General features: G+C 70.7%; 46 protein-coding genes (2 of these 46 cut by a window edge). 24 read left to right on the forward strand and 22 right to left on the reverse strand.

The window, feature by feature from the left end; translation table 11 throughout:
• Together O7629_RS13455 and O7629_RS13460 are read right to left on the reverse strand one after the other, a co-directional pair.
• Positions 1-526, reverse strand: partial view of an ABC transporter ATP-binding protein gene (locus O7629_RS13455; protein WP_278169508.1) — the 5' portion only. The gene continues 320 nt to the left of window position 1, outside the view; 526 of the gene's 846 nt are visible here — the first part of the coding sequence; its start codon is at positions 524-526; its stop codon lies beyond the left edge, outside the window.
• Positions 527-528: 2 nt separating this feature from the next.
• A complete protein-coding gene (locus O7629_RS13460) occupies positions 529-2,052 on the reverse strand; it encodes an ABC transporter substrate-binding protein (RefSeq protein WP_278169509.1) in 1,524 nt (507 codons plus the stop codon).
• Between the two features lie 192 nt (positions 2,053-2,244).
• Between O7629_RS13460 and O7629_RS13465 the strand changes: the two genes are divergently transcribed.
• Genes O7629_RS13465 through O7629_RS13475 form a run of 3 tightly spaced genes read left to right on the forward strand, consistent with a single transcriptional unit; the run spans position 2,245 to position 4,311 of the window.
• Positions 2,245-2,982 carry an enoyl-CoA hydratase/isomerase family protein gene (locus O7629_RS13465; protein WP_278169510.1) on the forward strand — a complete coding sequence of 246 codons (738 nt, stop codon included), beginning with the start codon at positions 2,245-2,247 and terminating at the stop codon, positions 2,980-2,982.
• Positions 2,979-3,788: a VOC family protein gene (locus tag O7629_RS13470; protein WP_278169511.1), complete on the forward strand. Its 810-nt coding sequence runs from the start codon at positions 2,979-2,981 to the stop codon at positions 3,786-3,788. Before O7629_RS13465 ends, O7629_RS13470 begins: the two co-directional genes overlap by 4 nt.
• A 7-nt stretch (positions 3,789-3,795) precedes the next feature.
• The gene (locus O7629_RS13475) at positions 3,796-4,311 is read left to right on the forward strand and encodes a flavin reductase family protein (protein ID WP_278169512.1); all 516 of its coding nucleotides are present in this window, start codon (positions 3,796-3,798) and stop codon (positions 4,309-4,311) included.
• Between the two features lie 42 nt (positions 4,312-4,353).
• On the opposite strand, the gene O7629_RS13480 is transcribed toward O7629_RS13475, so the two are convergent.
• Positions 4,354-4,839 carry a MaoC family dehydratase gene (locus O7629_RS13480; protein WP_278169513.1) on the reverse strand — a complete coding sequence of 162 codons (486 nt, stop codon included), beginning with the start codon at positions 4,837-4,839 and terminating at the stop codon, positions 4,354-4,356.
• A 96-nt stretch (positions 4,840-4,935) separates the two neighbouring features.
• Between O7629_RS13480 and O7629_RS13485 the strand changes: the two genes are divergently transcribed.
• Positions 4,936-6,084 (forward strand): acyl-CoA dehydrogenase family protein, encoded by a 1,149-nt coding sequence (locus O7629_RS13485; protein ID WP_278174518.1) that lies wholly within the window; start codon positions 4,936-4,938, stop codon positions 6,082-6,084.
• A gap of 15 nt (positions 6,085-6,099) precedes the next feature.
• Here O7629_RS13485 and O7629_RS13490 read toward each other — a convergent pair whose 3' ends face one another.
• The 3 genes from O7629_RS13490 to O7629_RS13500 all read right to left on the reverse strand — a co-directional run bounded on the left by O7629_RS13490 (position 6,100) and on the right by O7629_RS13500 (position 13,570).
• Complete coding sequence (locus tag O7629_RS13490; RefSeq protein ID WP_278169514.1) at positions 6,100-6,735, reverse strand: TetR/AcrR family transcriptional regulator; 636 nt, start codon at positions 6,733-6,735, stop codon at positions 6,100-6,102.
• A 67-nt stretch (positions 6,736-6,802) separates the two neighbouring features.
• Complete coding sequence (locus O7629_RS13495) at positions 6,803-12,274, reverse strand: carboxyl transferase domain-containing protein (RefSeq protein WP_278169515.1); 5,472 nt, start codon at positions 12,272-12,274, stop codon at positions 6,803-6,805.
• Between the two features lie 168 nt (positions 12,275-12,442).
• Complete coding sequence (locus tag O7629_RS13500) at positions 12,443-13,570, reverse strand: LacI family DNA-binding transcriptional regulator (protein ID WP_278169516.1); 1,128 nt, start codon at positions 13,568-13,570, stop codon at positions 12,443-12,445.
• A 138-nt stretch (positions 13,571-13,708) separates the two neighbouring features.
• Between O7629_RS13500 and O7629_RS13505 the strand changes: the two genes are divergently transcribed.
• The 8 genes from O7629_RS13505 to O7629_RS13540 all read left to right on the forward strand — a co-directional run bounded on the left by O7629_RS13505 (position 13,709) and on the right by O7629_RS13540 (position 22,484).
• A complete protein-coding gene (locus O7629_RS13505) occupies positions 13,709-15,016 on the forward strand; it encodes an extracellular solute-binding protein (protein WP_278169517.1) in 1,308 nt (435 codons plus the stop codon).
• A complete protein-coding gene (locus O7629_RS13510) occupies positions 15,013-16,011 on the forward strand; it encodes a sugar ABC transporter permease (protein ID WP_278169518.1) in 999 nt (332 codons plus the stop codon). The genes O7629_RS13505 and O7629_RS13510 overlap by 4 nt, the downstream gene beginning before the upstream one ends.
• A 2-nt stretch (positions 16,012-16,013) precedes the next feature.
• On the forward strand, positions 16,014-16,871 hold the full coding sequence (locus O7629_RS13515; protein ID WP_278169519.1) for a carbohydrate ABC transporter permease: 858 nt from the start codon (positions 16,014-16,016) through the stop codon (positions 16,869-16,871).
• 69 nt (positions 16,872-16,940) lie between these two features.
• On the forward strand, positions 16,941-19,283 hold the full coding sequence (locus tag O7629_RS13520; protein ID WP_278169520.1) for a glycoside hydrolase family 3 N-terminal domain-containing protein: 2,343 nt from the start codon (positions 16,941-16,943) through the stop codon (positions 19,281-19,283).
• 116 nt (positions 19,284-19,399) lie between these two features.
• Positions 19,400-20,440: an aromatic ring-hydroxylating dioxygenase subunit alpha gene (locus O7629_RS13525; RefSeq protein WP_278169521.1), complete on the forward strand. Its 1,041-nt coding sequence runs from the start codon at positions 19,400-19,402 to the stop codon at positions 20,438-20,440.
• The gene (locus O7629_RS13530) at positions 20,437-20,673 is read left to right on the forward strand and encodes a hypothetical protein (RefSeq protein WP_278169522.1); all 237 of its coding nucleotides are present in this window, start codon (positions 20,437-20,439) and stop codon (positions 20,671-20,673) included. Before O7629_RS13525 ends, O7629_RS13530 begins: the two co-directional genes overlap by 4 nt.
• Positions 20,670-21,704: a PDR/VanB family oxidoreductase gene (locus O7629_RS13535; RefSeq protein WP_278169523.1), complete on the forward strand. Its 1,035-nt coding sequence runs from the start codon at positions 20,670-20,672 to the stop codon at positions 21,702-21,704. Before O7629_RS13530 ends, O7629_RS13535 begins: the two co-directional genes overlap by 4 nt.
• A 24-nt stretch (positions 21,705-21,728) precedes the next feature.
• Positions 21,729-22,484 carry an IclR family transcriptional regulator gene (locus O7629_RS13540; RefSeq protein ID WP_278169524.1) on the forward strand — a complete coding sequence of 252 codons (756 nt, stop codon included), beginning with the start codon at positions 21,729-21,731 and terminating at the stop codon, positions 22,482-22,484.
• 21 nt (positions 22,485-22,505) lie between these two features.
• Here O7629_RS13540 and O7629_RS13545 read toward each other — a convergent pair whose 3' ends face one another.
• Complete coding sequence (locus tag O7629_RS13545) at positions 22,506-22,973, reverse strand: MarR family transcriptional regulator (protein WP_278169525.1); 468 nt, start codon at positions 22,971-22,973, stop codon at positions 22,506-22,508.
• Between the two features lie 84 nt (positions 22,974-23,057).
• Here O7629_RS13545 and O7629_RS13550 point away from each other — a divergent pair, with 84 nt between their 5' ends.
• From O7629_RS13550 to O7629_RS13565, 4 genes are all read left to right on the forward strand, one after another.
• Positions 23,058-23,984: an SDR family NAD(P)-dependent oxidoreductase gene (locus O7629_RS13550; RefSeq protein WP_278169526.1), complete on the forward strand. Its 927-nt coding sequence runs from the start codon at positions 23,058-23,060 to the stop codon at positions 23,982-23,984.
• A 28-nt stretch (positions 23,985-24,012) separates the two neighbouring features.
• A complete protein-coding gene (locus tag O7629_RS13555) occupies positions 24,013-24,894 on the forward strand; it encodes an amidohydrolase family protein (protein WP_278169527.1) in 882 nt (293 codons plus the stop codon).
• 19 nt (positions 24,895-24,913) lie between these two features.
• Positions 24,914-25,366 (forward strand): MaoC family dehydratase, encoded by a 453-nt coding sequence (locus tag O7629_RS13560; RefSeq protein ID WP_278169528.1) that lies wholly within the window; start codon positions 24,914-24,916, stop codon positions 25,364-25,366.
• Positions 25,367-25,456: 90 nt separating this feature from the next.
• Complete coding sequence (locus tag O7629_RS13565; protein WP_278169529.1) at positions 25,457-26,980, forward strand: long-chain fatty acid--CoA ligase; 1,524 nt, start codon at positions 25,457-25,459, stop codon at positions 26,978-26,980.
• On the opposite strand, the gene O7629_RS13570 is transcribed toward O7629_RS13565, so the two are convergent.
• The 6 genes from O7629_RS13570 to O7629_RS13595 form a co-directional block, all read right to left on the reverse strand.
• Complete coding sequence (locus tag O7629_RS13570; protein ID WP_278169530.1) at positions 26,904-27,788, reverse strand: PaaX family transcriptional regulator C-terminal domain-containing protein; 885 nt, start codon at positions 27,786-27,788, stop codon at positions 26,904-26,906. The two genes, O7629_RS13565 and O7629_RS13570, sit on opposite strands and share 77 nt — an antisense overlap.
• Positions 27,789-27,821: 33 nt before the next feature.
• Entirely contained in the window at positions 27,822-28,622 is an 801-nt protein-coding gene (locus O7629_RS13575; protein ID WP_278169532.1) for an ABC transporter ATP-binding protein, read from the reverse strand.
• Positions 28,615-29,469, reverse strand: coding sequence for an ABC transporter permease (locus O7629_RS13580; protein WP_278169534.1), 855 nt, complete (start codon positions 29,467-29,469; stop codon positions 28,615-28,617). Before O7629_RS13580 ends, O7629_RS13575 begins: the two co-directional genes overlap by 8 nt.
• The gene (locus tag O7629_RS13585) at positions 29,469-30,266 is read right to left on the reverse strand and encodes an ABC transporter permease subunit (RefSeq protein ID WP_278169536.1); all 798 of its coding nucleotides are present in this window, start codon (positions 30,264-30,266) and stop codon (positions 29,469-29,471) included. The genes O7629_RS13580 and O7629_RS13585 overlap by 1 nt, the downstream gene beginning before the upstream one ends.
• A 66-nt stretch (positions 30,267-30,332) precedes the next feature.
• Positions 30,333-31,307: an ABC transporter substrate-binding protein gene (locus O7629_RS13590; protein ID WP_278169537.1), complete on the reverse strand. Its 975-nt coding sequence runs from the start codon at positions 31,305-31,307 to the stop codon at positions 30,333-30,335.
• A gap of 247 nt (positions 31,308-31,554) precedes the next feature.
• On the reverse strand, positions 31,555-34,491 hold the full coding sequence (locus tag O7629_RS13595; RefSeq protein ID WP_278169538.1) for a family 16 glycoside hydrolase: 2,937 nt from the start codon (positions 34,489-34,491) through the stop codon (positions 31,555-31,557).
• A 367-nt stretch (positions 34,492-34,858) separates the two neighbouring features.
• Here O7629_RS13595 and O7629_RS13600 point away from each other — a divergent pair, with 367 nt between their 5' ends.
• Entirely contained in the window at positions 34,859-35,611 is a 753-nt protein-coding gene (locus tag O7629_RS13600; RefSeq protein WP_278169540.1) for a spermidine synthase, read from the forward strand.
• On the opposite strand, the gene O7629_RS13605 is transcribed toward O7629_RS13600, so the two are convergent.
• Positions 35,593-36,531, reverse strand: coding sequence for a DUF2690 domain-containing protein (locus O7629_RS13605; protein ID WP_278169541.1), 939 nt, complete (start codon positions 36,529-36,531; stop codon positions 35,593-35,595). The two genes, O7629_RS13600 and O7629_RS13605, sit on opposite strands and share 19 nt — an antisense overlap.
• Positions 36,532-36,794: 263 nt before the next feature.
• Between O7629_RS13605 and O7629_RS13610 the strand changes: the two genes are divergently transcribed.
• From O7629_RS13610 to O7629_RS13620, 3 genes are all read left to right on the forward strand, one after another.
• Complete coding sequence (locus tag O7629_RS13610) at positions 36,795-37,619, forward strand: hypothetical protein (protein WP_278169543.1); 825 nt, start codon at positions 36,795-36,797, stop codon at positions 37,617-37,619.
• A gap of 73 nt (positions 37,620-37,692) precedes the next feature.
• Positions 37,693-38,550, forward strand: a complete 858-nt coding sequence (locus tag O7629_RS13615) for a transglycosylase SLT domain-containing protein (RefSeq protein WP_278169545.1) — start codon at positions 37,693-37,695, stop codon at positions 38,548-38,550.
• Between the two features lie 225 nt (positions 38,551-38,775).
• The gene (locus tag O7629_RS13620; protein ID WP_278169547.1) at positions 38,776-40,383 is read left to right on the forward strand and encodes a peptide chain release factor 3; all 1,608 of its coding nucleotides are present in this window, start codon (positions 38,776-38,778) and stop codon (positions 40,381-40,383) included.
• A 14-nt stretch (positions 40,384-40,397) separates the two neighbouring features.
• Here the strand turns inward: O7629_RS13620 and O7629_RS13625 are convergent, their stop codons facing one another.
• The 4 genes from O7629_RS13625 to O7629_RS13640 all read right to left on the reverse strand — a co-directional run bounded on the left by O7629_RS13625 (position 40,398) and on the right by O7629_RS13640 (position 48,591).
• The gene (locus O7629_RS13625) at positions 40,398-40,559 is read right to left on the reverse strand and encodes a hypothetical protein (RefSeq protein ID WP_278169549.1); all 162 of its coding nucleotides are present in this window, start codon (positions 40,557-40,559) and stop codon (positions 40,398-40,400) included.
• A gap of 117 nt (positions 40,560-40,676) precedes the next feature.
• Positions 40,677-44,474: a condensation domain-containing protein gene (locus O7629_RS13630; protein ID WP_278169551.1), complete on the reverse strand. Its 3,798-nt coding sequence runs from the start codon at positions 44,472-44,474 to the stop codon at positions 40,677-40,679.
• A 149-nt stretch (positions 44,475-44,623) separates the two neighbouring features.
• Positions 44,624-47,035, reverse strand: a complete 2,412-nt coding sequence (locus tag O7629_RS13635) for a helix-turn-helix domain-containing protein (RefSeq protein WP_278169552.1) — start codon at positions 47,033-47,035, stop codon at positions 44,624-44,626.
• Between the two features lie 293 nt (positions 47,036-47,328).
• Positions 47,329-48,591 (reverse strand): glycosyltransferase family 4 protein, encoded by a 1,263-nt coding sequence (locus O7629_RS13640; protein WP_278169553.1) that lies wholly within the window; start codon positions 48,589-48,591, stop codon positions 47,329-47,331.
• 212 nt (positions 48,592-48,803) lie between these two features.
• Between O7629_RS13640 and O7629_RS13645 the strand changes: the two genes are divergently transcribed.
• The 3 genes from O7629_RS13645 (at position 48,804) to O7629_RS13655 (ending at position 52,386) form a co-directional block, all read left to right on the forward strand.
• Positions 48,804-49,847, forward strand: a complete 1,044-nt coding sequence (locus O7629_RS13645) for a polysaccharide biosynthesis protein (RefSeq protein WP_278169554.1) — start codon at positions 48,804-48,806, stop codon at positions 49,845-49,847.
• A complete protein-coding gene (locus O7629_RS13650) occupies positions 49,844-50,830 on the forward strand; it encodes an SDR family oxidoreductase (RefSeq protein WP_278169556.1) in 987 nt (328 codons plus the stop codon). Before O7629_RS13645 ends, O7629_RS13650 begins: the two co-directional genes overlap by 4 nt.
• 77 nt (positions 50,831-50,907) lie before the next feature.
• Positions 50,908-52,386 (forward strand): O-antigen ligase family protein, encoded by a 1,479-nt coding sequence (locus O7629_RS13655; RefSeq protein WP_278169557.1) that lies wholly within the window; start codon positions 50,908-50,910, stop codon positions 52,384-52,386.
• Positions 52,387-52,389: 3 nt separating this feature from the next.
• On the opposite strand, the gene O7629_RS13660 is transcribed toward O7629_RS13655, so the two are convergent.
• Genes O7629_RS13660 through O7629_RS13675 form a run of 4 tightly spaced genes read right to left on the reverse strand, consistent with a single transcriptional unit; the run spans position 52,390 to position 57,308 of the window.
• Positions 52,390-53,646 (reverse strand): glycosyltransferase family 4 protein, encoded by a 1,257-nt coding sequence (locus tag O7629_RS13660; protein ID WP_278169558.1) that lies wholly within the window; start codon positions 53,644-53,646, stop codon positions 52,390-52,392.
• On the reverse strand, positions 53,643-54,896 hold the full coding sequence (locus O7629_RS13665; RefSeq protein WP_278169560.1) for a glycosyltransferase: 1,254 nt from the start codon (positions 54,894-54,896) through the stop codon (positions 53,643-53,645). Before O7629_RS13665 ends, O7629_RS13660 begins: the two co-directional genes overlap by 4 nt.
• On the reverse strand, positions 54,877-56,397 hold the full coding sequence (locus tag O7629_RS13670; RefSeq protein ID WP_347403670.1) for an oligosaccharide flippase family protein: 1,521 nt from the start codon (positions 56,395-56,397) through the stop codon (positions 54,877-54,879). Before O7629_RS13670 ends, O7629_RS13665 begins: the two co-directional genes overlap by 20 nt.
• Complete coding sequence (locus tag O7629_RS13675) at positions 56,352-57,308, reverse strand: NAD-dependent epimerase/dehydratase family protein (protein ID WP_278169562.1); 957 nt, start codon at positions 57,306-57,308, stop codon at positions 56,352-56,354. Before O7629_RS13675 ends, O7629_RS13670 begins: the two co-directional genes overlap by 46 nt.
• Before the next feature lie 254 nt (positions 57,309-57,562).
• On the opposite strand from O7629_RS13675, the gene O7629_RS13680 reads away from it, so the two are divergent.
• A protein-coding gene (locus O7629_RS13680; protein ID WP_278169564.1) for a hypothetical protein crosses the window boundary here: on the forward strand, positions 57,563-57,671 show its beginning. 1,919 nt of this gene lie beyond the right edge of the window; 109 of the gene's 2,028 nt are visible here — the first part of the coding sequence; it begins with the start codon at positions 57,563-57,565; its stop codon lies beyond the right edge, outside the window.

Consider the following 57,671-nt stretch of genomic DNA (forward strand, 5'->3'; position numbering starts at 1 on the left):
GCTGGGCCTGGCCGCCGGAGAGCTGGTGCGGGTAGCGGTCGAGGATCTGCGGCGCGAGCCGGACCCGGTCGAGCAGTTCGGTGTCGCTGATCCAGGAGGTGCGCTCGGGTTGCAGCCGGCGCAGTTCCCGCAGCCCGGAGCGGACCGACTGCCGCGGGTCGAGCGACCCGTGCGGATCCTGGAAGACCACCTGCACCTCGGGGCGCAGCCGCCGCAGCCGCGCCCGACTGATCGAGGAGAGCTGGTGCCCGAGCAGCCGGATGGCTCCGTCGCCACGGGTGCCCAGCCCGGTGGCCGCCATGGCGAGCGTCGTCTTGCCGGATCCGGATTCGCCGACGACGGCGACGCTCTCGCCGGCGCCGATGCGCAGCGACACGTGGTCGACCGCGCGCAGCACCGTCCCCGTGCTCCGGTCGCGGTGCTCGACGACCAGATCGTCGACCACCAGCACGGCGGTGTCGGTGTCCGGGGTGCGGGGGTGCCGGGCGGGTTCGCCCGACACCCCCGTCTGCGCTGCTCCGGTCATCGTCAGCGGGTCGTCTTCGTGAAGTCCACGGTGTTCAGCGGACCGAAGTCGACGCCGGTGACACCGGGGCCGGTCGCGTAGTTGAAGATCTGCCGGTAGAGCGGGACGTAGCAGTGCTTCTCGACCACTCCGATGGTGTTGAGCTGCTCGTAGATCGGGGCAGCCTGCTCGGCGCTGTCCTGTTCGAGCGCCTGCTGGGCAAGCTGGTCGATCTGCGGGTCGGGGCAGTTGCCGGTCAACGACGCGGTCTTCATGAAGCCGCTGACGAAGTAGTCCGGCACGGCGACGTTGGGTACTCCGGCGAAGATGGCGACGCCGGGGACCTGGCGGCCGATGATCCGCTGCACCAGGGTGCCGTAGTCGAGCGGCTCGTAGCTGACCGTGAAGCCGGCCTGTTCGAGGCTGCCGCCCACGGCCTGGGCGACCTCTTCGATGTTGGTGTACTGCGCCGCCGGATAGGTGATCTGCACGGCCGGGGCCGCGTCACCGACGAGTTGCGCGGCCTTTGCCGGGTCTGCGGTGACGCTGTCCTGCGGTTGCTGGCCGGGCCGGACGTTGAGCAGTCCGGCGTCGGCGGCGGCCTGGCCGTCGAAGATGCCGCTGACGATCGCGTCCCGGTCGATGGCCAGGGCAGCGGCCTCGCGCAACTGCGGGTCGTCGAACGGGGCCTTGGTCGAGTCGAGGAAGGCGATGATCTTGATGGCGGTCTCGGTGCGGACCACGTCGACCCCGGCCGCCTCGGCCGCCTGCGCCTGGGCCGGCGGTAGGTCGAAGGAGACGTCCACGGTCCCGCTCTGGATCAACGCGAGCCGCTGCGCGGCCTCGTTTGCCCAGGTGAAGGTGACGCCGTCGTTCGTCGGTTCGTCGCCCCAGTAGTCGGGGTTCTTGGTGACCGAGATGTCGCGGCCGGCGTTGGCGCCGGCCCACACGTACGGGCCGGTGCCGACTGGTGCTGCGGCGAAGCCTTCGGACCCCTGCTCCTGGTAGTAGGCCGGTGGGACCAGGTAGACCGTGGTGAGCAGGTCGGGAATGTTGTACTGCGGCGTGCCGGTGGTGACCACGACGGTGGCGTCGTCGGTTGCCTCGATCGAGGTGACGTTGCTGAAGTAGGACTTCAGCGGTGACCCCTCGGTGTCGCGGGTGAGGGTGATGGTGTTCGCGACGGCGGCCGCGTCGGCCGCTTCCCCGTTGCTGAAGGTGATGTCGGGGCGGACGGTGAACGTCCAGGTCGTGGCGTCGGTACGGGTCCAGTTGGTGATCAGACCGGTGTCGGTGGGCGCGAGGTCTTCGTCGATGTCGATCAGTGGTTCGAGCATTGTCGCCCAGACCACCTGGGCGGAGCGCGCACCGACGATCGGATCGAGGGTGGCGGGCTGGGCCGCGAGCAGCGCACGGATGATGGTCGGGCCGGACGACCCGGTGTCATCGGGTTCGGTGCCACCGCAGGCGGTCAGGCCGACGCTGGCGACAGTGATGGCGGCGGCGGCCACGAGGGGCCGCCGGGAACGCAGGATTTTCATGATCATCAGGGGTGTCCTTCACAGCGATGGACCCGTTCACGTCGCCGCGTTGCGCGCCGGTGACGCTCGCCACAAAGTACCGACCAGCCGGTATCAAGTCAACGGTTCGCGCAGGTATCTCGACTATGACATTCGCGTGACAAAGGCCAGCCAGCCAGCGGCGTTGTGAACATACCGACCGGTATGTATGATGCACCGGTGGCCCCTACCCTCACCCCTCGGCACGACGGACGCCTCATCCGGGTGCGCTACGACAACGCGGCCCGCGGCAACTGCTTCGACGACACCGCGCTGCATGAACTCGTCCACGCGTTGGAGACCGCCGCGGCCGTTGACAGCTGCGCGGTCGTCGAGCTCGCGATGGCCGGCCGGAACTTCTGCGGTGGCTGGGACACCACGGCGTTCACCGAGCTGGCCGGCAGTTCACCCGAGACGGTGGCGGACAGCCTGCGCGCCAGCGACGCCGCACTGCGGCGGATCCGGCGACTCCCGGTGCCAGTGGTCGCCGCGGTCCGGGGCCGGGTGATCGGCTTCGGCGCCGGCCTGCTCGACGCCGTACACCTGCCGATCGCCGCGACCAGCGCCCGCCTGTCGCTACCCGAGGCCCGGTTCGGCTTCGCCCCCGCCGGCGTCGGCTACGCGATCGCCCGGGCGCTACCCCGGCCACAGGCCTACCACCTGCTGACCGGGGCCACGACCGCGTCCGCCGACCAGATGCTCGCCTGGGGGCTGGTCGCCGAGGTCGTCGCCGACGACGATCTCGACCGCGCGACCGCGGCTCTGGTCGAGGCGCTGCTCGCCGTACCCGGCCGCACCCTGCGAGCAGTGGTCGAGGTCGTCGAGTCGAGCCGGGCCACCGGCCGGCCCGATCACGCCTACGACGTCTCGGCGCGCACCATCGTCGCCGGTGTCGCCGCGCGCGGGGCGGACCGATGAGCGGTCGATTCCAGGCTGGCGAGGCCGTCTGGGTGGAGTTGGCCACCCCCGATCCGGACAAGGTCGAACCGTTCTACCGCGCGTTACTCGGCTGGACGGTGCGTGCCGAACGGCTCGGTGCCACCACCTACCGGATGTGTGGCATCGACGGACGCGACGTGGCCGGCATCTCCGACGCCGCCGCGCTGCACGCCGGCCGGCCAAGGGGCTGGATCGTCTACTTCGCGGTCGACGACGTCAGTCGGAGCGCCACCCGGGCGGTCCAGCTCGGCGGCGAGCTGGTCACCCCGCCGCGATATCTGCCGGCCGCCGGCACCGGCGCCGTCGTCATCGACCCGTTCGGCGCCGCGTTCGGCCTCTACCAGGGCGAGTCGCGCACCGGCGTGCAGCTGCTCAACTCGGTCGGCGCACTGTGCTGGAACGAATTGAACACCGGGGAGCCCGCCGCCTCGGTGAGCTACTACCGGTCCCTGTTCGGCTACGTCACCCGGCGGACGACAGACACGCCCACCGCCCGCCCGTACACCCTGCTGATGCTCGGCGACGTCGCGGTCGCCGGCGTGCTGGCACTCGACAACGATTGGCCGAACCTGATCCCGGCGAAGTGGATCACCTACTTCGCCGTGGATTCCCTGGACGACGCGCTGCGGCGGGTCTGCGCGCTCGGCGGGACGCCGACCGTCGGCCCGGTCCGGAGCCCGTACGGACGTCTTCACCTGGTGAAGGATCCCGGCGGCCATTCACTTTGCCTCATCCAGCTCGACGGCGGCCTGCGCCCCGGGCACGACTCCTCCCCCAGGCGGTGACCTCCCGATGACGGCCGAGCCACTGTTCGACTCGACGGAGTTCCGTCAGGTGTGTGGTCACTTCCCCACCGGCGTCACCGCGGTCACCGCGATCACCGCCCAGGGCGGCGTCGCCGCGCTGACCGTGAACTCGTTCACCTCGGTCTCGCTGCAGCCGGCGAAGGTGCTGTTCTGTGTGACCAGCTCCTCGTCCAGCTTCCCGACCCTGGTCGGATCCGAACGGATCGCCATCCACATCCTCAGCCGGGACCAGGAGGACGTGGCGCGCCGGTTCGCCACGTCCGGTCTGACCGGCGCGGAGAAACTCGCCGGGGTGTCCTGGCTGCCCGGTCCGGACGGGGTTCCGCTGCTGCCCGGCACACCGGCGGTGCTCGCCGGACGACGCGACGAGGTGATCACCAGCGGTGACCATGTCATCTTCCTGCTCGACATCGACCACGTGCATCTGAAGCCGACGAGCGTGCCGGCGTTGTCGTTCTACCGGGGACGGTTCGTCAGTCCGTCGGCCACCGCGACCGAGTGAGCGGGATGGGGACGCCGCGCCGTCGCCAAACGCCGACGCGACTCAGCTGTAGTACCGGAACAGGATCTCGGCCACGCAGCAGGGAGTCGACTGGTCGGCGAACTCCACTGTCACCGAGGCCTTGGCCTGCACGCCGTCCCCGGTACCGGGGACGGCGGCGATCGGCTGGGCCGACACCAGCGTTGCGGTGCCCTGGATCGGCACACCGGGCGGCAACGGCCGGACGAACCGGACCCGGTCCAGCCCGTAGTTGACGCCCATGGCGAAGGTCTGCACCTCGAGGATGTCCGCGAGCAGGCGCGGGACGAGCGCCAGGGTCAGGAATCCGTGCACGACGGTGGTGCCGAACGGGCCGGACCGCGCCCGCTCGACGTCGACGTGGATCCACTGGTGGTCCCCGGTGACGTCGGCGAACTGGTCGATCTGCCGCTGGGTAACCACCTGCGGCGCACTGGCCCCCAGCTCCGTGCCGACCAGGTCGAGCAGGTCACCCGGGCTACGCACGATCGTCCGTGATGCGGTTCGCATGGTCACTCCAGTTGGCGAACGGGCCATCGGCGGCCCTCTTCATTCCGACCGGATGGTATCATCAGATTCCGGATCGCTGAGCAGGGAGGTTCCGTGGTGTTCGAGGCGTACCAGCTGCCGGATGAGCACGCCGCCGTACGGGAGGCCGTACGACAGGTGTGCGACGACAAGGTCGCACCGCACGCGGCGGCCGCCGACGAGAACGCCGAGTTCCCGCAGGCCTCCTACGACGCGCTGCGCGCCGCCGACTTCCACGCCCCGCACATCCCCGTCGAGTACGGCGGCGCCGGTGCGGACGCCCTCGCCACCGCGATCGTCATCGAGGAAGTGGCGCGGGCGTGTGCCACCTCGTCACTGATCCCGGCCGGCAACAAGCTCGGGACCATGCCGCTGCTGCTCGCCGCCGGCGAGCACCTCAAGCAGCGGTATCTTCCACCGGTCGCCCGGGGCGAGGCGATGTTCTCGTACTGCCTGTCCGAACCCGACGCCGGCAGCGACGCGGCCGGCATGCGGACCCGCGCCGAACGCGACGGCGACTCCTGGGTGCTCAACGGGGTCAAGCGCTGGATCACCAACGCCGGACTGAGCGAGTACTACACGGTCTTCGCCGTCACCGACCCGGCGGCACGCTCGCGCGGCATCTCCGCCTTCGTGGTGGAGAGGTCCGATCCCGGGGTCAGCTTCGGCGCGCCGGAGCGCAAGCTCGGCATCAAGGGATCCCCGACCCGCGAGGTGTACCTCGACAACGTCCGCGTCCCGGCGGACCGGGTCATCGGTGCGCCGGGAACCGGCTTCGCGACGGCGATGCGGACGCTGGACCACACCCGGGTCACCATCGCCGCTCAGGCCCTGGGCATCGCCCAGGGCGCGCTGGACTACGCCCTGGGTTACGTACGGCAACGACAGCAGTTCGGCCGGGCCATCGCCGATTTCCAGGGGGTCCAGTTTCTCCTCTCGGACATGGGCATGACCCTGGAGGCGGCACGGCAGCTCACCTACGCGGCCGCCGGCAGGTCCGAGCGGGGCGAGCCGGACCTGACCTACTTCGGCGCGGCAGCCAAGTGCTTCGCTTCCGACGCGGCGATGAAGATCACCACCGACGCCGTCCAACTGCTCGGCGGCTACGGGTACACCCGTGACTTCCCGGTGGAACGGATGATGCGCGACGCCAAGATCACCCAGATCTACGAGGGCACCAACCAGGTGCAACGGGTCGTCATGGCCCGCCAGCTGCTCGCCGGCTGACCGGCCCTTCCCGGTTCAGCGAAGACCGTCGAGCACCATCGCGCTGAACTGGCGCGCCACCTCGTCGATGCTGAGCGGACCGTCGACGTTGAGCCACTGGTACGCCCAGGCGCACATGCCCACCAGCCCGAAGGTGACGATCCGCGGGTCCATGTCCGCGCGGAGGACACCACGGGCGATACCGTCGGAGATCATGCCGGCGAAGGCCGCCTCCACCGCGTCCCGCTTGCGCGTCACCTCGGCGAACATGTCTCCGGCGAGGTACCGCCGCTCCTGGTAGAAGATCGTCACGTGTGCCCGGTACTCGGCCACGCTGGTCAGGCTGAACCGGATCAGCTCCGCCACCCGTACCGCTGGGTCGTCGCTGCCGGCCTCGATCTGCTGGATCGCGGCCAGTTGCGCCTCCAGGTACTCCTCCTGGATGTGCCGCAGCAGGTCGTCCTTGCTCTCGAAGTGGTGGTAGAAGGCACCCTTGGTCAGCCCGGCCTGGTCGGCGATCTCCTGTACCGACGTCCGGTCGAAACCCCGACGCCCGAACAGTTCCAGCGCGCTGGCGATCAACGACTTGCGGGTGTTCTCCGGGTCGTAGCCGTCGGCCCAGCGTTGCCTGCGCCGGGTCGCCGCCGGGCGGTTGGACGTCGCACGAGCCATCGGTGGCCTCCGCTTCCCGCTCCACTCGGAGCCCGACAATCCTACCGCCCGGTCGGAAGGTCCGCTGTCACCGCCCCTCCCGTAGCCGGGATTCGATGGTGGCGATGATCCGCGGGCGCAGCTCGGCGGCGCCGATGACGGCATCCACCGAGCCGACCTCGACGGCGCGCCGGATGTCGTGGATCCGGTCGAACTCGGTGGCCACCTCGCCCAGCTTCTCCGCCCGTACCGACGAGCGCAACTCGTCGAGCTCGGCGGCCAACGCGGCGCGATCGGTCCCGGCCGCCGCGGCCACCCGCGCCTCCAGGTCCCGGATTCGCGGGTCGCGCGCGGTACGGGCGTCCACGTCGCCGGAGAACACCACTGCGGCGGCGGGAGCGCCACCGAGCACCGAGGCGAACGAACCTTCCAGCGCGAGCACCGTCATGGCGGGGTTCAACGCCTTCGAGAAGACCACGAACGCGCCACCGTGGTACCGCGAGATCACACAGAACACGATCGGCCCACGGAAGTTCACGATCGCCCGGCCGATCTCGGCGCCGTACTCCAGCTGCAGCTTGCGCATCGACTCGGGCGAGCCGTCGAAGCCCGACAGGTTGGCCAGCACCACCAGCGGCCGGTTACCGCTGGCCGCGTTGATCGCCCGCGCCGCCTTCTTCGACGACTGCGGGAACAGCGTGCCGGCGGTGTAGGTGTCCGGACCGTCGGTGGGCGGGAAGCCACGCCGCGGCACCGTCCGCGACTCGATGCCGAGCAGGCAGACGGGGATGCCGCCGAGATGCACGTCCTGCACGACGGCGGTGTCCGCGTCGGCCATCCCCGCCCAGCGTTCCAGCACCGGGTGGTCCTGGTCGGCCAGCGCCCGCATCACGGTCCGGATGTCGAACGGCTTCTTGCGGTCCGGGTTGGCCTCGGCCGAGAAGATCTCACCGACAGTGGTGAAGTCGCTGCCGGCCACCGTGTGCGGGAAGGTGGAGACGTCGCGGTCGGTGGGGTCGGTGGTGGTCGCCCGCCGGGGCCCGGTTTCGCCCGGTACGACGTACGTGTGGTCGTAGTGGGCCAGCAGCACGTCCCGCGCGGCGGTCAGGCTCGGCGCCCAGTACTGCGCCTGCCCGTTCGGACCCATCACCCGGTCGTAGCCGCCGATGCCGAAGTTGTCCTCGGCGGACACCCCGCCGGAGAAGTCCAGCGACTGCTTGCCGGTGAGTACCATCGCCGAGTCCGGCGTCATCACCAGGATGCCCTTGGTGTGCATGAGCATCGTCGCCTCGGCGTTCCAGTACGGCTGGGCGCCGACGTTGATGCCCGCGACCACGATGTTGATCTCACCACCGGCCTGGGTGAACTCGACGATCCGTTTGAGCGCGGCGGCCACCCAGTCCATGTTCTCGGTGCCCGACTCCATGGAGATCCGGGCCCCGGCGGACAGCGCGTACCACTCCACCGGCACCCGCATCCGCTCGGCCAGGTCCAGGGCCGCGATGATCCGGCGGCACTCCGGCTCGGACAGGGCGCCGAGCGACTTCGTGGGATCGCCGAACAGCACGACCCGGGTGACACCCTCGGGGTGACGGGTGGTGGCCGTGCTGACCACACCGGCGACGATCGCCGCGCTGTTGCCCCCCTTCGGCCGGTCGACCGGCACCAACGCGTTGTCGGCGTCGAGGTCGTGCTCGACGAAGTCGCCGAGCCGGCCGGTCAGTTCGTACGGGTACACCGTGTTGCGGCTGCTCGCCCGCAGCACCTTCAGCCGGTAGTCGTCCAACGGCTCGACCGGCTCGACCGGCGGCTCGCCGACGACCAGTTCGGCGCCGCCGGTGGCGTCGAAGGCGATTCGTACCGCCATCTTCGTCAGCTCGCCGGTCGCCCGGTCGCGTTGGCGCCCGATGAACAGGATCTCCTCCAGTCCGGCGCCCGCGGTCGTCGGGCGCATCCGCCCGGCGATCATCTCCATCTCCTGGCGGGTGAGGTCGTTCGGCGGCCAGACGTAGATCACGATCCGGTTGGTGGTGAAGCGGGTCTTCGACGGTCTACGCGACTGGGCTCGGCGGATCGAGTCGAGGCAGGCCGCGACGGTGTCCTCGGTGGTCGGCAGCGACACCAGGCGTCCATCGTGGTCACGCAGCTGGGTCAGGTCGCGTACCTGCGCGAACGCGACGAGACGCTGGTCCGACGGGTTCTCCCGTGCGACGCACTGGAAAAGGTAGACCTCCTCGTCCAGCGAGGGCAGCCGGGTCAGGTCGAACTTGCGCAGCCGCTCCAGCTGCATGCGCTGCGCGATGTACGGGTGCAGGCCGCGGATCAGCCGTTCCTCGACCATTCCCCGGCTCGATGGGCGGAACGTGAAGTGGTGGTGCATCACCGCGCCGGCGCGGCCCGCGATGGTGGTGGTCACCCGGCGGACCTGGGGCGGCAGCGGGTGCGCGACGACGACCTCGAGCAGCGCCGCCGCCATCGCATCGAAGTCCTCCGGCTGGTTCTCCCAGGCGAGATAGATATCGGCGTCGATGGACTCCCGGCCACCGGCCAGCTCCGCGAGCCCGTCGAGGGCGGTGCCCAGGGCATCGATGGCCACGGCGGCGGTGACCACGCTCGAGTCGGCCCGCTCGGCGACCACGAAGGTGCAGCCGGCGACCTGGTGGGCGTGGACCGCGGTGAGCCCTTTGTTGCCGTAGTACCGGCGGGTCAGCACCTCCAGCATGACCGCGTTGTCGAGGTGGTCACGGACGATCCGCTGGCCGAGGAGCCGGACCAGCGGTTCGGTGCTGCGGACCATGTCGGCGATGCGCTCGGCGCGCTCCGGCGTGTCCGGATGGGCGTCCAGGTGACGCAGGTGCGCGCGGACCCGGGCGTAGACGGTGGCCCGGTTGCGGCGCAGCAACGGCTGGGCGAACCAGGCGAACACCACGCCTCGGGCAAGGTCGGCGATCACCGGGAAGCGGACCTGCGTGGCGGCGACCAGTCGCTCCAGGGCGAGACCGGCGGGCTCGTGCAGCGACTGGCCGGGCGGCGGCTCCCGCAGCCACGCGCGCAGCAGTGTGGCGACGACCGTGGCGTCGGCGGCGGCACGCTGCAGTGCGAGGAAGATCCGGAAAACAGCGGCTTCGAGATCGGCGGAGCGCTCCAGATCGGTGACGCCGTAGTGGCTGAGCGCCTTGGCGAGCTTGGTCTGGAAGGCGTCCGGCAGGCCGGCCCGTTCGACGTCGAGGCTCTGCAGGTAGGTGTGGAAGTACTCGCGGTCGCTGTGGACGTGCCCGTCACCGCCGTCGGCGTCGGTCGGCCGGTTGCGGCTCAGCTCGGCGAGGTCGGCGAAGACCTCGATGAGATCGATCTCAGCGGCCAACGGCCGGTCGCCGTCCTCGGCGGCGGCCCGGCGCGCGACCAGATAGTCGTCGAGGACGCGGCGGTCGTCGTGCGGGTCGACGTCGAAGCCGAGGAGCAGTCCGCGCAGACCCTCCTGACCCCGACGGCACCGTTCGGCCGGTGGGAGCGCCCCGGACGCGGCGGGCATGTCCAGCTCGACGGGCGCGGCCGCCCCGGTCTCCGGACCGGCTGCCGCGTCGTCCGCGACCGGCTCCAACCTCAGCAGCGGTGCACCCGCCTCGACCTGGTTTCCGACCGACACGGCGGATTCCTTCAGCCGGGCCTTGAACGGTGCCCGCAGCACCGTCTCCATCTTCATGGCCTCGAGTACCAGCACCGGTGTGCCCGCTTCGACCTCGGCGCCGACCGGCACCGGGGTGGCGACGACCAGGGCGGGCATCGGTGCGCGGAGCACGCCGCCCTCGTCGCGGCTGACCCGGTGAGTCACCCCGTCGACCTCGATCAGGTGCACCGGCCCGTGCGTTCCGGTGACCAGGCGGTGCCGGCTGCCGTTGACGACGATCTGCCCGGTGTGCCGGTCGAAACGGTCCAGCTCGACGTCGGCGCTGTGCACGACGTCTGCCACCTCGATGCCGACGCGGAACCGGTACGCGCCGGTGCGCGCCACCCGTACCCGGTAGCCGACGCTGCGCAGCTTGAGGTCCACCGGTCGGCCGCTGGCGTGCTGCACCTGCGGACGTCCGCCGGACGCGGTGGCCAGCAGTCGCTGCCGTTCGACGCGCTCGTCGGCCTCGTAGCCCTCGATCGCGGCAGCGGCGAGGGCGACGGCGACGTGCCGGTGCGCGACGAGCCGGCCTTCACCGCGGACCCGGTCGATCCACCCGGTGTCCGCGCTGGCGTCGATCACCTCGGGCTGATCGAGCAGGTCGATCACGAAGCTCTTGTTCGTCGCACCGCCCTCGATGATCACGGTGGTGTTCGCCATCGCCCGGCGCAGCCGGCCGAGCGCCTCGTCACGGTCCCGTCCGTACGCGATGATCTTGGCAATCATGGAGTCGAAGGCGGCGGGAATGGTGTCGCCCTCGCTGACCCCGGTGTCCACCCGGATCCCGGGCCCGGCGGGCAGGTCCAGCCGGGCGATCCGGCCCGGCGAGGGCGCGAAGTCGCGGTCCGGGTCCTCGGCGTTGAGCCGGGCCTCGACGGCGTGCCCACGCTCCACCGGCGGGTCGCCCTCCAGCCGACCGCCCGACGCCACGTGCAGCTGCGCCTTGACCAAGTCGAATCCGGTGGTGGACTCGGTGATCGGGTGCTCCACCTGCAGCCGGGTGTTGACCTCGAGGAACGCGAACATGCAGTCACCGGGGTGGTAGAGGAACTCGACGGTCGCCGCGCCCCGGTAGCCGACCGCGACGGCGAGCCGTTCGGCCGACGCCTTGAGGTCGGCGGCCTGCGCCGGGCTGAGCACCGGCGACGCCGACTCCTCGATCACCTTCTGGTTGCGCCGCTGCACCGAACAGTCCCGTACGCCGAGTGCCCAGGCGGTGCCCTGACCGTCGGCGATCACCTGGACCTCCACGTGCCGGGCACCGGTGACCAGCCGTTCCAGGAACACGACGCCGCTACCGAACGCGCGGGCGGCTTCCTGGCTGGTGCGCTCGTACGCGTCGACAAGCTCGGCCTCGTTGGTGATCACCCGGATGCCGCGCCCGCCGCCACCGGCGGTCGCCTTCAACATCAGCGGGTAGCCGATGCCACCCGCCGCCGCCACGGCGGCCTCCAGGGTCTCGACCGCGCCCCGGCTCCACGGGGCGACCGGCACGCCGACCTCCTCGGCGATCAGCTTCGCGCCGATCTTGTCGCCGAGCTGCCGCATCGCGTGCGCGCTCGGTCCGACGAAGGTGACGCCGGTCTTCTCGCACAGCTCCGCGAACGCCGGGGACTCGGCGACGAAACCCCAGCCGACCCACGCCGCGTCGGCGCCGGTCGCCACCAGGGCGCGTTCCAGGACCGTCAGATCGAGGTACGGCCGGGCGGACGCCGGCCCGAGGTCGTAGGCGATGTCCGCCTCACGGACGAACGTCGCGGTACGGTCGACGTCGGTGTACAGGGCGACGGTCTCGATCCGCGCCCCGGTCTCGGCAGCCAGCTCCCGGACGGCGTGGATGAGCCGCATCGCGGCCTCACCACGGTTGACGATGGCAATGCGGCTGAACACCCGATCGGCCCTCCGGTACGCCTACGATCCACGCGTCGCTGATGCGACTCCGACAGGATCACCTTTACGCCTGCCGGCCGGAAACACCATAGGGCGTCCGACAAAGTAATGACCATGTCACTCAATGCGGTTGCGCCACCGGTGGCGACCGGACGTCTCGCCGGGACCTCAGGCCAGCGTGCTCGGCGCGGCGGTAGGTGCCGGCGCGGTGGGCCCGACCTGGGCGGATGCCGGTGCTGCGGCGACTCCGTCCGGGGTGGCTGCGGCGGCCGGGACGCCGGCGCCGTACGGCGGATGGTGGGGACGGCACGACGCGCGGACCACCAGCTCGGTCGGCAGCCGGATGTGGGTGTCCCGCTCGACGCCGGCGATCAGGTCGACGAGCAGACCCAACGCCTCCGCCCCCATCCGCTGCAAGGGCTGCATGATCGTGGTCAGCGGCGGCTCGACCGACGCCGACTCCGGGATGTTGTCGAACCCGATCACCGACAGGTCGTCGGGCACCGCCAGACCCATCTCCTGGGCGACGTTCAATGTGGAGATCGCCGACAGGTCGTTGCCCGCGAAGATGGCGCTCGGTCGATCCGGCAGGGCCAGCAGTTCGGCCGCGGCGCCGGCGGCGCTCTCGATGCGGAACCCACCGACCCGCACCAGGGTCTCGTCCACCGGGACGCCCGCGTCGGCCATCGCCTGCCGGAAGCCCGCTTCGCGCAGCCGTGCCGACTCCAGGTCGGTCCGGCCGGTGATGTGCCCGATCCGGCGGTGGCCGAGGGAGAGCAGGTAGTTGGTCGCCAGGATGGCGCCGGCGAAGTTGTCGGAGTCGACGGTCGGTAGACCGGACGGGCCGGTGTGCGGGTCGACCGCCACCACGTGGAAACCCTGCTTGGTCTCCACCACGGTCGGCGTGACGATCACGGCACCGTCGATGAGCGTGCCGGAGAGCCGGGCCAGCGACCGGCGTTCCCAGCCGACGGCCGTGCCGGCCCCGTCCCCGCCGGAGTAGGCCAGCAGTTGGTAGCCAGTGCCGGCGACCTGCTTGGAGGCGCCCTTGAGCAGCTCGGTGGAGAAGGGTTCGAACTCGGCCACCAGGATCCCCAGCACGTTGGTGCGATGGCTGCGCAGGCTCTGCGCGCCCAGACTCGCCTCGTATCCCAGCTGGTGGATGACCTGCTGCACCCGCTCGACCGTCGCCTGCGCAACGCCGTAACGACCGTTGACGACCTTCGATACCGTCGCCACGGAGACGCCGGCCGCCCGGGCCACGTCCGACATCTTCACACGCTGCGAGAACTCCACGTCGACGATGATAGGGGTCCGACGGCGGCGCGTCACCGCCGAGTCGAAAACGTTATCGATACCGATTGACACCGCGTTACGCGGCTGTAAAACTCCCCGACAGGCCAAGCACCCGACTGACCAGTCGAGGAGATCATGATGGCAATACCGCGCCGCGCAGGCGCCGTCCTAGCGCTCTTTCTGACCAGCTCCCTGCTAGCCGCCGGATGCAGCAACGGTGACGACAGCACCGAGCCCGCTGGCGAGCTGTACGAGAACCCGGTGACCCTGACCTGGTGGCACAACGCCTCCCAGGACGGGCCCGGCAAGGAGTACTGGGAGAAGGTCGCCAACGACTTCTCCGCGCTCCACCCGACCGTCACGATCGAGATCGAGGCGATCGAGACCAACCAGCTGCAGCGCACCCGGCTGCCCGCCGCCCTGCTGAGCAACGACCCGCCGGACATCTTCCAGGCCTGGGGCGGCGGCGAGCTGCGCGAGCAGGCCGAGGCCGACTACCTCAAGGACATCACCGACCAGGTGCAGGCCGAGGTCGAGAACATCGGCTCCTCGGTGGAGATCTGGCAGGCCGACGGCCGACAGTACGGCCTGCCGTACCGGATGGGCATCGAAGGCATCTGGTACAACAAGGACCTGTTCGACCAGGCCGGCATCGACGCTCCCCCGGCCACCTTCGACGAGCTCAACGACGCGGTCACCAAGCTCAAGGCGATCGACGTCATCCCGATCGCGCTCGGCGCCGGCGACAAGTGGCCGGCCGCGCACTGGTGGTACAACTTCGCCCTGCGCGCCTGCTCGGTGGAGACCCTCCGGTCGGCCACGACCGAGCTGAACTTCGACGACCCGTGCTGGGTGAAGGCCGGCGAGGACCTGCAGGCCTTCATCGCCACCGAGCCGTTCCAGGACAACTTCATCGCCACCCCGGGTCAGAACGACCCGACCAGCGCCAACGGGCTGCTCGCCAACGGACAGGCCGCCATGGAGCTGATGGGCGACTGGAACCGCGGCACGCTGGACACGGTCGCCTCCGACCCGGAGGCGCTCGCCGAGTTCATCGGCTGGTTCCCCGTTCCGGCGATCGCCGGCTCCGCCGGTGACCCGGCCGCGGCCCTCGGTGGCGGTGACGGCTTCGCCTGCGCCAAGAACGCTCCGGCGGAGTGCGTCGAGTTCCTCAAGTACATCGTCAGCCCCGAGGTGCAGACGGGTTACGCCGAGACCGGCACCGGTCTGCCCGTGGCCCCGGAGGCGGCGGCGGCCGTGACCGACCCCGCGCTCCAGTCGATCCTGCAGGCCACGACCGACGCCAGCTACGTCCAGCTCTGGTTGGACACGGCCTTCGGCAGCACCGTCGGCAGCGCGATGAACGACGCGATCGTCGCGATCTTCGCCGGTAACGGCTCGCCCGAGGACGTCGTCACGGCAATGAAGTCGGCCGCAAGCAAGTGACCACGATCAGCCGAAACCCGAGCCCCGCCGGCGGCGCCACCGCGCCCCCGGCGGGGGTCCGGCGTGCCGGGCGCCGTTCGTCCCGCGCGGCCGAGACCCGACGCAAGTGGTACGAGATCATCGGACTGACCACCCCGGCGGTGATCGTCTACGTGATTTTCGTGCTGGTCCCGATGGGCTTCGCGTTCTACTACAGCCTGTTCCGGTGGCGTGGGGTTGGGCCGCCCACCGACTTCGTGGGCCTGAACAACTACGTGCTCGCCTTCCAGGACCCGATCTTCCGCGACGCGCTGCGCAACAACGCGTTCATCGTGATCGGATCGCTGGTGGTGCAGGGTCCCATCGCCCTGGGCATCGCGCTGCTGCTGAACCGGCCGTTCCGCGGCCGTACGGTGTTCCGCCTGCTGGTCTTCGTGCCCTACGTGCTGGCCGAGGTCACCGCCGGCATCATGTGGAAGCTGCTGCTGACCGACGGCGGCACCGCGGACGCGCTGCTGCGATCGGTGGGGCTGGGCGCCCTGGTACGGCCCTGGCTCGCCGACCTCGACCTGGTGATCTGGACCCTGCTGTTCGTCCTCACCTGGAAGTACGTCGGCTTCGCGATCATCCTGCTGCTCGCCGGTCTGTCCAACGTGCCGACCGAGTTGACGGAGGCGGCCGAGATCGACGGGGCCGGCTGGTGGCAGATCCAACGCCACATCACCCTGCCGTTGTTGGGGCCCACGATCCGGATCTGGATGTTCCTGTCGATGATCGGCTCGCTGCAGGTCTTCGACGTGATCTGGGTGACCTCGGTGCCCGCGGTCCGGTCGTTGGGCGCCTCGGCCACGATGGCGACCTACATGGTGGACAATGGCTTCTTCGCCCGGCTGTGGGGCTACGGCAACGCGATCGCCGTGATCCTGTTCGCGATTTCGTTCGTCGCGGCGCTGTTGTTCCAGCGCTTCCTCCTCCGCCGGGACATCGAGGGCGCAGTGACCGGAAGGAGGAACTGACCGTGACCGCAGTCGCCGCTCCCCGCGCCAAGCGCCGCCGGGATTCATCGTGGGGCAGTCCGCTCACCTACGCGTTGGCTCTCGCGGTGGCCGGGGTGTCGATCGTTCCGGTGATCTACGTGATCATCGGTGGCTTCCGTACCACTCCGCAGATCATCGCCGACCCGGCCGCGCTGCCCGATCCATGGGTGGTCGACAACTACGTCCGGGTGATGACCGAGAGCGACTTCTGGCTGCAGACCGTCAACAGTGCGATCGTCGCCTTCGGCACGACGCTCGGCGTCGTGACGCTGGGACTCTGCGCCGCGTTCGTGCTGGCGCGGTACACCTTCCGTGGGCGGGAGGTCCTCTACACCTTCTTCACCCTCGGTCTGCTCTTCCCGGCCGGGGCGGCGATCCTGCCGCTCTACCTGATGCTGCGCGACATGAACCTGATCAACTCGTACTTCGCGGTGATCCTGCCGCAGATCGCCTTCGCGCTGCCGCTCACGATCGTGATCCTGCGTCCGTTCCTGACCGCCGTACCCCGCGAGTTGGAGGACGCGGCGGCCATCGACGGTACGGGGCGGCTCGGCTTCCTCTGGCGCATCATGCTGCCGCTGTCGCGTCCCGCGCTGGTCACCGTCGGGATCCTGGCGTTCGTGACGAGCTGGAACGCGTTCCTGCTGCCGCTGCTCGTCCTCGGTGACGCCGACCAGCACACCCTGCCGCTGGGTGTGCAGAACTTCTCCAGTCAGTACACCTCGGACACCGCCGGGATCCTCGCCTTCACCTCGATGGCGATGCTGCCGGCGCTGCTGTTCTTCACGATCGCCGAGAAACAGATCGTCGGGGGTCTGCAGGGTGCCGTCAAGGGCTGACCGGCCCCCGGTACGTACACGGCCGTGCCCGCGACGACGTGGCACGCGCACGACAAAGGAAGGCACAGGATGACTGAGGTCCGCGCGACGGTGGACGGGGGCGAGCCGGTGCAGACCGGTCCGCACCACGACCGGCCGGAGCGGCCCGACCGGCGGAACGTACCCGACGGCGAGGCCCGCGTCCGGGACCTGCTGGACCGGATGACGGTCCAGGAGAAGGTCGCGCAGCTGGTCGGTTTCTGGGAGAAGGAGGACGGTGAGTCGGTCGCCCCGATGCAGGGTGAGTTCGGCGCGGCCGCCCGGCTCGAGGACTTCTCCCGGCACGGGCTCGGCCACGTCACCCGGGCGTACGGCACCCGTCCCGTCGACCCGGCGGCGCGTGCGGCCTGGCTGTGGAAGTTCCAGTCCGAGCTGGTGACGGGGACCCGGCTCGGCATCCCGGCAATCGTCCACGAGGAGTGCCTGACCGGCCTCTCCGCGTGGCAGGCGGCGACCTTCCCGACACCGCTGGCGTGGGGAGCCGCCTTCGATCCCGACCTGGTCGCCGAGATGGCGGCGGCGATCGGCTCGTCGATGCGGACCCTCGGCGTGCACCAGGGCCTCGCACCGGTGCTCGACGTGATCCGCGACCCCCGTTGGGGCCGGGTCGAGGAGTGCATCGCCGAGGATCCGTACCTGGTCGGCACGATCGGCACCGCGTACATCCGGGGTCTGCAGTCCCAGGGGGTGCACGCCACCCTGAAGCATTTCGTCGGCTACTCCGCATCGCGGGCCGGGCGCAACTTCGCTCCGGTGCACGCCGGTCCGCGGGAGGTCGCCGACGTGCTGCTGCCCCCGTTCGAGATGGCGCTGCTCGACGGTGGCGCCCGCTCGGTCATGCACTCGTACGCCGAGATCGACGGGGTGCCGGTCGCCGCCGACCCGGCCATGCTCACCGGGGTGCTGCGGGACCGGTGGGGGTTCGACGGTGTGGTGGTTGCGGACTACTTCGGGGTGGCGTTCCTCAAGCTGCTGCACCACGTCGCGGGTGACCACACCGAGGCGGCGGTCCAGGCGCTGACCGCCGGCGTCGACCTCGAACTGCCGACCGGCGACGCCTATCTGACCCTGCCGGAGGCGGTCCGCTCCGGCCAGGTCGACGAGGCGCTGCTCGACCGGGCCGTGCTGCGGGTGCTGCGCCAGAAGCAGGAACTGGGGCTGCTCGACGCCACCTTCAGCGAGGATCCGCCCCGGGAGATCGACCTCGACTCGCCCGAGCACCGGGCGATCGCCAGTCGACTCGCGGAGCGGTCCGTCGTTCTGGTCTCCAACCAGGACGTCCTGCCGCTGCCGGCGGGTCGCCGACTGGCGGTGATCGGGCCGAACGCCGACCTGGCCAGTGCCCTGTTCGGGTGCTACTCGTTCGTCAACCACGTACTGCCGCAGCATCCTGGCGTGGCGGCCGGGATCGAGGTGCCGACGGTGCTCGACGCGGTACGGGCCGAGTTCGGCGCCGAACTGGTCAGCTGGGCGCACGGCTGCGACGTCGACGACACCGACCGGTCCGGCTTCGCGCCGGCCGTCGCCGCCGCTACCGCCGCCGACGTCGCCGTACTGGTCGTCGGAGACCGGGCCGGGCTGTTCGGCCGCGGCACGGTCGGCGAGGGCTGCGACACCGACGACCTGGAACTGCCCGGGGTGCAGCGCGACCTGGTCGAGGCCGTGCTGGCCACCGGGACCCCGGTGGTCCTGGTGCTGCTCACCGGGCGGCCGTACGCGATCGGTTGGGCACTGGACCGGTGCGCCGCGGTGGTGCAGGCGTTCTTCCCCGGGGAGGAGGGCGCGGCGGCGGTCGCCGGGGTGCTCTCCGGGCGGGTCAACCCGTCCGGCCGGCTGCCGGTCAGCCTGCCCCGATCGGCGGGGGCGCAGCCGTACTCGTACCTGCACCCGGCGCTCGGTGAGGGCAACGAGGTGACCAACCTGTCGGTGACCCCACCGGCGGTGTTCGGCCACGGGCTGTCCTACACCACGTTCGCCTACTCGGAGCTGACCGTGCCGGCGACGGCGCCCACCGACGGGGCGCTGGTGGTGACGGTACAGGTGACGAACACCGGGGCGGTCGCCGGCGACGAGGTGGTCCAGCTCTACGGCCACGACGTGGTGGCCTCGGTGACCCGGCCGGTGGCGCAGCTGCTCGGCTACCGCAGGGTCCATCTCGAACCGGGTCGGACGGTCACGGTCGAGCTGACCGTGCCCACCGCCAGGCTGGCGTTCGCCGACCGCACCCTGACCCGGGTGGTCGAGCCCGGCGAGGTCGAGATCTGGGTGGGCACCAGCGCACAGCGGTTGGCGCAGGGACGGATCGACCTGGTCGGGCCGACCGTGCCGGTCACCAACGCGTCGCCCCGGTGGACGGCCTCCGAGGTGCGCTGACCATCCATCTGTCGGCGAGCTGAGCTTCCACTGGGTGAAAGCGGGGGTCCCGGGTGCGTTGGGCCATCCGGGACCATACGACCGTCCGGCCGTCGTGAGCCAGGGAGGTCAGTCACATGCCGTTCGCCCGTAATCAGTGGTACGTGGCCGCGTACAGCAACGAGGTCGGACGGGAGCTGCTCGCCCGAACCGTCCTGGGTGAGCCGTTGGTGCTGTACCGCACCACCGCCGGCACGGCGGTGGCGCTCGCCGACCGGTGTGTGCACCGACGCTTCCCACTCTCGCAGAGCCGCCTCGACGGCGACACGATCGTCTGCGGCTACCACGGCTTCACCTACGACGCGACCGGCAGCTGCGTCTTCGTGCCGGGTCAGCAGCGCATCCCACGCACCGCGCGGGTCGCCGGGTACCCTGTGGTCGAACAGGACACGCTGGTGTGGGTGTGGATCGGCGAGGCCGAACCCGACCCGGGGACGATCCCCCGCGCGCCATGGCTGGACGACCCCGGATACACGGTGGTGCGCGGCATGGCACCGCTGAACGCACGGTACGGCCTGCTGGTCGACAACCTGATGGACCTGTCCCACGAGACCTACCTGCACGGCGGCTACATCGGCACACCCGAGGTGGCGAACACGCCGATCACCACGACGGTGGACGAGGAGAAGGGCGTCGTCCACGTCAGTCGGCACATGGACGACGCGGAGTGCCCGCCCTTCTACGCCCGGTCGACCGGCATCCAGGGCCGGATCACCCGGTGGCAGGACATCGAGTACCACCCGCCGTGTCTCTATCTGCTGCACAGCCGGATCGCCCCGCAGGGGGTGTACCCACCGGCAGAGGGCCCGGACAGTGCCGCGTTCCACGCCGAGATCGTCTACGCGATCACCCCGTCGACCGAGCACACCACCTACGACTTCTGGGCGGTGGCTCGGGACTTCGCCGTCGACGACGAGTCGGTCAGCGAGTACCTCTACCAGAGCAACCACACGGTGGTCATGCAGGACGTCACCGCGCTGAACACCCTGGAGCAGGTGATCGCCGCCGAACCGGAGCGGTACCAGGAGCTCAGCATCAACATCGACACCGGTGGCCTCGCCGCTCGACGCCTGATCGAACGGATGATCGGAGCACCGACGGTAGGGGCGTCCCGGTGACCGTCCCCGACGGGCTGCCCACCGGCGACCGGCTGTACCGGATCCACTGGTTGCCCGGCACCGACACCCTGCGGGGCACCTGCCACTGCGGCGCCGAACGGACCGCCGACGATCCGGTCGAGTTGTGGCAGTGGCTGCTCGACCACCCGCGTGACCACCTCGCGCCGCGGGCGGTGCCGGCGGCACGGCGGACCCCGGCGGATGCCGCCCGTCGCACCTCGGTGCCGGCATGAGCGCTGACGGTCCGACCACGATGCAGCTGGTGGTCGCCGGCCGGGAGCAGGTGGCGGCCGGCGTCGTCGTGTTGACCCTGGCCCACCCGACCGGCGGTGAGCTGCCCGGCTGGTCCCCCGGCGCGCACGTGGACCTGCTGCTGGGCCCGGGTCTGGTCCGCCCGTACTCGCTCTGCGGTGAGCCGGACGACCGCGCCGCGCTGCAGCTCGCGGTGCAGCTCGAACCCGACGGACGGGGCGGCTCCCGGCACGTCCACGAGGGGCTCCTTCCCGGCACGCAGGTGCTGGTCCGCAGGCCGCGGAACAACTTCCCGCTGGTCACGGCGGAGCGGTACCTGTTCATCGCCGGCGGCATCGGCATCACCCCGATCCGGCCGATGGTCGCCGCCGCCGACGCCGCCGGAGCCGACTGGCGACTGGTGTACGGCGGACGCAGCCGCGCCACGATGGCGTTCGCCGACGAGTTACGGCAGCGCTACGGCGACCGGGTACGCCTGTACCCGCAGGACGAGGCGGGCCTGCTCGACCTGGCCGGACTGCTCGATGCTCCGGGTGACGAGCTGGTCTACTGCTGCGGGCCGGAGGCGCTGATCGCAGCGGTGGGGCAGCGGTGCCGGGCGTGGCCGGCGGGCAGCCTGCGGGTGGAGCGGTTCACGCCGTCGGGCGGCGGCGGTGTCGACCAGGGTGACGGTGTCGACCAGCGTGACGGCGGCGACCAGGGTGACGGCGACCGGGCGGGCGACCGCGACCGGCCGGACACCGACGGCGTGGTCGAGGTGGAGTTGGCGCTGTCCGGCCGGACGGTGTCCGTGCCGCCCGGGACGTCGATCCTGGCCGCGGTGGAGCAGGCCGGCGTCGCGGTGCTCTCCTCGTGCCGCGAGGGCACCTGCGGCACCTGCGAGGCCACGGTACTGGCCGGGGTGCCCGAACACCGCGACAGTCTGCTCACCGAGGAGGAACGGGCCGCCGGTGACACGATGCTGATCTGTGTCTCCCGGTCACGTACCCCCCGACTCGTACTGGAGCTGTGACCGGCCGACGGCGATGATGGCGGGATGGGTACGCAGCCCGGCCGGTCGGTCACCAGCAAGGTGCTGGCGCTGCTCGCCGCGTTCAGCCCGGCCGACCCGGCGCTGACGCTGAGCGAGCTGGCCAGACGGGCCGGACTGCCGGTACCCACCGCGCACCGGCGGGTCGCGGAGCTGGTCGAGTGGGGCGCGCTGGAACGCGGCGCGGACGGCCGTTACCGGATCGGGCTGCGGTTGTGGGAGGTGGGCTCGCTGGCACCACGCGGACTGGGCCTGCGGGAGCTCGCGCTGCCGGTGATGGAGGACCTGTACGAGGTGACCCACGAGAACGTCCAGCTCGCCGTACGGCAGGACCTGGAGCTCGTCTTCGTCGAACGGATCGCCGGCCGACACGCGGTGCCGGTGCTGACCCGCGTCGGCGGCCGCTTCGCCCTGCACGCCACCGGGGTCGGACTGGTACTCCTCGCGCATGCGCCGGTGCCGGTGCAGGAGCAGGTGCTCGGTGCTGCGCTGGAGCGGTACACCGAGCGGACCGTCACCGATCCGGCGGCGTTGCGCCGGCAACTCGCCGGGGTGCGGCGGGCCGGTTACGCGGTGAGCGACCGGCAGGTGACGATGGACGCCCTGTCGGTCGCCGCGCCGATCACCGGGCCGGAGGGGGTGCTGGCGGCGATCTCGCTGGTGGTGGCCTACGACCGGGCCGACCCGGTGGCACTGGCCCCACTGGTGCAGGCGGCGGGGCGGGCGATCTCCCGGGCGGTCGCCCGGCCCGGGGCCCGGTAGCCGCGGCGACCCCGGCCGCGGTCAGTCGGGAAACGCCAGCAGCCGCAGGATCCGTGCCAGCCGCTGCCGGTCCTCGGGGGTGACGCCGGCCAGCAGGTCGGCCTCGGCCGCCCGCGCGGACTCCTGGGCCCGGGCGAAGAGCGCCCGGCCGGCGTCGGTGGCGACCAGGACGTTGGCCCGCCGGTCGGCGGGGTCGGTGCGCCGCTCGACCAGGTGACGCTTCTCCAGGTCGTCGATGAGGGCTACCACCTGACTCGGGTCGAGGCGGAGGAACTCGGCCAGCTCCCGCTGGGTCGGGCGGGTGTCGTAGACGGCCAGCGCGAGGACGGAGAAGGAGCGGGCCTTCAGACCGTGTTCGGCGAGGGCCGAGTTCGCCGCCGTCAGGCTGAGGGCGTTGGCTCGGGCGAGCAGGAAGCTGAGGTCTTCGCCGAGAAGACTGTGCCGTAGGCCGGCGGTTCCCGCCGGCCGGGGCTTCTCGCTCGCGGTCATGGCGGCCATGGTAGCAAGCTTCGACAATAATTGACTTCCTCAACGGTTCGTGATTCGATCGGCTGCGACGCGAAGGAGTTCCCGATGTCCCTGGACGGCAAAGTCGCCATCGTCACCGGTTCCGGCAAGGGTCTCGGCCTGGCCTACGCCCAGCAGTTGGCCCGACAGGGTGCCGCCGTGGTGGTCAACGACGTCGACGCCGAGGCCGCGGACCAGGCCGTCTCGGCGATCGAGGCGGCCGGCGGACGCGCCGCCGCGCTGGTCGCACCGGTCGGTCCCACCGAGACCGCCGAGGCCCTCGTCGCCACTGCGGTCGAGCGCTTCGGTCGACTCGACATCCTGGTCACCAACGCGGGAATCCTACGCGACACGGTGCTGTGGAAGATGAGCGACGAGGACTTCGACACCGTCGTCAACGTGCACCTGCGGGGCACCTTCACCACCGTCCGGGAGACCGTCCGGCACCTGCGGCAGGCCGGCGAGGGCGGGCGTATCATCTGCATCGGCTCCCCGACCGGCCAGCGCGGCAACTTCGGACAGACCAACTACGCCGCCGCCAAGGCCGGCATCGTCGGGATGGTGCGGACCTGGGCGCTGGAGCTCAAGCGGGCCGGCATCACCGTCAACGCGGTCGTGCCGGTGGCCGCGACCGCGATGACCGCCACCGTCCCCTACTTCGCCGCCGCGGTGCGGGCCGCCGACCAGGGCGAGCCGATGCCCGACTTCTTCCGGCACGATCTCGGGTTCGGTACCGCCGACGACGTGGCCGGGCTCATCGCCTTCCTCGGCTCCGACGCCGCCGCCGGCGTGACCGGCCAGGTCATCGGGGTGGGCGGCGACCGCATCCAGATCTGGACCCACCCGGAGGCCGCGCTGACCGCGTACCACGAAGGTGGCTGGTCCTATGACGCGTTGACCGCCGCGTGGCCGACGCAGTTCGCCGACGCGCTGCAGAGCGTCGGCGAACGCTTCCCGGAACTCCCCGAGGAGTTCCGGACCGACGCCTCCTGACCTGCGGCCGGACGGAGGACGCCCGAGCATGTACCAACCCGCGATCGACCTTGCCGCGATCACCGCGATCGACGTGCACGTGCACATCGAGGTGGACGGCCACGGCCACGCCTCGCTGCCCGAGCCGCTCGTCGCGGCCGCGTCGAAGTACTTCCGGACCGACGGCCCACGGCCGGCCGTCGAAGCCGTGGCGCAGTACTACCGGGAGCGCCAGATGGCCGCGGTGGTGTTCACCGTCGACGCCGGCACCCAGCTGGCCCACCCACCGCTGTCCAGCAGCGAGATCGCCCGAGCCGCCGCCGACCACGCGGACGTGCTCATCCCGTTCGGCTCGGTCGATCCGCGCACCGGCGACGCCGCCCTCGAACTCGCCGCCCGTCTCGTCGAGGACGAGGGAGTACGCGGTTTCAAGTTCCACCCGACAGTGCAGGGCTTCGATCCGAGCCACGACGAGTACGCGCCGCTGTGGAGCCTCATCGAGAAGGCGGGCGTGCCGGCGTTGTTCCACACCGGGCAGACCGGCATCGGCGCCGGCCTGCCCGGTGGCTACGGCCTGCGGCTCGGGCTGTCCAACCCGATCCTGCTCGACGCGGTGGCCGCCGAGTTCCCGGATCTGCAGATCATCATGGCGCACCCGTCGGTACCCTGGCAGGACGAGGCTTTGTCGGTGGCGACACACAAACCCAACACCTGGATCGACCTGTCCGGGTGGAGCCCGAAGTACTTTCCGGCGGAGCTGGTGCGCCACGCCAACTCGATCCTGAAGCGCCGGGTGCTGTTCGGCACCGACTATCCGCTGCTCACCCCCGACCGGTGGCTCCGGGACGTGGCGAACATCGACCTCAAACCCGACGTGCTCCCCGGCATCCTGAAGGACAACGCCGCCCGGCTGCTGCGCCTGACCGGGTGACCAGGACGAGAGGAATCCTGTGACGACGACTGTCGAGTTCCAGCAGCTCGGTGAGCTCACCGGCACCGACCTCGGATACACCGCCTACCGGACGGTCACCCAGGAGCAGGTGAACCTGTTCGCCGACGCCACCGACGACCACCAGTGGATCCACGTCGAACCCGAGCGGGCGAAGGCGGGACCGTTCGGAGCGCCGATCGCCCACGGCTTCCTGACTCTCTCCCTTGCCGTTCCGTTCTGGACGGAGCTGCTCGATGTGACGGGCGTGTCGACGAAGGTGAACTACGGTCTCGACAAGGTGCGTTTCCCCGCGCCGGTGGTGGTCGGGTCGCGAGTACGGATGCGGGCCGTCATTGCCGAGGTCACCGAGGTCTCCGGCGGGTACCAGCTCACCGTCGACCAGACGATCGAGATCGAGGGCGGGGCCAAACCCGCGGTCGTCGCCCGGGGCCTGTACCGCTTCTACGCCTGAGCCCCGCCGTCGGCTCCCACCAGGAGTCCGATCCCCTACCAGGAGTTCGCTCCCTCTCCAGTAGTTCGCTCCCTCACCAGGAGGTCGCCGATGCATCAGCACGGAATCGGCACCTGGCTGTCCAGGCGCCGCCGGACCGCCCCGGACCGGATCGCCCTCGTGTACGGCGAACAGTCGGCCATCACCTACCGGCAGTTCGCCGACGGAGCGGACCGGATCGCGGCAGTGCTGCGGAACCTCGGCGTCGGCAAGGGAGACTCCGTCGCCTACCTCGGCGAGAACAGTCCCGAGTTCCTGCAGACGATGTTCGGCACCGCCCAACTGGGCGCGGTGTTCGTACCCGTCAACACCCGGCTCGCGCCGCCCGAGATCGCTCACGTCCTCACTGACAGCGGTGCCGCGGTGCTCCTGCACGATCCCGAGTTCGCGCCCCGGCTGGCCCCGGTCGTCGGCACCGTACCGACCCGGCATGTCGTCGTCACCGGGGCCGGCACCACGGACCGTCCCGGCCTCGACGTGCTGCCAGGCGACGTCGACCCGGACGACGTCGACCCGGACGTCACCCCGGACGACCCCGCCGCGATCATCTACACCTCGGGCACGACCGGCCGGGCCAAGGGCGCGGTGCTGACCCACGGAAACCTGACCTGGGTGGCGATCAACACCATCGTCGACTACGACGTCGTCTCCACCGACGTCGCGCTGATGATCTCGCCGCTGTTCCACGTCGCGTCGCTGGGTATGGGGGCGCTGCCGGTCGTGCTCAAGGGCGCAACGCTGGTGCTGGAGAAACGGTTCGAACCGGGGCGGGCGCTCGCTCAGATCCAGCGGCACCGGGTGACCATGCTCAGTGGGGTGCCGACCACCTACCAGATGATGGCCGACCATCCGGACTGGGCGTCGACGGACCTGTCGACGCTGACGAAGCTCACCTGCGGCGGGTCGGCCGTCCCGACCCGCATTCTCAACGCCTACGAGGAACGCGGCCTGTCCTTCTCGCAGGGGTACGGGATGACCGAGACGTCACCGGGCGCCACCGCGCTGTCAGCGGCGATGACCCGGGCGAAGCAGGGCAGCGTCGGCCTGCCCCACTTCTTCACCGATGTCCGGGTCACCGACGAACGTGGCGAGCCGGCTGCGGCGGGCACCGTCGGCGAGATCGAGATCACCGGCCCGAACGTCTTCGCCGGCTATCACCGGCTGCCCGAGGAGACGGCCCGGTCGTTCACCGCGGACGGTTGGTTCCGCAGCGGCGACCTGGGCTACCTGGACGCCGACGGTTACCTCTACATCGTCGGCCGGCTCAAGGACATGATCATCTCCGGGGGCGAGAACATCTACCCGCCCGAGATCGAACTCCTGCTCGGTGAACTGGACGGGGTGACCGGGGTCGCGGTCATCGGGGTGCCCGACCCGCAGTGGGGCGAGGTGCCGTGGGCGATCATGACGGTCCGGGAAGGCACCCACGTCGACCTCGACGTGGTACGCGCCCACTTGGACGGCAAGGTCGCCCGCTACAAGCTGCCCAAGAACGTCGTCATCGTGACCGAGCTGCCCCGGACCGCGTCGGGGAAGGTGCGGAAGGCCGACCTGCGGGCCCGGTTCGGCGGCTAGGCCCGGGGCGGGTGGCGAGCGCGGCGAACTCCGCGTCGGACTCGGCGGCCAGCCGCTCGTGCACCTGCCGGTACACCTGCGTCGATCTCGTCGCCGGCCAGTCCTCGTCCATGAACTCGCGGGGCAGTCTCGGGTCGACACGCAGCAACGCGAGCCAGTCCGCGACGAGCATCATCCGCACCGTCAGGGCACTCGGCGCCTGTGTCACCGCACCCGGGTCGTCCCAGACCTCGATGAACGCCAGGTGTTCGCGCCGGATCGCCTCGATGTCCCACGCCGAGCGGACGCTGTCGGCGATCGGGAAATCCGTGAACTCCCGCGCGTGGAAGGCGATCACCGTGTTCGGCGGCAGATCCTGGCGCAGCGGTTCCAGGGAGCCTGCGAGGTCGACCTCGCCGGGCGCCAGCCACAACCCGTCGCGAAGCGGCGCGAAGCCCTCCCAGGTGAGGGTCGACCGCAGCCGGTGACGGAACGTCCGCTGGCCCTCCGGGATGGTGAAGGTGACCAGCGTCCATCCGGTGCCCTGCGGATCGAACGGGTGCGGGCCGCGGACCCGGTCCGTCGCCTCGCGCAGGACCGCTGACCCGTGTCCGGTCAGGGCGAAGGAGATCTCCCGACCGCTTCTGCTCCGCGCGAGGATGCCGCTGTGTACGAGCCGGTCCAGGGTGGCCCGGGTCGCCGGGGCGGCGACGCCGGCTCCTTCGAGCACCCCGATCAACGCGCTGGCCCGGATCGGACCTGGATCGTCGTCGACGACGTACTCACCGAAGAAGGCGAGCAGCAGCTGCTTCGGCTGACGGCTGCGCACGGTCACCCCCGGACGGATCGATCGACGGTACGATCATGGCGCTACGGCCTGCCCCCGTTTGGCCCGTTGAATCTGGTCGTACACGTGCGTGCGCAGCTGCGTGAAGCGGGGCAGCGCCCGGGTGTTGATCTGGTCACGGCCCGGTGGGAGGTCGACGGTCAGATCCTCCTGCACCCAGGTGGGCGACCTGGACAACACGAGGACCCGTTCGCCCAGATAGATCGACTCGTCGATGTCGTGGGTGACGAAGACGATCGACATGTTGCGTGAGGTGTGCAGCTCACGGACGAGATCCTCCAGGTCCGCCCGGGTCTGGGCGTCGACCGCGGCGAACGGCTCGTCCATGATCAGCACCTCTGGTTGGTACGCGACGGCGCGCGCGATCGCCACCCGCTGCTGCATTCCACCCGACAGTTGCCACGGGTGGCTACGGGCGGCGTGCCCCAGACCCACCGCGTCGAGGGCGTCGGCCACCAGCTTTCCCCGTGCCGCGCTGGACAGCCGCTTGTGGCGCAGCGGCAACTCGACGTTGCCGCGGACCGTCAGCCACGGGTAGAGGCTGCGGCCGTACTCCTGAAAGACGACGGCCATCGCCGGGCTCGGGCCGGTCACCGGGGCACCGTGCATCTCGACCCGGCCGCTCGTCGGCCGTAGCAGACCGGCGAGACACTTCAGCAGGGTCGTCTTGCCACAACCCGACGGCCCCACGACGCAGAGCAGTTCACCGGCGTCCATGGTGAAACTGACGTCGCCGATCGCCTCGACGTCGCCGGTGGCCGATTCGTAGACCTTGCGCAGGTGCTCCACCTGCAGCAGAACATCGCGGTCAGGCACGGTTGACCTCCCTGATTCCGTGGTACCAGCGCAGCACCCGCCGCTCGACGACACCGAACGTCACGGCGAGCAGGACACCGACGAGACCGAGCAGCAGGATGCCGCTCCACATCTCGGCGATGAGGTAGTTCCGTTGGAAGTAGGCGATCCGGTACCCGAGACCAGCGGACGAGGCGAACATCTCCGAGATGACCATCAGGATGAGCGCCACCGACAGGCTCTGCCGCACGCCGGCCATGATGCGCGGGCTCGCCGAGGGCAGTACCAGGAACCAGAGCCGCTCCCACCAGGTGACCTGGAACGATTCCGCGGTTTCCGACATGACGCTGTCGATCGCCCGGACCCCGTCGATCGTGTTCAGCAGGACGGGCCACAGCGCGCCGGAGACGATCACCACCACCTTCATGGTGTCGGTGATCCCGAGCAGCAGCATCACGACGGGGATCAGCACCGGCGGCGGGATGGCCCGGAAGAACTCCAGCAGTGGTTCGAGCAGCTCGCGCAGCCAGCCGAACAGACCGATGAGGGTGCCGGCGGCGACACCGAGCACGATCGAGGCGAGGATCCCCAGGGCGAGCCGGTACAGGCTCGGCAGTACGTCCTCGACGAACGCCGCGCCGACCCAGGTGTCGATGAAGGACTCGGCGATCGCGACCGGTCCGGGGAAGAACCTGTTCGTCGACGAGGTGGACAGCACACCCCAGAGCACCAGCAGCAGGAACGGCAGACCTAGGGAGTAGAGGAACCCGCCGACGACGCGGCGCCCGACGCCGCGCCGCCGGCTCGGGCGCGGGCGCCCGGTCCCCGGGACGGTCCGGGCGGTCGCGGAAACGGTCCGGGTGCTCACTAGACCTGCTCCCCTCGCACCGACTGGTGCCACGACAACGATCGGCGCTCGATGTACCGGAAGACCAGGTTGACGCCGAGCCCGAGCAGCCCGGTGACCACGACGAAGGCGTACAGCCCGGTGGCGTCGCCGGCGGACCGGGACAGTTCGATCATCTGGCCCAGGCCCGGGTTTCCGATCACCATCTCGGCGGTGATCGCGAGGATCAGCGCGACCGCGGCGGCCAGCCGGACGCCGGTCATGAGGTACGGCAGCGCGGTCGGCAGGACCAGATACCACAGACGTTCCCGACGGGTCAGGTCGAAGCTGCGGGCGGTGTCCCGGGCGACCGCGTCGACGTCGGCGACGCCGTAGATCATCTGAACGAACACCTGCCAGAACGACGCGTAGATGATGATGACGAGGGCGGCCCGCATCTGGATGCCGAACATCAGGACGGCGAGCGGGATGAGGGCGACCGACGGGATCGGGCGCAGGAACTCGACCATCGTGTGGGTGGCGCGGCGCAGGAACGGCACCAGGCCGACGACCGCGCCCAACGCGACCGCCGCAGCCGTCGCCACCGACAGACCGATCCCCCAGGACGTCATGGTGAGCCCTAGCCGACGCCAGAAGGCGAGGTCACGGAACTCCTCGACGAGCCGCACGAGCACATCGGTGACGTAGGGCAGGTACTGCGAGTTGACCAGTCCCAGGGTGGGGACCAGCTGCCAGATGAGGAGGAACCCGAGCAGGCCGGCGCCGCCCAGCAGAACTTTGCGCGGCGAACGGGGACGCCGGATGGACAACACGTGCATGTCGCTCCCGTGGTGGGCGGTCCCGCCCGCTCGCGGTGGGTGCCGGAGCGGGCGGGACCGTTACGGCTACTGCTGCTGGATGAGGCGGTCGAAGTCCGGCTGCTCGTCCAGTACGCCGTACTCGCCGGCGAGCGTCGCGAGCGTCTCCAGGCTCGCCCGGTCCAGCTCCCAGCCGAACTCCGGCAGCCGGACCGAATCGGCGACCGCCTCGGGGAGCTCGAGGTTGTCCTTGATCGCCTGCCGGACGTCCGCCTCGTTGGCGGGGTCCTGCGCCCACTCGAGCGTCTCCTGCATCGCCGCCGAGAAGTCGGCGATCAGCTCGGCGTCGGACTCGAGGCTGTCCGCGAGGGTGATCGTGGTCAGGGTCGCCAGCCCGGGGATGACCGCCTGGTAGGGCTCGACGACGACGGCATCGCCGCGCTCGCGCAGCTGGGTGACGAACGGCTCCGGCACCCACGCCGCCTCGATGTTGCCGGCTTCGAGCTGGGCCGGGACGTCGGGGAAGGCGACCTCGACGAACTCGATCGTCGTCGGGTCGCCCCCGTCCTGCTCCACCGCCGCCATGATCGTCACGTCGCCGGCCGCGCCGAGGCTGTTCACCGCGACCCGACGCCCGGCGAGTTCGGCGGGACGGGTGATGCCGGACGCCGCGGACGCCACCACGGCGTTGATGTCGTCGCCCTCCGCGTAGGAGGACGCGTAGTTGCCGATGAGCACGACGCCGAGGTCCTGCAGGTCGGCGCGGAACGGGCCGAACGGCTGGCCGATGGCGAAATCGATGTCCCCGTTGATCAGGGCGGGGATCGCCTGGGCGCCGCCCTGCGCGGGCAGCACCTCTACCTCGATCCCCCGCTCGGCGAAGATGCCGGCTTCGATGCCGCCCCACAGCGCGGCGGTTTCCGTGATCGGCAGCGCCGCGACCCGGACCTGACGCAGCTCGCCGTCCGTCTGGTCGTCGGTCGGGGTCGCGTCCGAGTCGGTGCAAGCGGTAAGGGCGAACGCCATGGCGGCGATCAGCCCGAAGGTAAGTGTCTTCTTCACTGACGAGGCCTTCCGGGACGGAGGTCGTGGGGTGCGTCAATCCCGGCAGTAGGCCCACCCCGCGCAAATACGTATCGATGTGAGCGGAGTCACCCTGCCGTGGTGGCCATGCTCGACTACGAGGCCGCCAGATGTCAACAAATTCTGACGACCGTCACGGAAAAGTTGAATATCGCTGCCTGGCCGGTCGCGCCACGCGGCCGCGCCGGACCGGGATTCCCGGTCCGGCGCGGCTGTCGTACTTGGGTCAGCTCAGCGGCTCGACCCAGATGTTGCGGTACTGCACGGCGTTCTGGTGGTCCTGCAGCCGGATGGACCCGGTCGCCGGCCCCTCGGGGATGTTGCCGCCGGTCGGGCCGGTGATGGCGACGTCGTCGTGCACGGTCACACCGTTCCAGACCAGGGTAACCCGGGCGTCGGAGGTCTTCTCACCGGCGCTGTCGTAGCGGGCCGCACGGTAGGTGATGTCGTACGTCTGCCACGTCTCCGGTGGCCTCGCGGCGTTGACGTCCGGCGGCTTCTGCAGGTAGATGGCACCCGCCTCGTTGTTGTCGAGGGTCGGGTCCCCGTACGAGTCGAGGATCTGGATCTCGTAGCGTTCCTGCAGGTAGACGCCGCTGTTGCCACGGTTCTGCCCGGTGACCTCCGGCGGCAACTGCGGCACCTTGAACTCGACGTGCAGCCGGAAGTCGCCGAACGCCTGCCGGGTACGCAGGTCGCCGCAGCAGACCTCCATCGCCCCGTCACCGACCAGTGGCCAGCTCGCCGACCGACCGTCGGTGTGCTGCCACTCGGACAGGTTACCGCCGTCGAACAACACGATCCGTTCACCAGGCTTGCGGACGGTGATCAGATCCAGGTTGACGTGACCGGTGTCGGTCGCGTCCACCCGGTACTGGATCGCGTTGGTGCCCCGACGCAGGGTGAGCAGTTCCGTCTTGGTGGCCCACTCCTTCCAGGTGACGGTGGTCGGCAGGACGGTCTGCCGGACCTTCTCGCCGTTCACGTAGATGCTGACCGTCTTGTCGCCCTGGAACGGGTTCGGGCCGTTGCTGTAACGCAGCCCCACCTCGTACTCGCCGTTGCGCTTGACCTCGACGTGCACGGTGTTGGCGGCGTTCAACTCGCCGAACCCGGCCACGAAGCCGACACCCGAGTGGCCGGCGTGCTCGGTGTCGTACCGGGCACTGCCCTGCTGGTAGCCCTCCTCGGCCTCGTAGAAGATCCGGTCCGGCTGGGCACCCGGAATGGCGTTGAGCGTGTACCAGGCCTCGGTGCTCCACAGCTCCTCACCGTTGGAGGCGGTGAACGAGCGGGGCGAGCGCAGGTGCACCACCCGGCCCTGCTGCAGGCCGTCGACCATCACTCGGACCGTCCGGCGGTCGTTGGAGACGATGACCTCGCGCACGCTCAGCGTCTCCTCGTCGACCTTCGGTCCGCCGTACGTGGGGACCGGCGCGTAGCGCCACTGCTTGATCTGGTAACGCTCGGCGATGTCCTGGATCGTGTCGGTGGACAGCGGCCGGGTGTATTCGATCTTGAAGCCGTTCGGGGTGGCGCTCATCGACTTCATGTCGAACGTCCGGTTGCCGTTCGGGGTCAGCTTCTGCAGCCCGTACCGCAACTTGCCGGCCTGACCCCAGTTGCCGTCGGCACCGAGCCCACCCACGTAGATCGACCCGTCCGGGCCGATCGAGACCTCGTTGACGCCGGCCTCCAGCCCCTGGGTGTGCCGGAACACCGCGCCCTGGTAGTCGCCGTGCACCTCCTCCAGGTACGCGCGCTGCAGCCCACCGTAGGTGACGTCACCGATCAGGAACTGGTCCCGGTACGGACCCTTCTTGATCCGCACCGGAGTGCTCGGCGAGTTGGCGATCTCGTTCTGCGGCAGCCAGAGCGCCGGCTGACTGACCGGGTTGGCGTCGAACGGCCCGTCCGGGTTGGTGTAGTGGTTGAAGAACCGGTCCTGCTCGATGTGCACCAGCTTGGAGGCGGGCAGCCAGCCACCCTGGTTGTCGGTGACGAAGAGCTCTTGGTCCCGACCCCAGCCGATGCCGTTCGGGGTCCGCAGACCACCGGCGATGTAGCTGACCTCGCCGGTGCGCCGGTTCACCTTGATGCTGGTGCCCCGGTTGCCGATCGGCTGCGGGTCGGTGGTGGCGCCGCCGTAGTCGATCGCCACCGAGAGGTTGAGGTAGAAGTGTCCGCCCCGGTAGAGCAGGCCGAAGGCGAACTCGTGGAAGTTGCCCCCGTACGGCCACCTGGCCACCGTCCGGTACTCGTCGGCGACCTCGTCACCGTCGGTGTCGCGCAGCTCGGTGAGTTCGTGCTTCTGCGAGACGTAGATGGTGCCGTCGACCACCGCCAGGCCCATCGGCTCCCGCAGGCCGCTGGCGACCTTCTTGTACGTCACCTGCTCGGCGCTGGTCGTCCCGGTGACGTTCTCGACGATGTAGACCTCGCCGAGAATCTCCTCACTGCCGCCCCAGGTGGCGATGACCAGCCGACCGTCCTCGGTCCAGTCCATCCCCGAGACCTGCGGTTCGAACCCGTCCGGCCGCAGGTCGGTCAGGGTGTAGTCGGGGTGCACCGCGTCCAGCGGAAGCCCGTCGCCCGGGGTGTCGGTAACACCCTGGCACGCCTTGCGGCCGGGCGCGGTCACCCGGACCACTCCGGCGTCGGTGCTCAGTACGGAGTTGGGCACGACGGCGAACTCCTCGGCGCCCGGCGGCTGCCAGGACAGTGTGAGCTCCTGCCCACCGCCGGCCTCGAAGTACTCGATCCGCAACGCGTGGTAACCCTCGGTCAGGGTCACCGCACCGTCCATCGGGGTCGCCCCGTGCAGCCCGTCATGGTCGACCACCACCGCGTCGTCGATGTAGAGACGGGAGCCGTCGTCGCTGACCAGCCGGAACGTGTACGTCCCCGCGGCGGCGACGTGCAGGTTGGCGAGGGCGTGCGTGACGAAGTTGTCCTCCTGCCCGAAGTCGTCCGCCGTGGACCAGTCGACGACCGGCATCAACTTGTCGACGTTCGGGGTCTGTCCGGGCTTGAGGGTGCAGATCTCGGTCAGCGGTACGCCGACATCGTAGGTACGCAGGGTGACACCCGGCTCCTGCGGCGGCAGGTCGGCGATCTGGGCGGCGGCCGGTGACGCCCCGACAGCGGTCAGTGAAGCGAGCATGGCGGTGACGACGACTATGGCCGGGCCACGCGTTCTTGGCGGGCGTGGAGACATTCCTCCCCCTTCGAGGGTGCTGATGAACGCCGCGGTCGCAACCATCGCCGAGGGGGTGCCTGCCCGGTGGACGAGATGATCTCGAAGCACGGCTGCGGCACATCATGAGTCACATTCGCTGAAGTAGCAAGATCTTCTGAGCGATCAAGTCAAACTTTTGCTCATCACAGACGAAAGATTCCCCCGCAGGGGCGGTCGATGTCCGTCGGAGGACTGGCTGTCAAGACGGTTGGCGGACTGTGCGTCCACCCGGCACACCCGCACGAGACGGTAGAGTCGGCGGGCCAACCTGCGCCCATCAGAAGGAGTGCCGATGGCCGCGCGTTTCGAGGAACTTGACTGGCGGCAGACCCCGATGGGCGAGATCAGCCTCCGGCGGCGGCGGGACCCGGTCGTGAACCGCGAGGTGTACGAGGTCAAACTGGGCGACGAGTACCTGATGTCGAGCCTGTTCACCGTCGCCGAGATCGAACTGGCCCGGCTCGCCCTGGCCGAGCTGTCCCGCGAAGACCTCGACGTCGTCGTCGGCGGGCTCGGCCTCGGCTACACCGCCCACGCCGTACTGCGGGATCGTCGGGTCCGGTCGATGATCGTCGTCGAAGCGCTGGCCGACGTCATCGGGTGGCACCAACGCGGTCTGGTGCCGGGTGGAGAGGCGCTGGTCGCGGATCCCCGGTGCCGGTTGGTGGCCGGAGACTTCTTCGCCCTGACCGCCGCGGCCGGCCCCGATCCGGCCGCACCTGGACGACGGTTCGACGCCGTCCTCGTCGACATCGACCACTCCCCCGGGCATGTCCTGCACCCGTCGCACGCCGCCTTCTACCGGCCGGACGGCCTGCGGCACCTGGCCAGCCACCTGCGGCCCGGCGGCGTATTCGCGCTGTGGTCCGACGACCCACCGGAAGCCGGGTTCACCGAAGCGCTCGGCCAGGTGTTCCCGCAGGTCCGCACCGAGGTGGTCACGTTCCGCAACCCGCTGATCGGCAGCGACTCGGCCAACACCGTGTACCTGGCGCAGACCCAGGCACGGCCGCCGGGCGAACCGGGTCAGCCGCCGCCCGGCTGAGCGGCGATCGGCAGAGCCGCCACCGGAATGCGCAGGTCGCGGACCTGCAGGGCGGTCGGTGTGCCGGTCGGGTCGGGATGGGCGCACGGGGTCGACGCAGTGGCCAACGCGGCGCGGTCGTCCGCGCTGCTGATCTCGACCGCGACCTCGACGCACCCCTCGAAGGTCCGCAGGACGTTGCCGTACACGCTGTACACCTGGCTCGGCACCAGATAGGGATAGTCGAACCGACTGACGGCCCCGTCGGACGGACGCCTGATGGACAGCCGGATGGTGACCCCGGTCGGCACCCGCTCCGTGGAGACGAAGAGCGGCCAGGCCGCCTGGCATCGCTGGGAGTAACGCAGGGTGAGGCTGCCGTAGGGCGGCCGGGTCGGATCCCGGTCGGGAACCTGCACGGTGTGCGTGCTCACCGCGTCGAGGTGGCACTGTTCCTGCTGCGGGTCCGCGCCGTCCGCCGCCGGTGACACGGCGGCGGAGGTCGCCACGGGTTCCTGCACCGCCCCGCCGAGCCGGTCGAGCACCGCCGTCGGCACCAGGATCACCGCAGCGACGACAGCCGCGATCCCGCCGGTCGCCGCCAGCGCCCGGCGGGAGACGTGCGGCTCGCGTACGGCGGGCCGGTCGGCTGGTGGCGCGGCACCGTTGATGAGTGCGTCGACCTGGCTCCACCGCTGCCGCCAGTTGTCCTCGTCGCCGTCACAGGCACGGACGAACGCCAAGGTCAGCTCCAGCGAGGGCAGCCGGGTTCCGGACAGCACACCGGACAGCGCGGTGTGCGAGTAGTGGGCCTTCTCCGCCATCTTGCGCAACGAGGGCTGCCCGGCGTCGCGTCGAAGCTGTTCCAGATCGGCGACGAAGGCACCGATCGGGCCGGCGGCGGAACCACGAGTGCCGGCGTGTCCATTTTGATCCGTCATGGCCTCTCCTGAACGCGTAAACCTGGTGTCAACAGCGGTCAAGCCAGTGCTTTACGAGCAGGTCCACGCCAGTATCAGCCTCGACGCAGCTGCCCGTTGGATAGACGCCAGTGAACAGCGTCTCACAGTCCGTACTGGACCACGTGCGCCTTCGTACCCTGACCGGACCGGCGTATCCGGGCGACGGAAGCCGCCTGCGGAGGCGTCCGGCATGGACGCGGTATCGGGTGGACGGGCAGCCCGCTCTACGACAGGAGGACCGCGTGCACCACCGCAAGCAGACTGAACCCGTACCCGCCCGCCGACCGGTGTCCAGAACCCTCCCCCGGATCTTGCGGGGTGTCCTGGCGTCCCTCGCCGCACTGGTGATGGTCCTGGTCGGAGCCGCCGCACCGGCGATCGCCGGGATCACCGGCTACCGGGTGACCGGCACCGGTGGTGCCGGGCTGATCGTGCGGACCAGCCCGCACGATGCCTCGGCACCGGCGGTCACCGTCCTCGCCGACGGCACGTATTTCACCGCCGAGTGCGCGGTACGCGGCCGCAACATCTACGGCAACAATGTCTGGCACCAGATCAGCGCGCCGGTGAACGGCTGGATCAGCGACTACTACACCACCACGCCCGGCTTCAACCAGTACCTGCCGGGCGAGCCGGAGTGCGGCTCCGGCACCCCGCCGCCGACCGGCACCCGGGAGCAGCGCGCCCTCGCCTGGGCCCGGTCGGTCCTCGGACACACGCACACCAACGGCGACCTCGGCGACAGCAACCATCCGTGGGACGGCTGGTGCGACAACTTCGTCGGGCACGCGTACGGACGGGCCGCCAGTGGCTACGCCACCGCACTGGTCCACTACAACGCGTTGTACCAGCGCGGCCTCATCCACACCACCGGCACACCGCCGCCCGGCGCTCTGGTCTTCTTCGCCGGAGCGCAGATCAACGGCTACGCCGGTCACGTGATGCTCTCCGAGGGCAACGGCAGTTACATCACCACCGCCCCCACCATCCGGCAGGTCTCGCTCAGTTGGCCCGGTGCGCCGTACCTCGGCTGGTCGTACGCGGACCCGGAGTGGCCGGGACGTTGACCACCGCGTCACCCGACCGCCGCGTCACCCGTCGGAACTCAGTCACCGCTCGTCGTTTCCAGAAAGGAACATGATGGATCCCGATCATCTCCCGCCCGCCTCCGCCGGCGGCCGGCGGCGCCGCCCTCGGCTGGCGCTGGGCCTCGCCCTGCTCTCCGTCGTCGGCGCGGTCGCTCTCGCGGTGCCCGGCACGGCCAGCGCCGCACCGGACAGCGGTGCCGTTGACGGCACCGTCCCGGCCAGCGTCGGCGAGCCGGCCGCCACGCCGGCACCGGACACCGTCAGCGTCAACGCCGTCGGTATCGACCTGTGCGCCCAGGTGGGGTACGCCGCCGGGTTCCGGGGCAGCCCACTGGTCACCGCGGTCGCGGTGGCCATGGCGGAGTCCTCGTGCAACCCGTCGGCGGTCGGCAGCAACGGCCCCACCGCCGGATGCCCCTACGGATCACTGGACCGCGGACTCTGGCAGATCAACAACTGCTACCACCCCACCGTGACCGACACCTGCGCCTACGATGCCCAGTGCAACGCGAACGCCGCGTACAACATCTCCAGCGGTGGCAGCAACTGGCAGCCGTGGTCGACCTACAACAGCGGCGTGTACGCCAACCACCTGTCCGCCGCGCAGGCGGCGGTGAACCGGCTCGGCGGCGGCGGCACGCCGGGCGGCGTGACCGGGACGATCCTGGCCAGCCCGTGGCTCAACGTCCGGGCCGGTCCCAGCACCACGTCCGCCGTCGTCGGATACACCTACTACGGCAGTACGGTGACCATCTCCTGCTACACCTTCGGTGAGTACGTCGGCGGCGGGTACTGGCCGTCATCGACGTGGGACCGGATCACCGATCCGGCCACCGGTGCCACCGGATTCGCCGCGGACACCTGGATCAACACCACCCACGACGTCAAGAGCATGGTGCCGTCCTGCTGATTCGTCACGTCGGACGGCACCGGTGAGCTGGCCGTGTTGTCCCGTGCCGCCAGCGGCACGGGACAACACGGCCGGCTGCTGGGAGACGCCGAAAGCAGCCCCGCCCGGAACAGGTCACCGCGCGGCAGCGGACTGAACCCGCGCCGACCGACAATTCGGCCCCTTACGTTAGAGTCCGGTCGTCGACCTGCCACCACACGGGCGACGAAAGGAGAAGGACGTCAGGTGTCGGGAACAGCGGAAGCCATACGACCGGTCACGGCGGAGGCGGCGCGGCGGCGTACCTTCGCGGTGATCTCCCACCCGGACGCCGGCAAGTCCACCATCACCGAGGCCCTCGCGTTGCACGCTCGGGCGATCAACTCCGCTGGCGCCGTGCACGGCAAGGGCGACCGCCGTGGCGTGGTTTCCGACTGGATGGCTCTGGAGCAGCAGCGCGGCATCTCGATCACCTCGGCGGCGCTGCAGTTCACCTACCGCGACACGGTGGTGAACCTGCTCGACACGCCCGGGCACGCGGACTTCTCCGAGGACACCTACCGGGTGCTGACCGCGGTCGACTGCGCGGTGATGCTGCTCGACGCCGCCAAAGGACTGGAGCCGCAGACACTGAAGCTGTTCGAGGTGTGCCGCCACCGCCGGGTACCGGTGATCACCTTCATCAACAAGTGGGACCGACCCGGGCTGGAGCCACTCGAGCTGCTCGACGAGATCGAGCAACGGATCGGGTTGCGCTGCACCCCACTGACCTGGCCGGTCGGTGTCGCGGGGCAGTTCCACGGGGTGGCCGACCGGCGCACCGGCCGGATGGTCGCGTTCACCCGCACCCCGGGCGGGGCGAGCGCCGTCATCGAGGAAACCTTCACCGCCGACGAGGCCAGCCGACGGTACGGCGCCGACTGGACCCAGGCGGTCGAAGAGCTGGATCTGCTCGCCGCCACCGGCGCCGAACACGACCGGGCCGCGTTCGTCGCCGCGACCACCACGCCCGTGCTGTTCGGCGCCGCGGTCACCAACGCCGGCGTACGCCAGCTCCTCGACGTGCTGGTGGACACCGCCCCCGCGCCGACGGCCCGACCGGACACCACCGGCACCCCCCGCGAACTGGACGCGCCGTTCGCCGGATTCGTCTTCAAGACCCAGGCCAACATGAACCCGGCCCACCGTGACCAGGTAGCGTTCGTGCGGGTCTGCTCCGGCCGGTTCGAACGCGGCATGGTCGTCACCCACGCCGGCACCGGCCGCCCGTTCGCCACCAAGTACGCCCAGCAGGTCTTCGGCCGCGACCGGGACACCATCGACGAGGCGTACCCGGGCGACGTGGTCGGACTGGTCAACGCCACCGCGCTGAGCATCGGCGACAGCCTCTACGCGCCTGGGCCGGCGGTGACATTCCCGCCGCTGCCGTCGTTCGCCCCCGAGCACTTCGTCGCCATCCGGGCCACCGACGCGTCGAAGTTCAAACGGTTCCGCCGCGGCATCGAACAACTCGACGGCGAAGGCGTGGTCCAGGTGCTGCGATCGGACCGCCGGGGCGAGCAGTCCCCGGTACTCGCCGCCGTCGGGCCGATGCAGTTCGAGGTCGCCACCCACCGGCTGGCGACCGAGTTCGGGGTACCGACCGCGGTCGACCATCTGCCGTACACCCTGGCCCGGCGCACCGACGCGGCGAGCGTGGCCGGGTTGAACGCGGCACCCGGGGTCGAGGTGATGACCCGGGTGCGTGACGGCGAACTGCTCGCCCTGTTCCCCGACAAGTGGCGGCTGTCCACCGTGCGCAACCGCGACCCCGACCTGGTGCTGGAGCCGTTGCTCGCCGACGCCGGGAGCTGACCTCCCGTATCGCGTCAGGCGGCAGGCCGGGCCGGCGACCGCCGCGCGGTGACCAGGTACGTGCGAACCTCGGGGTAGGCCAGAGGCGCGGAGATGACCTCGCACCCGAAGGCACGGGACTCCGGGACGGCGAGCGTCCGGGCCAGCCGGTCCGCCAGGTCCTGCACCTCCAGCACGATGGTGTCGATGCCGGCTCACTGCCGGTCATCGACGCCGGCCAGCACATCCAGCTCGGCGCCCTCTCGTACTGGAACTCGGCCTCGTGCGGGACCGGCGCGTGCAGTTCCAGGCCGTCACCGAGTACGACGAGGTCCGAGGTCGTGGCGAATGGTTGCATGGTCGGTCGCTCCTTCGATCGGATGAGGTGACGAGGGTCGTCGCCGGGGGTGTCCCGGCGTGCCGTCCGGCTCCTCGGCGATGGCCCGGTACGCCCGCTCGTCGAGTTGCCGGTAGGTCAGCGCGCCACCACTTCCGGTCAACGCGACGGCGTCCGGTCTCCGCCGCACCTGCTCCCGGAACAGGTCCACCATCGGCGTCGGCGAGGTGGCGGTGGGTGTGCCGGCCCGGCCCAGCAGTCGCCGACGGTCGGCGGCGCGGGTCATCGGCAGCGCACCGACCGGGGTGTCCGGCGCGGTCCCGATCCCGTCCAGCAGCACCAGGTAGTGCTCCGCCAGCCGGGCGATCGTCGCCGGGCTGAACCGGGCACGCGGGCAGTCGACCAGTCCGACGAGGCCGTCGCCGTCGCGGCCGACGACCAGGGACAGGTCGAACTTGGCGGTGCCGTCAACGGAACCGTCGACCCGACCCTCGGTGGCGACCGAGACCAGCCCCGGTACCACGGACGGGTCAGCGACGGGTGAAGCAGGCAGGTTCTCGTACACGAAAGCAGCCTGGAACAGCGGATTCAGGCCGGTGTCCCGGGCGGCGGCGGTCGCCGCGACGACGTCGGCGAACGGCACCTCGTGCGCGAACACCTGTGCGGTCAGTGACCGCAGTCGGCGGATCAGCCCGGTCACGGTCGGACCGTCGGACAGGTCGCAGCGCAGCACCACGGTGTTGGCCAGGAAACCGACCGTGCCGGCCAACTCGGGACGGTCCCGGCCGCTGGTGACGGTGCCGATCACGATGTCGTCCTGCCCGGTGTGCCGGTGCAGCAGCACCGCCCAGGCCGCGAGCAGGACGACGTACGGCGTGGTGTCCAACTGCCGGGCCAGCGCCCGTAGCTGGTGCAGCAGCCGCGCCGGCACTCGGAAGTGCCATGTCGAGCCGCGCTGGTCGCGATCCCGGGCTGTGCCGTCGCCGTCCCAGGGTAGGTTCAGCGGGACCACGCCGGCCAGGTGCCGGCGCCACCAGTCGAGCCGGTTCCGGTACGGCGGCGCGGCCCGCCGGGCCTTCTCCCAGCGGACGAAGTCCGGGTAGTCGACCGAGTCGACGTCGGACGGCGACGCGGCGGCGGGCCGGCCGCTCATCAGCGCGCCGTAGCTGTGTACCAGCTCGGCCAGGAGCAACCCGACGGACCAGCCGTCGGTGACCAGGTGATGCTGGGTGACGGCGATCAGATGCTCGTCGTCGGCGACGGTGACCACGGCGATCCGGGTAAGCGGTCCGGACGCCAGGTCGAACGGGGTGTGCTGCTGGCCGCGCAGCAGCTCGTCGGCCGCCGCGCCGGACCGGTCGGCGGTGGCGATCTCGACCAGGGACTCCTCGTCCGCCGAGCGGACCACCGCGACCGGTGCCGCCCCGGAGGTACGGAAGACGGTGCGGAGCGCGGCGTGCCGGCGCGCCAGTTCGTGGGCGGCGGCCGACATGAGCGCCGGGTCCAGGCGGCCGCGCCAGCGCAACCGCACGTGTACGTGGTGCAGGGTGCTCGGTCCCACCATCTGCTCGACCAGCCAGAGCCGTTGCTGACCGCTGGACATGCCGGACTCGGCACCGGTGGACCCGGTCGGCACCATCGGCTCAACGGTGTCGGTGCGGCGCAGTACGCCGATGATCTCGTCCCGGTGGTCGACGAGCTGCCCTCGCAGATCGTCGGGCAACCCGCCGGTGGCCCGGTAGCTGAGCCGGTGCCGGACCAGGGCCGAGCCCAGCTCGGTCGGGCTCGCCGTGGCCCGGATCAGCTCGACCGGCACCGGGAAGCCGAGGACCGTGGTCAGCCGGTACCCGAGTTCGGTGAGCCCGATCGAGTCCAGACCCAGCGCCTGCGGCGACGTGTCGGCCGGCACCGCGTCGGCCGCCGGAAAGCCGAGCAGCGCGGCGGTCTCGGCCCGGATCGCGGCGACGACCGACCGCACCGAGTCGGCCCGGGACGTCCCGGGGCCTAGCAGGTTGGCCAGAGTGGCGGCCGCGGCGGGGTCCGTCGACGCCGGTGCGGCGGTGGTCGGTCGCGGCGCGGGCCACCGGTACAGCTCGGCGAGCCCGCCGGCGAGCAGCAGTTCCCGGCTACGTTGGCGGCGTACCTTGCCGCTGGTCGTCTTGGCGAGCTTGCCGGGCCTGACCAGCGCCAGTTCGGCGACGGCCAGAGCGTGCTCGTCCCACACTGCCCGGATGATCGACGCGGCGACGCTGGCGAGGTCGCGGATCCCACCCCGGGCCAGCTCCGCGACGATGCCGACCCCCTCGGCGCCGTCCCTGGGCACGGGGAACGCCGCAGCGCCGGCAGCCCGGACCGCCGGCTGGGCCTCGACGGTCACTTCGAGATCCTGTGGGTAGTGGTTCCGCCCGGCGATGATGATCACGTCTTTGCTCCGGCCGGCGACGTACAGGTCACCGTCGTGCAGGAAGCCGAGATCGCCGGTGCGCAGGAACGCACATCCCGGCTGGTCGGGCAGGGTGCCGGTGGCGGCCGCCGTGGCGGCGGCGTCATCCCAGTAGCCGGCCATCACGTTCGCGCCGGCCACCCAGATCTCGCCGATCTGGCCGTCCGGGCACCGCGCCCCGGACTGCTCGTCGACGATGACGACCCGCTGCCCCGGATCCGCAGGCCCGCAGTTGACCACCACCGTCCGGCGGTGGTGGTGGTCGACACCCGGGTCGGGCACCGGCTCGGGTGGCGGCCGACCGGCGGCACCGTGCAGGTGCCGACCGGCGACGAACAGGGTCGCTTCGGCCAGCCCGTAGCCGAGGTAGAACACCGAGCGACGAAATCCGACCGGGGCGAAGATCTTGCTGAACCGTTCCAGGGTTCCGGCCCGCACTGGCTCGGCCCCGATGATCGCCACCTGCATCGTCGACAGGTCGAGGTCGGACAGGTCGGCATCGGATGCCCGGCGTACGCAGGATTCGTAGCCGAAGTTGGGCGCGGCCGTGTGGGTCGCCCGGTACCGGGTGGCGACCCGCAACCAGGACAGCGGGTCACGGAGGAAGGTCGTGGGCGGCATGAGCACGACCCGGGCACCGGCGGCGAGGGGCGCGAGAATGCCGCCGATCAACCCCATGTCGCGGAACACCGGCAGCCAACTCACCATGGTCGACCCGGAACGGATGGAGAACGCCCGGACGGTCATCGCGAGGTTCACCGTCAGAGCACGGTGGCTGACGGTCACCCCCTTCGGCGTACTCGTCGAGCCCGACGTGTACTGGAGGAACGCGACGCTGTCGGCCTGGTGCCGCAGCCGGCCGGCGACGACCGCCGGCGGGTCCACGGCGACGTCGACCGGCTGCCACGGCACGCCGAGAAACGGTTTGCCGGGGAGCATCCCGAGCAGACGCGCGGTACCGCTGTCGGTGAGCACCCCCGACGCCGTGGCGTCGTCGACGATCGTCCGCAGTCGTGCCGCGCGACGCGAGTCACCGGGCACCGCGACCGGCACCGCGATGATGCCCGCCCACAGGCAGGCCAGATAGGTCACGATGAAGTCCGGACCGCTCGGGAAGCTCAACAGGACCCGGCTGCCCACGGCGAAGGTCCGCGCCAGCCGACTCCCCAGTCCGGTCACCGCCAGGTCGAGCTCCCGGTAACTCAGCAGGGCGGACTCGTGGGTGCCGTCGGCCAGCATCACGACGGCGGTACGGTCCGGCGTCCGCACCGCCCACCGGCGGACCGCGTCGACCACGGTCGTGACATCCGGCGCCCGGTCGGGCCTGGCCATCTCCGCCGCCTCCCACGGGTCTGCACCCCGACCGGCCCGGGGCGCTGGCCGGGTCAGTCAAGCAGCGGGCCGCCCGGGGCGACCAGGAGGATCGACCGGAAAAAATGTTTCCGGTCGGCTGCCGCCGTGGTCGACCTGGGGTGCCCGGCTCACCCGGACGTGCCGGGACGCCCGGACGTGCCGGCGCCGGGTGGATGATCAATGCTCCGCAGCAGGGTGCGGAGCTCGAAGGCATCCCGGTGGCCAAGGTCGTCGAGAGTGTCGAGCGCCGCCCGCCAGGCGGCCTGAGCCGGCCCGACGTCACCGGCCGCCAGGTGAGCGTGCCCGAGATGGGTCAGCGTCGCCGCCTCGAAGAACCGGTTGCCCGAGGCCCGGTACAGCCGCAGGGCCCGCTGGTAGCAGTCGACCGCATCGCTGTGCCGGCCGAGGCGGTGGTTGGCGAATCCGATGCTGTCCCAGGTATCGGCTGCCCCGTCCGGATCGTCGAGCTCCTCGAACAGGATCAATGCCTCGACGCAGTGCAGTCGGGTCTGCTCCGGTTCGCCGAGCAGCGCGTGGTACCAGCCGACCGCGTTGTGGGCGCGGGCCTGCAACCAGGGGTCGGCGGCCTCGCGGGCCAGTCGCAGCGCCACCAGGACCTGTCCCAGTGCCTGATCGGGCAGCTGCTGCCGTTCGAGGGCGTACGCACTGGTCAACGCGACTCGGGCCTGGCCCGCGCGGTCGCCGATCCCGGCGTAGCACCGGTCGGCCCGGCGCAGGTGGTGGTGGGCCTCGTCGAACCGGTCGAGGTTGGCCGCCGCCTCACCGATGTGGTGATCGCTGCGCGCCTGCATGGGCAGGTCCCCCATCCGACGTGCCGCCCGCAGCGCGGTGAGGTGGACCGCCGACATCTCCGGCCAGCGGCCCTGCCGGTGCAGGTAGGTGCGCAGGTTCGCGGCCAGGCGCCAGACGTACCCGTCGAGCCCGAGCTCGGCGGCGATCCGGATGGCGCCGAGGACCGTCTCGAACTCGGCGTCGAACCAGCGCATCGCGGGATCGCTGTCGGAAAACCCGGTGCACACGGCGCCGGGCACCGGCGGCGGCAGGGCCAGCCGGTCCCGGTGTACGCCGAGCGCCCGGTCCGCCGTCGCACTCGTGTGCAGGCAGTGGTCCAGCAGTCGACGCAGCGCGGCCCGGCGGTCTACTGCGGAGTCGACCTGGCCGACCAACTCGGTGGCGTAGCTGCGCCAGAGATCGTGCAGGCCGTAGCGGCCGGGAGCCGGTTCGGTCACCAGGTGCGCGTCGGCGAGCTCCGCCAGTAGCGGCTCGACGTCGCGGACGGTGGTCCCGACCAGGCTGGCGGCGGCTGGCGCGGCGAAGTCCAGACCGGGATGCAGGCCGAGCAGCCGGAAAAGGCGGGCGGCGGTGGGGCGCAGCTGCCGGTACGACCAGGAGAGCACGGTCCGCACGTCGATGGCCGCCTCGGTGCCGTGCAGCGCGTCGAGCCGGTTCTCCGCGCGGTCCATCTGGCCGACGAGCCCAGCCAGGGAGAACGTGGGATTGATCGCCGCCCGGGCGGCGACCACGGCCAGCGCCAGCGGCAACCGGCCGCTCCGCGCGACAAGGGCGTCCACGGCCACCGGCTCGGTCGAGATCCGCCGTGGACCGAGCCGGCGGACCAGCAGTTGTCGGGACTCCTCGACGGTGAGCAGGTCGAGACTCAGCGGGACGGCACCGTCGGCGGCGACCAGGCCGGCCAACTGCCGGCGGCTGGTCACCAGGGTCAGACAGCCTGCGGTTCCGGCGATCAGCGGCCGGACCTGTGCTGCGTCGACGGCGTTGTCGACAACCACCAGAACCCGCTGATCGGCCAGCAGGCGGCGGTACAGGGAGGTGCGGCCGGGCAGGTCCGGGGGCAGTTCGCCGGTCGGTACCCCGAGTGCGCCGAGCAGGTTCCGCAGCGCCTCGGCGGGGCTGACCGCCGACCCGGCCGGGTCGAAGCCGCGAAGGTTGACGTACAGACGCCCGTCGGGAAAGTGGCCGGCCACGGTCCGTCCCCAGTGCACCGCCAGGGTGGTCTTGCCGACACCGGCGGTCCCCGACACGACGACGGTGGCCCCCGCCTGACGGTCCAACAGACCGTTCAGCCGCTCCAGCTCCGCGTGGCGGCCGACGAAGTCCGCCACGACCGGCAGCAGGTCGGGCATTGCACCGGCCGATCGCCCGGCTGCGGGTGGCGCGGTGCTACGCGGTGCCGGTGCCGGCAGCCGCCACGACGCGGCGGACGCGTAGAACCGCTCCCGGTCGGTTCCGGACAGGCCGAACACGTCGGCGAGCAGACCGACGGTGATCCGGCGCGGCGATGGGCTCCGCCCGCTCTCGATCGCCCGGATCGTGCGCGAGCTGATCCCGGTACGCTCCGCCAACTCCTCCTGGGTCAGCCCCGCCTCCTGGCGGTAGGCACGCGTCAACTCGCCGATCACCAGAACTCCTCCAGCCAGGCCCGTCGTCGCCTCGGCGGAGGCGACGACGAAGGCCGGCCGGTGGCCGGGCGACGGCCGGCGGAGGATCGTGTGGACCACCGCTGGGGGTGGTGTTTCACCTGGTCCAGCCGCGGAGAGGATGGCATCGACGACGTCGAACTCCTACCGACGACCGCCAGTATTGGACCGTCGAGATTGGCCTGTCAACGTCTTCCGGAAATGTCCCGGAGACTTCCGGACGCTGTGGGCCCCACCCCGTACCGCTGGTATAGGCTGGTCACCGCCAGTCGGTGGGTGCGAACGAGTCGGGTGTGAAGAACCGGGGTGGGTGCCACCGCGCCGCTGGCGATCGGGCTGATCGAGCAGGTTCCGGAAGTCTCGCGGACCGCCGCTCAGCCCGTGCTCGGGGGGCGCGGCCGCGTCCGACAGCCGTCCACCATGGTCCGCAGCGTCTGCTCGACCCGCTCAGCACCGACCGCGACCGAGAATACCCGGTCGTAATAGGACCGACCAGCCTGCCCGAGCAGCTCGAGCTTCTCGCGGCCCAGGTCGCACGCTTCGCGCAGGGCGGTTCCGATCGAGTCCGGATCCCCCGCCCGGGCGACGAAGCCGGCGCCGCTGTCCTGGGCGACCGTCGCGGCGTCGCCCTCGGCCGCGACGAGCAGTGCCCGACCTGCCGCAAGGATCGCCTGCACCTTGCTCGGCATCGTGTACGCCGACATCCCACCGGGGCGCAGGCTCACGTAGTGCACGTCGCCAGCGGCCATCAGTGCGGGCATCCGGTCGCGGGGCAGCCGGCCGAGAAACCGGATGTTGGAGGCACCTGCCCGCGCCGCCCGGGCACGCAGCCGGTCCTCGGTGGTGCCCGACCCGGCGATGAGACAGACCAGCCTCGGATCGTCGACCCGGGCACACGCGTCGATCAGCGGGTCGAGACCCTGTGCCTCACCGAGCGCCCCGGCGTAGGACAGCACCACCTGATCGGGACGGATCCCGAGCTCGGCGCGCAGATCCCGATGGCGAACCGGCGTCGCCTCGTCGGCCCACATCGGAATGTAGACCAGCTTCTCCGGCGGTACGCCCCGCCCGGCGAGCAGCCCGCCCGCGCCGGGCGAGACGTAGGCCACCCGATCCGCGCTGCGGTACATCGCCTCGCACCAACCGGCCATCCCCCGCGCGAGGCTCCGTGACAATGGACCGCCACCGAGGAATCCGCTGGCCACCGCGCTGTCCGGCCAGATGTCCAGAACGTGCAGCAGGACCGGTACCCGGTGTATGTGCCGGGCGTACCACATCGGCATCGCCACCGAGATCGGCGAGTTGCCGACCCAGAGTGCGTCGAGTCCACGCAGTGCGTCGACGCCGGAGATCAGCGCCGAGCCAGCGAACGAGCCGTAGTTGACCAGTCGCCGTGCGGCGGACCGGTCATGGCTGGGATAGAGCGCCACCCGACGGATCCGCACGTCGCCGTCCATCTCGTCGACCCGGCGCGCCATCCGGTAGCCGGGTGTGAGCCGACCGGTCGGATAGTTCGGGAAGCCGGTGACCACCCGTACCTCATGTCCCCGTCGAGCGAGGGCGTGAGCGAGCCGGCCAGGCAGCGCGGCCGGCCCCGGCTCGGGATCGAACCACTGGGTGAGCAGACCGATCAGCATGCATTACAACTACCAGCCATTAAGGAGTGTTTTGCCCTTTTTACAGTTAATGCTGACCCGGCCCCGCGATCGCGGGCCGCCCGGCTCATCCGAGCCTTCCTCACCTTGCCGGAAATGACCTCTACGCCAGTTATGTAGCTATATCGTCACGTGCGACGACCTCCACCGTCCCCCCAGGGTGGCCCGACGGGAGAAGCAAGACAGGGGCAGATGTGGTTTCCTCGCTATCGGACCGGCGCTTCCTGGTCACCGGTGGCACCGGGTCCTTCGGCCAGACGATGGTTGCCCGGTTGCTCGACGCCGGCGCCGAGGAGGTCCGGGTCTTCAGCCGCGACGAGTCCAAACAGGACGCCATGCGGCACCGACTCGCCGACGAGCGCGTCCGCTACTACGTGGGTGACATCCGAGACTACGACAGTGTGCTCAAAGCCGTACGGGGCATGGAGTTCGTCTTCCACGCCGCCGCGCTCAAGCAGGTGCCGTCGTGTGAGTTCTTCCCACTCGAAGCGGTCCGGACCAACGTCCTCGGCAGCGCGCACCTGGTGGACGCGTGTGAACGGGTCGGGGTCGAGGCACTGGTGCTGCTCAGCACCGACAAGGCCGTCTATCCGGTCAACGCGATGGGCATGACCAAGGCGCTGATGGAGAAGGTGGCACAGGCACACGCCCGGGACAACCTGACGGCCCGGACCCGCGTCTGCTGCGTGCGGTACGGCAACGTCATGTACTCGCGCGGCTCGGTCATCCCGCTGTTCATCGACCAGATCCGCCACGGCAGCCTGCCGACCGTCACCGAGCCGTCGATGACCCGGTTCCTGATGTCCCTGGCCCAGTCGGTCGACCTGGTGGAACACGCGTTCCACCACGGCCGGCAGGGCGATGTCTTCATCCGCAAGGCCGACGCCTGCACCATCGGCGACCTGGCCACCGCACTGTGCAACCTGTTCGGCGTACCGGCCAAGTTCGACGTGCTCGGCATCCGGCACGGCGAGAAGATGTACGAGACGTTGGCCAGCCGCGAGGAGCTGTCCCACGCCGAAGACCTGGGTGAGTTCCTCCGGGTCCCGGTGGACAGCCGCGATCTCAACTACGCCCTCTACGTCGACGAGGGCGACGTCGCCAGCGGCGGGCTCACCGACTTCAATTCGCACAACGCCCGACGGCTGACCGTGCCGGAGGTCGAGTCGCTGCTGCTCACCCTGCCGGAGGTGCGGGCGCACCTCGATGCCGCCGCGACCCCGGTCGGCGCGCCATGAGCGCCCTCGCCGGCGATGGCGGGCACCTGGAGCGGGTGCCGCGGCGGCGGACCGACGGGCCGGTTCCCGCTCGACGGCGGGTCCTCATCGTTGGCGCCACCGGGATGCTCGGCCACGCCCTGTTGCGGGAGCTCAGCGCCGATCCGGAGCTCGACGCCCACGGCACCGCCCGCAACCTGGCCGACCGCGCACACCACTTCCCGGTGCCACTGGTCGACCGGATCACCGGCGACATCGACGCCACCCGGTTCGACCAGGTCCACCGGATCGTCGACGAACTCCGGCCGGACGTGGTCGTCAACTGTGTCGGGGTGATCAAGCAACGCCCCGACGTACGGGACGCCACCCACACCGTCACCCTGAACGCGCTCTTCCCGCATCTGTTGGCGCGGACGTGCGGCCAGTTCGGCAGCCGACTGATCCACGTCAGCACCGACTGTGTCTTCTCCGGACGCCGGGGCGGCTACGTCGAGGACGACCTACCCGACCCACCGGACCTCTACGGACGGTCGAAGCTGCTGGGCGAGGTCACCGGAGAGGGAGCGCTCACGCTGCGTACCTCGATCATCGGTCACGAGCTGACCAGCAACCGGTCGTTGGTGGACTGGTTTCTGTCGCGCCCCGGTGGCGTCCGAGGCTGGACCGGGGCGATCTACACCGGCGTGACGACCGTCGAGTTCGCCCGGCTGCTGCGGACCGTGGTGCTGCCCCGGACCGATCTCACCGGGCTGTACCACCTGGCCGCCGAGCCGATCTCGAAGTACGACCTGCTCCGGTTGATCGCCGAGGTGTACCGGTGGCCGGGTGACATCGTGCCAGACGACGGGTTCGTCTGTGACCGGTCGATGCGCGCCGACCGGCTGGCCGAGGCCACCGGCTACCGTCCGACCTCCTGGCCGGACATGGTCCGGTCGATGCACGCCGCCCGGGCCCGCTGGGCAGGTGCCCTGACCGAGGCGGACCGGCAGCGCCTCGTGGTCTGACGCGCCGGACCGACAGACAGACCGCTAGGGGTGACCCCGGCCGACCGCAAGCCGAAGGACGACACGTGGTAGACCGAATGAGCCGACTGACCGTGCTGGTCGGCGCGGCATTCCTGCTGGGGGTCACGACCATCCTCGCGGTACGGAATCCGCTGGTCGCCTCGGCCGCCGTCGCGCTGCTCGTCATGCTCATCTGCGCATTCCAGATGGATGGCTGGCGATGGCTGCTGGCCCTGACAATGGCGCTGCTGGTCGGCGCGTCGTCCGATGTAGAGGCATTGGCCGACGCCAGCTTCTATCCGCGGTACGTGGCCGTCGGCGGCCTCGTCGTCTGGACGCTGTGCCTCCGCCGATCCGCCGCTGCCGGGCCGACGAAGCCGTGGACCGGTGTCCTCATCGGGTCGCTGTGGGTACTCGCCGGTCTCGCCACGCTCAGTGCGGTCTGGTCGATCGCTCCGTTTGAGTCCTTCCAGCGTGGCCTGGCCCTGCTGCTGCTGGCCGGGCTGGTCCACCTGCTGGCTCAGCGGCGGTGGCCGGACCGGGCGGTCATGATGGCCGACCTGCGGGTGGTCTACCTGGTGCTGGCCGTATCCGTCGTGGTCAGCATCGGCTACGGAGCGACCAACGGCACGTTGGCCACCGCGTTGTCCGGCAGTTCCCGGTTCCAAGGGCTGTTCAGCAACCCCAACATGCTCGGCATGGTCTGTGCGTTGGCCGTGCCGCTCGGCTGGGCGGTCTACCGGGAGACCGGGCGACGTGCCGAACTGCTCGGCATCCTGCCGGTGGCTGGCGCCCTCGTGTTGTCCCAGTCCCGCACCGGACTGGGCGCCGTGCTCGTCGGGGCGCTCTGGGTGGTGCTACGACATGGGATCGGTACCCTGACCCGGTTCGTCGTCGGCGCGACCGCGGCCCTGCTGGCCGGGTACCTGTCCGGCCTGTTGCCGTCCGTCTTCGCCGCGTCCTGGATGCAGCAGTTCGTCAGCCGGTTCACTCAGAGCGACCTGTCCAACGGCCGGATCCGGCTGTGGCACATGACGGTCGACCTGTGGTGGGAGAACCATCCGGCGCTCGGTTACGGGTACGCGTCCCGCGACCACCTCTACGAGCTGGCCAGCTACGACGAACTGCGCGGCTTCAACGTCGGGCTGGTGCACAACAGCTATCTGCAGATGATGCTGGAGCTCGGGCTGGTGGCCGCGGTGCCGCTGCTGCTCACCGTGCTCGCCGCCGGATGGGCCGCCGTCCGGGCTCCGGTCAACGGGGCGAACTCGGGTCTGGTCTGGCTCATCGTCACCGGCCTGCTGATCCAGATCACCGAGTCGGCGATGTTCGGTACCGGGCAGACGTACCCGTACGTGTTCTGGCTCGCCGTGGTCGCCGTCCTGCTGCACCTGCCCGCCCGGCGACGGGCCGGACACCACCGGGCGGCGGCGGACGTCCCACCGCCGTCGCCCCGACCGGACCCGTCGCCACAGCCAGCTGCCTCGCCGCAGCCAGCACCGTCGGCCGAGCCGGGCAGGTCGCCCAACCGGGGGCGGACCCCGGTCCTGCGGTAGTGGTCAGTCCCGGCCCTCGACCGGGACCACGAACGTACTGACCCGCTGCGACCAGGCCCGGTGGTCGAACGAACGGCGGGCCCGCGACCGGGCCGCCTGGCTCATCGCCGTCCACTGCTCGTCGCGCAGCCGCAACGCGCGCTGCACCGCCAGCCGGACGTCGTCCGGACCATTGCCGTCGAGCACCAGCCCTTCGGTACCGTCACGCACGTATTCGGCCAGGTCACTGGTGTGGTTGAGCAGCACCGGGCACCCGGCGGCGAGACTCTCCGGCACCTTGGACGGGAAGCCGTTCGCCGCGTAGCCGCCGGTGGGCCGCACCAGCATGGCGAAGTGCGACTCGGCCAGCAGGTCCAACACGGTCGCCCGGGGTACCCGGCCGAGGAACACCACCTCGGCGTGGACCGCATCGAGCACCGCCGGGTCCAGGTCGGACAGGTTCGCCGCGTCGTCGCGGGTGATCCCGGCAATGGTCAGCCGGACCCGCCGCTGGTCCTGCGGTGCCAGTCGGCCGATCCCCGCGACGATCACGTGGAGCATGTCCTTGCGGCCCGGCGTACCCGCGTACAGCAGACGCAGGCCGGCGTCGAGCGACGGCGGCCGTGGTGGCGCGAACTCGTCGCAGTCCACCTGCGGCGGCACCACCAGCACGGCCCCGCCACGCCGCTCGAAGTGCCCGGCCAGGGTGGTGGAAACCGCAGTGAACCGGTCGACGAGCCTGGTCGCCAGGAACGTCGACCACCGGTGGCGCACGAAGTAGGGATCGGACCAGCCGCGCCGGAACTGTCGCCGGTCGTGGCGTTCGCTGGCGTCGACCACGATCGGGCAGCGCAGCCCGAGACGCAGCACCGCCCAGTTGCCGAGCGTCATCATGGCCATCGGCAGCAGGACCACGGAGACGTCGCCGCGGCCGACGCAACGGCGACGCAACGCCCGCAGCACGCGGACCGGACGGGCCAGCCGGGCCCACATCCGGCTGAAGTGGTTGGCTCCCCTGATCCGCAAGGTGATCAGTTCGACGCCGCTGGCCCGTGGCCCGTCCGGCGGGAACGGCAGTTCGCAAGGCCAGTCGTTGACCACCAGTGTCGGCCCGGCTGCGCCGGCGGCGCAGCGGGCGAGTTGCAGCAGCCGATTCGAGGTGGCGTCGCCGTACGGGAACGCGTACGCGCCGATCAGCAGCGGTCGTGGCCGAGGCCGCCGGTCTGCCGGCCGGTCACCGGGTCGTGGTCCGTGCTCGACCGTCGTGGTCTGCTCGGTCATCGGACTCCTCCGGTGCGGGGCCGGACGCGGGCCGGACGCCGTCGGTAGATCGCCAGGTGGGTTTCGGCCGCAGCGTCGATCGCGAACGCGCTGTGGGCGAAGCGCTCGCCGGCGGCCGCAGGGGTGGTCGCGGCGGTGTACGCGGCCGCGACGAGCGCCGCCTCCGCCCAGTCCGCCGCCGACGCCCCGGGATCGACGATCACGACGCCGGGCAGCCGCTCGTCGATGAACCGCACGCCGGGCAGGTCGCAGGCCACCGTGCCGATACCCAGCGCGACCGGCTCCAGCACCCCGCCGGGCAGCCCTTCCAGATTGGACGGGTGGATGACCAGGTCGGCCTGTGCCAGCAGGCCGCCCACGTCGTCCCGAGGCCCGAGCAGATGCACCCGGTCGGTCACCCCGGCGGCGTCCGCCGCGGCCCGCACCCGGGCGTCGTCGGCAGGGTCACCCGGCCCGACGAGTACGGCGTGCGCGGAGACCCCCCGGTCACGCAACGCAGCCAGGATCGGCGGCAGCAGCCAGCGGCGCTTCTCCACCGAGGCCCGTCCCACGCTGACGCAGACGACATCGGCGACGCCCGCTCCGATGATCGTCCGCAGGTCGTCGACCGACGGTTGACGCAGGCGGTCCAGGTCGAGCCCGTTGAGCACCACCTGGCAGCGTGGATCGTCCCGCCAGGCCCGGTGGAAGCCGAAGGTGAGCGAGCCGGGCGACACGCCCAGGACGTCGGTGGCGAAGGTCCGCAGCAGCCGCCCGCCGAGCCACCGGAGGATCCGACGACGCAGGCTCCTCGGCGCGTTGTCGTCCCCCCGGAAGTGCGCGACCCGGCCGGGCACCCCGGCGACCGCGGCGAGGGCGAGCAGCACGCCGGAGAAGTTGGCGCAGTCGACGTGCACCACGTCGGGCCGCAGCTGGCGCAGCAGATGGTGGAACCGGACCGGGAACCACGCACCGAGCGGTACGGCGGTCACCGAGCCGCCGTACCGCTCGACCGTCCCGGCCAGCGGCCCCGGCCCGATGCGGTGGCTGAGCGTGACCAGATGCATCTCGGTTCCGCCACGGACGAGCCGTGGCAGCAGTTCCGCGGTACGCGTCTCGGTGCCGCCGAAGTTCAGTTCGCCCACCACCCGCAGGACGCGGCGGCGGGCCACGCCCGGCGGTGGGGCGGCCGGCGGTGGGGCGGCCGCCCCACCGCCGGGCGGGTCCGGATGGTCACGGACGTCGCCCTGGTCAACCACCAACTCGGACACCGGTTTCCCTTTCGTCGACTGTCGGCCGGACCGCCGTGCCACCGCCAGCGCCCGGGTCGGGCGCTGCAAGGTCGGGCGCTGCAAGGTCGGGCGCTGCAGGCGACGGGCCGGCGCCCTGGCCGGCCCGGTCCACTGCCCGCCGGTAGCCGATCACCGCAGCGGGCCAGATGGTGAGCAGATACGCCATGCAGGCCGCCAGCGGCACGGCCACCAGACCGAACTGGTGCAGCCCCCAGATCTTCAGGCCGGTCGCCAGGACCAGGAACGCGGCCCAGCCGACCGCCTGCGGCCGGAGCAGACCGGCGCTGTTCTGCACCAGGATCAGCGGCGAGCTGACCGCGACCAGGAAGGACCAGCAGGCGAGTCCGGCGAGGACCGGAACCGGAACCGCGGCCCGGTCGACACCGCCGACCCACAACTCGATCAACGGGTGCCCCCAGCCGACCAGCGCCGCACCCGCCATCCCGACCACCGCTCCGTAGAGCAACACCATCCGTCGGGTGTGCCGCCGTACCCAGGCCACCTCACCACGGGCCAACGCCGCGCCGTTCAGCGGCCAGACGGTCATGCCAACCAGGCCGACGAAGATGGACAGCACGCCGAAGAGCTTCACCACGACGGCGTAGTGCGCCGCCACGGCGAGTCCGAGGATGTTCGCCACCAGCGGGCTGTCGATGTTGATCGCGATCGACGACATCGTGGTGAGCGCGAAGAACCGCAGGCCGAGCCGGAGCAGGCCGGCTGCGGTCGCCCGGTCGACCAGCCTGGGGCCGGGGCGCTTGGCCGGCTGTTGGACACCGAAGTAGACCACGGTGTTGACCAGGTTGACGGCGGGCACCGCCAGCACCGCGCAGGCGATCACCGCCAGCGGATCCCAGCCACCGCCGATGGCGCACAGCACAGCCACCATGGTGGCCAGCGAGCCCGCCGACTGCCAGACGCTGCTCTGCACGACCTGACCGTCGGCGTACTGGATCCGTTGGATCAGCGACAGCGGGATGTTGCCGGCGAACGCCCCGAACGACAGCAGGACCACCGTCGACGTCTCGGCGGCGATGCCCGGATCGGTCACCCCGAGGAGCCGGTCCCAGGGCACCAGCGGATTGACCACCAGCAGGCCGCCGAGCAGGGCGGTGGCGACCGTGCCGACGGTGGCGAACGCGCTGGAGATCTCCCTGGCCTGCTGCCCTACGTCGGTACCGAGCCGGCTGAGCCGGGTGAGCAGCCCGTTGCCCAGGCCCAGGTCGGCGAACCAGGCCATCCCGGTGAGCGCGGTGACCGCCATCCACAGCCCGTACCGCTGGTCGCCGAGGTACTGGAAGCAGGCCGGGGTGATGACCAGCGGGGCCGCCATGCCGGTCGCCTTCGCCGCCATGGCCGCGGCGATGCCGGACCGGACGGCACGGTCACGATCCCGGTCATGGCCGTCCGGTCTGGTCCGGTCGGCGGCCCCGGTCACCGGCTCGCGACGGGCTCGACGGCCAGCCGACGGGCCATCCACTCGACGGTCGCCCGCAGACCGTCCCGACGGTCGACCGGGCTGACGCCGGGGAAGAGCGCCCGCAACGTGGCGGTGTCGGCGAGGGAGTGCGCGACGTCGCCGGGGCGCGGCGGCGCGTGCTCGCGGTCGATGCGCCGGCCGAGCAGTCCGGCGAGGTCGTCGAGGACCTCCAGCAGGCTGGCCCGCGCGCCGAAGGCAAGGTTGACCGGGTGCGGGTGGCACACCCGGCGCCGGAGTGCGTCCAGGATGACCGCGCACACCGTGCCGACGTAGGTGAAGTCCCGGGACTGGGTGCCGTCGCCGTGCACCAGGGCCGGCTCGCCCCGCAGCGCGGCGTGGACGAACCGGGGGATGACCGCTGCGTAGGCGTGGTCGTGCCGCTGCCCGGGGCCGTAGACGTTGAAGAACCGCAACGCCAGCGTCGGCAGCCCGAACGACGCCTGGTGGGCCAGGGCGTACGCCTCGGTGGCGAGTTTGCTGGCCGCGTACGGGCTCATCGGCCGGGTCCAGGTCAGCTCGGTCTTCGGCAGCGTCGGGTTCATGCCGTACACCGATGAGGAGGAGGCGACCAGCAGGTGGGATATGTCGTGCCGGCGGGCCGCCTCCAGCACCAGCAGGGTCCCGGTCGCGTTCGCGTGATGAGAGGCCACCGGGTCGCGTAGCGACCGGGGCACGCTGGGCAGGGCGGCCAGGTGGACCACGGCCTCCCGGCCGGCCATCGCGGCGTCCAGTGCGGCCGGATCCAGGATCGACCCCTCGACCACCTCGACGTCCAGCCCGGTGAGGTTGTCGCGCAGCCCGACCGACAGGTCGTCCAGGACGGTGACCTCCTTCACCGCCGGCTCGACCAGTGCGGCGCGGGCCAGGTTGGAGCCGATGAAGCCGGCACCGCCAGTGATCAGAATGCGCATGGACAACTCCTCGCAGTGCCGCCCGGTCACTTGTACATCGAGCCGACCTAGGGCCGAGTAACGGGTCTATAACATCTTTTATTTGGAAATATCGCTTTAGACCAGCCATGTCGCCCGTGAGTACCGCCGATCGTGCGGCAGGCACCCGCCAGACGGCCGACAGCGCTGTCACGTCACCGACCGGAGAACCGTCCTGGCCAGGGAAAAGGCGCACAGTGACAGCAGGTCGAGCGGCTCGCCGTGGAGGTGCCGAGATGCCCGGACTGACGGTCTACCGGTCGAACGCCCTGATGTCGATCAGGTCGAGGTTCGACGGCACCCGGGACCTGGTGATGCCGGCCAACCTGGCCTACGCCGAGTCGA

It is taken from the genome of Solwaraspora sp. WMMD792 (genome assembly GCF_029626105.1).
Lineage (GTDB): Bacteria > Actinomycetota > Actinomycetes > Mycobacteriales > Micromonosporaceae > Micromonospora_E.

Bases quoted from the DNA above. Each gene is read 5' to 3' on its own strand.
- O7629_RS13640 (WP_278169553.1), bottom strand. From the start codon at position 48,591: ATGCTGATCGGTCTGCTCACCCAGTGGTTCGATCCCGAGCCGGGGCCG.
- O7629_RS13460 (WP_278169509.1), bottom strand. From the start codon at position 2,052: ATGATCATGAAAATCCTGCGTTCCCGGCGGCCCCTCGTGGCCGCCGCC.
- O7629_RS13490 (WP_278169514.1), bottom strand. From the start codon at position 6,735: ATGGCTCGTGCGACGTCCAACCGCCCGGCGGCGACCCGGCGCAGGCAA.
- O7629_RS13480 (WP_278169513.1), bottom strand. From the start codon at position 4,839: ATGCGAACCGCATCACGGACGATCGTGCGTAGCCCGGGTGACCTGCTC.
- O7629_RS13520 (WP_278169520.1), top strand. From the start codon at position 16,941: ATGACTGAGGTCCGCGCGACGGTGGACGGGGGCGAGCCGGTGCAGACC.
- O7629_RS13650 (WP_278169556.1), top strand. From the start codon at position 49,844: ATGAGCGCCCTCGCCGGCGATGGCGGGCACCTGGAGCGGGTGCCGCGG.
- O7629_RS13675 (WP_278169562.1), bottom strand. From the start codon at position 57,308: ATGCGCATTCTGATCACTGGCGGTGCCGGCTTCATCGGCTCCAACCTG.
- O7629_RS13565 (WP_278169529.1), top strand. From the start codon at position 25,457: ATGCATCAGCACGGAATCGGCACCTGGCTGTCCAGGCGCCGCCGGACC.
- O7629_RS13655 (WP_278169557.1), top strand. From the start codon at position 50,908: ATGAGCCGACTGACCGTGCTGGTCGGCGCGGCATTCCTGCTGGGGGTC.
- O7629_RS13660 (WP_278169558.1), bottom strand. From the start codon at position 53,646: ATGACCGAGCAGACCACGACGGTCGAGCACGGACCACGACCCGGTGAC.
- O7629_RS13535 (WP_278169523.1), top strand. From the start codon at position 20,670: ATGAGCGCTGACGGTCCGACCACGATGCAGCTGGTGGTCGCCGGCCGG.
- O7629_RS13550 (WP_278169526.1), top strand. From the start codon at position 23,058: ATGTCCCTGGACGGCAAAGTCGCCATCGTCACCGGTTCCGGCAAGGGT.
- O7629_RS13630 (WP_278169551.1), bottom strand. From the start codon at position 44,474: ATGGCCAGGCCCGACCGGGCGCCGGATGTCACGACCGTGGTCGACGCG.
- O7629_RS13585 (WP_278169536.1), bottom strand. From the start codon at position 30,266: ATGCACGTGTTGTCCATCCGGCGTCCCCGTTCGCCGCGCAAAGTTCTG.
- O7629_RS13505 (WP_278169517.1), top strand. From the start codon at position 13,709: ATGGCAATACCGCGCCGCGCAGGCGCCGTCCTAGCGCTCTTTCTGACC.
- O7629_RS13540 (WP_278169524.1), top strand. From the start codon at position 21,729: ATGGGTACGCAGCCCGGCCGGTCGGTCACCAGCAAGGTGCTGGCGCTG.
- O7629_RS13595 (WP_278169538.1), bottom strand. From the start codon at position 34,491: ATGCTCGCTTCACTGACCGCTGTCGGGGCGTCACCGGCCGCCGCCCAG.
- O7629_RS13470 (WP_278169511.1), top strand. From the start codon at position 2,979: ATGAGCGGTCGATTCCAGGCTGGCGAGGCCGTCTGGGTGGAGTTGGCC.
- O7629_RS13615 (WP_278169545.1), top strand. From the start codon at position 37,693: ATGGATCCCGATCATCTCCCGCCCGCCTCCGCCGGCGGCCGGCGGCGC.
- O7629_RS13475 (WP_278169512.1), top strand. From the start codon at position 3,796: ATGACGGCCGAGCCACTGTTCGACTCGACGGAGTTCCGTCAGGTGTGT.
- O7629_RS13525 (WP_278169521.1), top strand. From the start codon at position 19,400: ATGCCGTTCGCCCGTAATCAGTGGTACGTGGCCGCGTACAGCAACGAG.
- O7629_RS13545 (WP_278169525.1), bottom strand. From the start codon at position 22,973: ATGACCGCGAGCGAGAAGCCCCGGCCGGCGGGAACCGCCGGCCTACGG.
- O7629_RS13555 (WP_278169527.1), top strand. From the start codon at position 24,013: ATGTACCAACCCGCGATCGACCTTGCCGCGATCACCGCGATCGACGTG.
- O7629_RS13605 (WP_278169541.1), bottom strand. From the start codon at position 36,531: ATGACGGATCAAAATGGACACGCCGGCACTCGTGGTTCCGCCGCCGGC.
- O7629_RS13600 (WP_278169540.1), top strand. From the start codon at position 34,859: ATGGCCGCGCGTTTCGAGGAACTTGACTGGCGGCAGACCCCGATGGGC.